Source organism: Saccharopolyspora montiporae (assembly GCF_015209505.1).
Taxonomy (GTDB): Bacteria; Actinomycetota; Actinomycetes; order Mycobacteriales; family Pseudonocardiaceae; genus Saccharopolyspora; species Saccharopolyspora montiporae.
The window spans coordinates 1-57,671 of the sequence record NZ_JADEYC010000032.1 but is presented as its reverse complement, the minus strand read 5'-3'; the positions used below and the strand labels follow the sequence as shown (position 1 = coordinate 57,671).

General features: G+C 70.6%; 53 protein-coding genes and 2 tRNA genes (1 of these 55 running past the window's edge). 22 read left to right on the top strand and 33 right to left on the bottom strand.

The genetic code is table 11. The features are described from left to right. On the top strand, positions 1-253 hold the 3' end of the coding sequence (locus tag IQ251_RS16830; protein WP_370591464.1) for an MOSC domain-containing protein. The gene continues 455 nt to the left of window position 1, outside the view; only the last 253 of its 708 coding nucleotides appear in the window; its start codon lies off the left edge, out of view; its stop codon occupies positions 251-253. Between the two features lie 43 nt (positions 254-296). On the opposite strand, the gene IQ251_RS16825 is transcribed toward IQ251_RS16830, so the two are convergent. Continuing rightward, entirely contained in the window at positions 297-518 is a 222-nt protein-coding gene (locus tag IQ251_RS16825; RefSeq protein ID WP_193929560.1) for a DUF3618 domain-containing protein, read from the bottom strand. 155 nt (positions 519-673) lie between these two features. On the opposite strand from IQ251_RS16825, the gene IQ251_RS16820 reads away from it, so the two are divergent. Continuing rightward, positions 674-750: transfer RNA gene (locus IQ251_RS16820), tRNA-Leu, on the top strand. Between the two features lie 71 nt (positions 751-821). On the opposite strand, the gene IQ251_RS16815 is transcribed toward IQ251_RS16820, so the two are convergent. Together IQ251_RS16815 and IQ251_RS16810 are read right to left on the bottom strand one after the other, a co-directional pair. Further along, entirely contained in the window at positions 822-1,040 is a 219-nt protein-coding gene (locus tag IQ251_RS16815; RefSeq protein ID WP_193929559.1) for a DUF397 domain-containing protein, read from the bottom strand. 25 nt (positions 1,041-1,065) lie between these two features. Continuing rightward, entirely contained in the window at positions 1,066-1,878 is an 813-nt protein-coding gene (locus tag IQ251_RS16810) for a helix-turn-helix domain-containing protein (RefSeq protein WP_193929558.1), read from the bottom strand. Positions 1,879-2,566: 688 nt separating this feature from the next. Here IQ251_RS16810 and IQ251_RS16805 point away from each other — a divergent pair. Beyond that, positions 2,567-3,082, top strand: coding sequence for a hypothetical protein (locus IQ251_RS16805; RefSeq protein WP_193929557.1), 516 nt, complete (start codon positions 2,567-2,569; stop codon positions 3,080-3,082). A gap of 76 nt (positions 3,083-3,158) precedes the next feature. On the opposite strand, the gene IQ251_RS16800 is transcribed toward IQ251_RS16805, so the two are convergent. After that, positions 3,159-4,790, bottom strand: coding sequence for a DUF885 domain-containing protein (locus IQ251_RS16800; RefSeq protein WP_193929556.1), 1,632 nt, complete (start codon positions 4,788-4,790; stop codon positions 3,159-3,161). 71 nt (positions 4,791-4,861) lie between these two features. On the opposite strand from IQ251_RS16800, the gene IQ251_RS16795 reads away from it, so the two are divergent. From IQ251_RS16795 to IQ251_RS16775, 5 genes are all read left to right on the top strand, one after another. After that, the gene (locus tag IQ251_RS16795; protein WP_193929555.1) at positions 4,862-5,683 is read left to right on the top strand and encodes a GNAT family N-acetyltransferase; all 822 of its coding nucleotides are present in this window, start codon (positions 4,862-4,864) and stop codon (positions 5,681-5,683) included. Positions 5,684-5,825: 142 nt separating this feature from the next. Then, positions 5,826-7,028, top strand: coding sequence for an MFS transporter (locus tag IQ251_RS16790; protein WP_193929580.1), 1,203 nt, complete (start codon positions 5,826-5,828; stop codon positions 7,026-7,028). Between the two features lie 72 nt (positions 7,029-7,100). Then, the gene (locus tag IQ251_RS16785) at positions 7,101-7,340 is read left to right on the top strand and encodes a DUF6158 family protein (RefSeq protein WP_193929554.1); all 240 of its coding nucleotides are present in this window, start codon (positions 7,101-7,103) and stop codon (positions 7,338-7,340) included. Then, a complete protein-coding gene (locus IQ251_RS16780; protein WP_193929553.1) occupies positions 7,333-8,670 on the top strand; it encodes an NAD(P)/FAD-dependent oxidoreductase in 1,338 nt (445 codons plus the stop codon). Before IQ251_RS16785 ends, IQ251_RS16780 begins: the two co-directional genes overlap by 8 nt. 143 nt (positions 8,671-8,813) lie before the next feature. After that, positions 8,814-8,886, top strand: a tRNA-Ala gene (locus IQ251_RS16775). Between the two features lie 365 nt (positions 8,887-9,251). On the opposite strand, the gene IQ251_RS20310 is transcribed toward IQ251_RS16775, so the two are convergent. Then, complete coding sequence (locus tag IQ251_RS20310) at positions 9,252-10,493, bottom strand: PucR family transcriptional regulator (protein ID WP_193929552.1); 1,242 nt, start codon at positions 10,491-10,493, stop codon at positions 9,252-9,254. Between the two features lie 143 nt (positions 10,494-10,636). Here IQ251_RS20310 and IQ251_RS16765 point away from each other — a divergent pair, with 143 nt between their 5' ends. Continuing rightward, positions 10,637-12,433, top strand: coding sequence for an FAD-binding dehydrogenase (locus IQ251_RS16765; protein WP_193929551.1), 1,797 nt, complete (start codon positions 10,637-10,639; stop codon positions 12,431-12,433). Between the two features lie 145 nt (positions 12,434-12,578). On the opposite strand, the gene IQ251_RS16760 is transcribed toward IQ251_RS16765, so the two are convergent. Continuing rightward, a complete protein-coding gene (locus tag IQ251_RS16760; protein ID WP_193929550.1) occupies positions 12,579-13,151 on the bottom strand; it encodes a TetR/AcrR family transcriptional regulator in 573 nt (190 codons plus the stop codon). A gap of 239 nt (positions 13,152-13,390) precedes the next feature. On the opposite strand from IQ251_RS16760, the gene IQ251_RS16755 reads away from it, so the two are divergent. From IQ251_RS16755 to IQ251_RS16745, 3 genes are read left to right on the top strand one after another with little or no spacing between them, the layout of a single operon-like run. Further along, positions 13,391-15,466: a neutral/alkaline ceramidase gene (locus IQ251_RS16755; RefSeq protein WP_228047247.1), complete on the top strand. Its 2,076-nt coding sequence runs from the start codon at positions 13,391-13,393 to the stop codon at positions 15,464-15,466. 27 nt (positions 15,467-15,493) lie between these two features. Continuing rightward, positions 15,494-16,948: a flavin-containing monooxygenase gene (locus IQ251_RS16750; RefSeq protein ID WP_193929549.1), complete on the top strand. Its 1,455-nt coding sequence runs from the start codon at positions 15,494-15,496 to the stop codon at positions 16,946-16,948. Beyond that, positions 16,948-17,934, top strand: coding sequence for an NAD-dependent epimerase/dehydratase family protein (locus tag IQ251_RS16745; protein WP_193929548.1), 987 nt, complete (start codon positions 16,948-16,950; stop codon positions 17,932-17,934). Before IQ251_RS16750 ends, IQ251_RS16745 begins: the two co-directional genes overlap by 1 nt. Positions 17,935-18,138: 204 nt before the next feature. On the opposite strand, the gene IQ251_RS16740 is transcribed toward IQ251_RS16745, so the two are convergent. From IQ251_RS16740 to rph (IQ251_RS16710), 8 genes are all read right to left on the bottom strand, one after another. Then, positions 18,139-18,501, bottom strand: coding sequence for a DUF1801 domain-containing protein (locus IQ251_RS16740; RefSeq protein ID WP_228047246.1), 363 nt, complete (start codon positions 18,499-18,501; stop codon positions 18,139-18,141). A 574-nt stretch (positions 18,502-19,075) separates the two neighbouring features. Continuing rightward, positions 19,076-19,363 (bottom strand): DUF7660 family protein, encoded by a 288-nt coding sequence (locus IQ251_RS20380; protein ID WP_441007489.1) that lies wholly within the window; start codon positions 19,361-19,363, stop codon positions 19,076-19,078. 150 nt (positions 19,364-19,513) lie between these two features. After that, on the bottom strand, positions 19,514-20,050 hold the full coding sequence (locus tag IQ251_RS16735; protein WP_193929547.1) for a hypothetical protein: 537 nt from the start codon (positions 20,048-20,050) through the stop codon (positions 19,514-19,516). A 9-nt stretch (positions 20,051-20,059) separates the two neighbouring features. Further along, on the bottom strand, positions 20,060-23,788 hold the full coding sequence (locus tag IQ251_RS16730) for an RHS repeat-associated core domain-containing protein (RefSeq protein WP_193929546.1): 3,729 nt from the start codon (positions 23,786-23,788) through the stop codon (positions 20,060-20,062). Between the two features lie 10 nt (positions 23,789-23,798). Continuing rightward, positions 23,799-24,500, bottom strand: a complete 702-nt coding sequence (locus IQ251_RS16725) for a WXG100 family type VII secretion target (protein ID WP_193929545.1) — start codon at positions 24,498-24,500, stop codon at positions 23,799-23,801. Further along, positions 24,497-24,811, bottom strand: coding sequence for a type VII secretion target (locus IQ251_RS16720; protein ID WP_193929577.1), 315 nt, complete (start codon positions 24,809-24,811; stop codon positions 24,497-24,499). The genes IQ251_RS16725 and IQ251_RS16720 overlap by 4 nt, the downstream gene beginning before the upstream one ends. Positions 24,812-24,813: 2 nt before the next feature. Continuing rightward, positions 24,814-25,266: a YbaB/EbfC family nucleoid-associated protein gene (locus tag IQ251_RS16715; protein WP_193929544.1), complete on the bottom strand. Its 453-nt coding sequence runs from the start codon at positions 25,264-25,266 to the stop codon at positions 24,814-24,816. A 190-nt stretch (positions 25,267-25,456) separates the two neighbouring features. Then, positions 25,457-28,039 (bottom strand): rifamycin-inactivating phosphotransferase, encoded by a 2,583-nt coding sequence (rph, locus tag IQ251_RS16710; RefSeq protein ID WP_370591462.1) that lies wholly within the window; start codon positions 28,037-28,039, stop codon positions 25,457-25,459. 313 nt (positions 28,040-28,352) lie between these two features. On the opposite strand from rph (IQ251_RS16710), the gene IQ251_RS16705 reads away from it, so the two are divergent. After that, positions 28,353-29,045: a YdcF family protein gene (locus IQ251_RS16705; RefSeq protein ID WP_193929542.1), complete on the top strand. Its 693-nt coding sequence runs from the start codon at positions 28,353-28,355 to the stop codon at positions 29,043-29,045. A 57-nt stretch (positions 29,046-29,102) separates the two neighbouring features. On the opposite strand, the gene IQ251_RS16700 is transcribed toward IQ251_RS16705, so the two are convergent. Next, positions 29,103-30,389 (bottom strand): DUF418 domain-containing protein, encoded by a 1,287-nt coding sequence (locus IQ251_RS16700; protein WP_370591461.1) that lies wholly within the window; start codon positions 30,387-30,389, stop codon positions 29,103-29,105. Between the two features lie 554 nt (positions 30,390-30,943). Then, positions 30,944-33,925 (bottom strand): penicillin acylase family protein, encoded by a 2,982-nt coding sequence (locus IQ251_RS16695; protein ID WP_193929540.1) that lies wholly within the window; start codon positions 33,923-33,925, stop codon positions 30,944-30,946. A gap of 241 nt (positions 33,926-34,166) precedes the next feature. Between IQ251_RS16695 and IQ251_RS16690 the strand changes: the two genes are divergently transcribed. The 3 genes from IQ251_RS16690 (at position 34,167) to IQ251_RS16680 (ending at position 38,681) form a co-directional block, all read left to right on the top strand. Continuing rightward, positions 34,167-34,745, top strand: coding sequence for a CGNR zinc finger domain-containing protein (locus tag IQ251_RS16690; protein WP_228047244.1), 579 nt, complete (start codon positions 34,167-34,169; stop codon positions 34,743-34,745). A gap of 76 nt (positions 34,746-34,821) precedes the next feature. Beyond that, positions 34,822-37,977, top strand: a complete 3,156-nt coding sequence (ileS, locus tag IQ251_RS16685; protein ID WP_193929539.1) for an isoleucine--tRNA ligase — start codon at positions 34,822-34,824, stop codon at positions 37,975-37,977. A 74-nt stretch (positions 37,978-38,051) separates the two neighbouring features. After that, positions 38,052-38,681: a lysoplasmalogenase gene (locus IQ251_RS16680; protein WP_370591460.1), complete on the top strand. Its 630-nt coding sequence runs from the start codon at positions 38,052-38,054 to the stop codon at positions 38,679-38,681. 21 nt (positions 38,682-38,702) lie between these two features. Here the strand turns inward: IQ251_RS16680 and IQ251_RS16675 are convergent, their stop codons facing one another. Next, positions 38,703-39,491, bottom strand: a complete 789-nt coding sequence (locus IQ251_RS16675) for a S1 family peptidase (RefSeq protein WP_193929538.1) — start codon at positions 39,489-39,491, stop codon at positions 38,703-38,705. A gap of 404 nt (positions 39,492-39,895) precedes the next feature. Between IQ251_RS16675 and IQ251_RS16670 the strand changes: the two genes are divergently transcribed. Then, on the top strand, positions 39,896-40,426 hold the full coding sequence (locus IQ251_RS16670) for a PH domain-containing protein (protein ID WP_193929537.1): 531 nt from the start codon (positions 39,896-39,898) through the stop codon (positions 40,424-40,426). Next, positions 40,423-41,898 (top strand): PH domain-containing protein, encoded by a 1,476-nt coding sequence (locus IQ251_RS16665; RefSeq protein WP_193929536.1) that lies wholly within the window; start codon positions 40,423-40,425, stop codon positions 41,896-41,898. Before IQ251_RS16670 ends, IQ251_RS16665 begins: the two co-directional genes overlap by 4 nt. Before the next feature lie 150 nt (positions 41,899-42,048). On the opposite strand, the gene IQ251_RS16660 is transcribed toward IQ251_RS16665, so the two are convergent. The 3 genes from IQ251_RS16660 to IQ251_RS16650 form a co-directional block, all read right to left on the bottom strand. After that, positions 42,049-42,240: a DUF397 domain-containing protein gene (locus IQ251_RS16660; RefSeq protein ID WP_193929535.1), complete on the bottom strand. Its 192-nt coding sequence runs from the start codon at positions 42,238-42,240 to the stop codon at positions 42,049-42,051. Further along, positions 42,241-43,089 (bottom strand): helix-turn-helix domain-containing protein, encoded by an 849-nt coding sequence (locus IQ251_RS16655; RefSeq protein ID WP_193929534.1) that lies wholly within the window; start codon positions 43,087-43,089, stop codon positions 42,241-42,243. 220 nt (positions 43,090-43,309) lie between these two features. After that, positions 43,310-45,043: a pyruvate dehydrogenase gene (locus IQ251_RS16650; RefSeq protein WP_193929533.1), complete on the bottom strand. Its 1,734-nt coding sequence runs from the start codon at positions 45,041-45,043 to the stop codon at positions 43,310-43,312. 125 nt (positions 45,044-45,168) lie between these two features. On the opposite strand from IQ251_RS16650, the gene bcp reads away from it, so the two are divergent. Then, positions 45,169-45,639, top strand: coding sequence for a thioredoxin-dependent thiol peroxidase (gene bcp / locus IQ251_RS16645; protein ID WP_193929532.1), 471 nt, complete (start codon positions 45,169-45,171; stop codon positions 45,637-45,639). Between the two features lie 36 nt (positions 45,640-45,675). Here bcp and rdgB read toward each other — a convergent pair whose 3' ends face one another. Genes rdgB through IQ251_RS16620 form a run of 5 tightly spaced genes read right to left on the bottom strand, consistent with a single transcriptional unit; the run spans position 45,676 to position 49,300 of the window. Further along, positions 45,676-46,281 (bottom strand): RdgB/HAM1 family non-canonical purine NTP pyrophosphatase, encoded by a 606-nt coding sequence (gene rdgB / locus IQ251_RS16640; protein ID WP_193929531.1) that lies wholly within the window; start codon positions 46,279-46,281, stop codon positions 45,676-45,678. Beyond that, positions 46,278-47,033, bottom strand: coding sequence for a ribonuclease PH (gene rph / locus IQ251_RS16635; protein ID WP_193929530.1), 756 nt, complete (start codon positions 47,031-47,033; stop codon positions 46,278-46,280). Before rph (IQ251_RS16635) ends, rdgB begins: the two co-directional genes overlap by 4 nt. Positions 47,034-47,079: 46 nt before the next feature. Further along, positions 47,080-47,853 carry an MBL fold metallo-hydrolase gene (locus IQ251_RS16630; RefSeq protein WP_193929529.1) on the bottom strand — a complete coding sequence of 258 codons (774 nt, stop codon included), beginning with the start codon at positions 47,851-47,853 and terminating at the stop codon, positions 47,080-47,082. Beyond that, entirely contained in the window at positions 47,850-48,665 is an 816-nt protein-coding gene (murI, locus tag IQ251_RS16625; RefSeq protein ID WP_193929528.1) for a glutamate racemase, read from the bottom strand. The genes IQ251_RS16630 and murI overlap by 4 nt, the downstream gene beginning before the upstream one ends. Further along, positions 48,662-49,300 (bottom strand): rhomboid family intramembrane serine protease, encoded by a 639-nt coding sequence (locus tag IQ251_RS16620; protein WP_370591459.1) that lies wholly within the window; start codon positions 49,298-49,300, stop codon positions 48,662-48,664. Before IQ251_RS16620 ends, murI begins: the two co-directional genes overlap by 4 nt. A 162-nt stretch (positions 49,301-49,462) precedes the next feature. Here IQ251_RS16620 and IQ251_RS16615 point away from each other — a divergent pair, with 162 nt between their 5' ends. Further along, positions 49,463-50,305: an SMP-30/gluconolactonase/LRE family protein gene (locus IQ251_RS16615; protein ID WP_193929526.1), complete on the top strand. Its 843-nt coding sequence runs from the start codon at positions 49,463-49,465 to the stop codon at positions 50,303-50,305. A 138-nt stretch (positions 50,306-50,443) separates the two neighbouring features. On the opposite strand, the gene IQ251_RS16610 is transcribed toward IQ251_RS16615, so the two are convergent. From IQ251_RS16610 to clpS, 8 genes are all read right to left on the bottom strand, one after another. Continuing rightward, a complete protein-coding gene (locus tag IQ251_RS16610) occupies positions 50,444-50,833 on the bottom strand; it encodes a type II toxin-antitoxin system VapC family toxin (protein ID WP_193929525.1) in 390 nt (129 codons plus the stop codon). Then, entirely contained in the window at positions 50,830-51,138 is a 309-nt protein-coding gene (locus tag IQ251_RS16605) for a hypothetical protein (protein WP_193929524.1), read from the bottom strand. Before IQ251_RS16605 ends, IQ251_RS16610 begins: the two co-directional genes overlap by 4 nt. 237 nt (positions 51,139-51,375) lie before the next feature. After that, entirely contained in the window at positions 51,376-52,326 is a 951-nt protein-coding gene (locus tag IQ251_RS16600; protein WP_193929523.1) for a PLP-dependent cysteine synthase family protein, read from the bottom strand. A gap of 75 nt (positions 52,327-52,401) precedes the next feature. Next, a complete protein-coding gene (locus tag IQ251_RS16595) occupies positions 52,402-52,680 on the bottom strand; it encodes a MoaD/ThiS family protein (protein ID WP_193929522.1) in 279 nt (92 codons plus the stop codon). Between the two features lie 123 nt (positions 52,681-52,803). After that, positions 52,804-53,259, bottom strand: a complete 456-nt coding sequence (locus IQ251_RS16590) for a M67 family metallopeptidase (RefSeq protein ID WP_370591458.1) — start codon at positions 53,257-53,259, stop codon at positions 52,804-52,806. Between the two features lie 100 nt (positions 53,260-53,359). Further along, positions 53,360-54,406, bottom strand: a complete 1,047-nt coding sequence (locus IQ251_RS16585) for a P1 family peptidase (protein ID WP_370591457.1) — start codon at positions 54,404-54,406, stop codon at positions 53,360-53,362. 66 nt (positions 54,407-54,472) lie between these two features. Then, positions 54,473-55,036 (bottom strand): DUF2017 domain-containing protein, encoded by a 564-nt coding sequence (locus IQ251_RS16580; RefSeq protein WP_193929519.1) that lies wholly within the window; start codon positions 55,034-55,036, stop codon positions 54,473-54,475. Then, on the bottom strand, positions 55,037-55,330 hold the full coding sequence (clpS, locus tag IQ251_RS16575; protein WP_193929518.1) for an ATP-dependent Clp protease adapter ClpS: 294 nt from the start codon (positions 55,328-55,330) through the stop codon (positions 55,037-55,039). It lies immediately after the preceding gene. A 111-nt stretch (positions 55,331-55,441) separates the two neighbouring features. Here clpS and IQ251_RS16570 point away from each other — a divergent pair, with 111 nt between their 5' ends. Both IQ251_RS16570 and IQ251_RS16565 read left to right on the top strand, forming a co-directional pair. Continuing rightward, complete coding sequence (locus IQ251_RS16570) at positions 55,442-56,776, top strand: nicotinate phosphoribosyltransferase (RefSeq protein ID WP_193929517.1); 1,335 nt, start codon at positions 55,442-55,444, stop codon at positions 56,774-56,776. Between the two features lie 94 nt (positions 56,777-56,870). Further along, positions 56,871-57,440: a nicotinamidase gene (locus tag IQ251_RS16565; RefSeq protein ID WP_193929516.1), complete on the top strand. Its 570-nt coding sequence runs from the start codon at positions 56,871-56,873 to the stop codon at positions 57,438-57,440. The last annotated feature ends 231 nt before the right edge of the window (positions 57,441-57,671 follow it).

The window sequence follows — 57,671 nt, the reverse complement described above, 5'->3', positions numbered from 1 at the left end:
CTTCGCCGAGGAGCGGTGGGAGCCGGGGACCGTGCTGCGGGCCGGTGCGGTCCGGTTCGAGGTGGTCGGCGAACACGCGGGCCCGTGCATCCGGTGCGCGGTGCCCAGTTGGGACGCGTTCGGCGGCCAGCGGTGGCCGCAGTTGCAGAAGCACCTGATCGACGAGCACGAGAACAAGTTCGGCGTGATCGTGCGCGTCACGCGGGCCGGCGAGGTGACCGAGGGCGACGAGGTCGAGGTCGAGCCGGGGTGAGCGGCCGCGGCCTCCGGGCAGCACCCGGAGGCCGCGGGCGGTCTCAGCGGAACAGCTTGCGCACGACCACCACGGTGACCAGCGCACCGACCCCGATCAGCGCGTAGCGCACCCGGGGGTCGTTGAGCTTGTCCTGCACGCTCGCCTTGCCCTGCTCGACGAACCGCTGGGGGTGCGCCTTGACGCTGAGCTCGTCCAGCGTGGAAGCCAGCGCGGTGCGCGCCTGCTCGATATCGCGCTCAATGGCGTCGGGATCACGTGCCACGTGTCCTCCTCACGTTCACCTGGCTGCCGACAACCGTAGAGCACCGGGCGGGCGGGGTCGCAGCGGCGGTTCGCCGTGTCGCGCCCGGCGGTGCGGATGCCGCCCGGGCGGTCCCGATCGATACGCTGTCGGCGCGGGGCGCTCGTCCGCCTCGCGGGGTCGTAGCCCAATCGGCAGAGGCACTAGGTTTAGGTCCTAGGCAGTGTGAGTTCGAATCTCATCGACCCCACCAGCAGCACGCCCCGGGCTCCGCGGAACGACCTTCGCGGAACCCGGGGGCACTTTTCGGGCGGTCCCGGCAGATCAGCGGGCGACGTCGCCGCGCCGGACCGCGTCCAGGAACGACCTGAACGACGACCGCGACACCGCGAGCGTGCCGCGGTCCGGGTCGCCGGCCTCCTTCGTGTCCCGGATACCGGCCAGCGCGCCATCGGCGGTGAAGCCGACCTCGACGCACTGACCGCCTTGGCCGTTGCTGCGGCTGGACTTGCGCCACTGTCCGAATGCGGGGGTGCTGGGCATCGTGGCCCCCTTCGTTGTGCTCGTTTCACGCTTGCTGTGACCGTGCAGCTTTGTCGAGCATGACCCGAGAGTCGTCCGCACTCGCTGCCAGCCCGTCGAGCTGCTCGATCATGACGGTATAGCGCTCCACGTCGCCAGGATCTTCCTGGTACACCGCACCTCGGTCGTTCTCCAGGTAGGCGAAGGCCGGAGCCTCTTCCTCGGGGAACTGCATCAGGACGAACGATGCCGCCATCGCCGCGTGCGCCCCGGCCGAGAACGGAACGACGCGCAGCGACACATGATCCCACTTCGAGGCGGCGCTGAGGTGGTCCAACTGCTCCCGCATCGTTTCCGCGCTGCCGACCACGCGACGAAGGATCGCCTCGTTGAGGAAGGCGTTCAGCTCGGCAGGGTCTCCGGCGTTGAACTGTTCTTGGCGCTCTCGGCGCACCTGCACGACACGCGCCAGCTCGGTGTCACCGATGTCCGGACGTGCTGCGCGGGTGATCGCTTCGGCGTACGCGGGCGTTTGCAGCAGGCCCGGAACGAATTCGGCCTGGTACTCCCACAGCGTCGACGCGTCGCACTCGAAACCGACGAACTGGCGGAACCATTCGGGAACGGTGTCCCGGTAGCTCGTCCACCAGCCGCGCTGATTCGCCTCCTGGGCGAGCCGCAGCATGTTGTCCATCGTTCCGGCATCGGTGCCGTACAGCTGGCACAGCAACCGGACGTGCGGACCCTTGATCGCCTGCCGCCCCAATTCCACCTTGCTCAGCGTCTGCACGGTGATCTCCAACCACCCGGCGGCTTCCTCGCGACTCTTGCCCGCGCTCTGCCGGATCTGCCGCAGCATGGCCCCGAGTTGGCGGCGGCGGACGCTCGGTCCTGGCGACTTGGTCACGGTGGGTTCCTCATCGGCAACGGTGCGTGTCTTGGGCGTCGGCGAGTCTGCCACGGGCCAGCCTCGTTGTGATCAGCACGTACAGGATCAAGCGCCACCCGTTCGAGCGCACTTGAACACGCATGCTCCCCAGAATTCATTGTCATAGGCGCGCGCCTATGACAATGTAGCTCGCGGTAAGTGGTCAACAACTGAGCGTTGCTGACCCCGAACGCGCAGCGCTCCACCACGTCACAGCAACAGGCAGGTACCCGTGCCCCCGAATCTCGCGAAAACCGCCGCACGCCAGCTCATCCACATCCGGCGCGCCTCGTCCCGGACCGGTGCTCACCGTGCTTGATGCGCTGCTGCTCACCGCCACCACGTTCGCGATCTGGACCGCGGTCGCGATCCAGGCCATCAACGCCCGACGCAGCACACCCCCGGTGCCGAGTCGGCGCAGGCAGCGCGCTGCGCGCCGCGCGGCAGCCGCGATGCGCGCCCACGCGGGCCCGCACCCCGACATCGCGGCATCCGGCACCGGATCGCCGGACGGTCCCCTCCCCCGCGGTATCCGGCGAGACCTGTCGGCGTCCGGGACGCCGGGGCGTACCGCCGCGGACCCGGCTGTCGGCACCCCCGTGAGCCGGTGGCGGCCGGTATGCGGCTGACGCTGGCGCGCCCGCGCACCGGGCGCGGCGAACCGCCCACCGTGCACGCGTTCCCGGAAACCCCCGGCGACGGACCGTGGTCCGCGGTCTGCGGCGTGCAGGTGGCTCCGGGAGACGTCGAGGTCGTCGACGCGTTCACCGGCGCTCCGTGCCTGGTGTGCGCGTTGTCCGGCGCGACGGTCAGCGCGGCACCCGCGGTGCCCCGCGAGGAGATGGACGGCCCGCCGGTCGAGCTCAACGCGATCCCGGTCCTGCCGGACGAACCCGCCGAGCCGGCCGTCGCGGGCGCCCCGGCCGAAGTGCTGTTCGCGCTGTCCTGGCGGGAACAGGTCATCCACCGCGCCACCGCCGACGCACCGCGCGTCCCGCTCCAGGGCCGCACCCTCGTCCTCGGGGTGTGCGGCGTCCTCGGCTGGGGCCCGCTGCACGCGGTCCCGGACACCGGCGGCTGGGAACACTGCCCCGACTGCGACCACGCGTCGGGAACGACCGCGCCCCCGGGTTGACCCAGGTTCGTCCCCTCGGCAGAACCGCAGTTGAGCAGCGCTCGATGAGGAAGTGCCCGCCCTCCCGGAAAACGGGTCAGACCAGTTCGTGCCGCACGAGCGAGTCCACTGCGGACAGTGGTAGTGATCCGTTGCCGAGAACCAGGTCGTGGAACCGGGCGATGTCGAACCGCTCGCCCATCCGGCGCTGCGCGGTGGCGCGGATGCGGTCCAGTTCCCGTCGGCCGGCCAGGTAGGACAACGCCTGGGCCGGGAAGGCGATATATCTGTCCACTTCGGACTCAGCTTCGATCGGCGGCAAGGCGGTGTTCTCCAGCACGCAATCCACCGCGCGCTGCCTGCTCCAGCCCATCTCGTGCAGCCCGGTGTCCACCACCAGCCGCGCGCCGCGCAGCGCGTCCTGCGCGACCATGCCCAGCCGCTGCACCTCGTCCGAGTACAGGCCCATCTCGTCGGCGAGCCGTTCCGCGTACAGGCCCCAGCCCTCGGTGTAGGCGGTGAAGCCCAGCAACCTGCGCAGCGCCGGGAGCTCGGACACCTGCATCGCGCGGGCGAACTGCAGGTGGTGGCCGGGCAGCGCCTCGTGGAAGGCGACCACCTCGGCCGTGTAGCGCGGCCGCTGCTCGGCGCGGTGCGTGTTGGCGAAATACGTGCCCGGCCGGGAACCGTCGTCCGGCGGTGCCAGGTAGAAGCCGATCGGAGCGCTGACCGCATCCGCGGGCGGGACGGGCCGGACCTCGCATGGCTCCTCGGGCACCGCGCCGAACCAGCCCGGCGCCGCCGCGGCCGCCCGCCGCACGGCCGCGCGGGTGGTGTCCAGCAGCTCGTCGGCGTCCCGCCAGCGCAAGTCCGGATCGTCGCGCAGCCTGCGGAACACCTCCGCGGGCTCACCCCCGCCCAGCCGGACGATCTCCGGGCGCAGCCGCGCCAAGTGCTGCCGACCGGTCTCGTGCAGCTCGGCGGGATCCCGATCGTCGTTGAGGTGCGCGCGGATCAGCCCGCGGTAGATGTCGCCGCCGCCCGGCAGCCAGCACAGACCCGCTCGCTCCGGATGTCGGGACACCGGCGCGATCTCGGTGCGCAGCACATCGCGGTACCGGGCCAGCGCCGGATGCACCACCTCGGCGACCAGCTGCCGGCGCCGCTGCTCGACCGCCGCCGGCAGCGGGACCGCCAGCAGCGGATCGATGGCCGGGTCGGCGAGGTAGCGGTCCACGTGTTCGATCGCGTCGTCCACCAGGTGGCGCACCGGAACCCGACCGACCGCGATCCCCGCCCGGTGCCGCCGCGCGGTCGCCTCGGTGAACCAGCCGAACCCGCGCAGCCGGGCGAGCCAGCCCGCCACCTGCTCGTCGTCCTGCGGTGCGATCCGGCCGAGGTCGAACAGCAGACCCGGCACCGGGGCGAACACGTTGCCGATCACCGTGTACTCCGGCGCCAACGCGTCGAAGCGGTCCACCAAGGCGCGCGCCTGCTGCACGACCACCGCGACGGTCAACCGGTCCTGCAGCCCGGCGTGCTCGGTGTCCACCGCCAGCGCCCGGACGCGGAGCCGCTCGGCGCGTTCGCGCAGCGCCCACTCGGTGCCCGCGGACGGATCCGGCAGCCGGTGGTCGCGCCGGTGGTCGCCGCGCAGCGTGCCGGCAACCGGGTCGGCGTCCAACACGACCGCCAGCAACTCATCGGCCAGTTCCGCGGGCGTCGTCACGCGTTCATCCTGCACCCGGGGCCCGATCGGCCGCTGCCCGCGGACCGGGTCCGGACCGCCAGAATGGCGGGGTGGACCCGCTGCACGATCCGGACGACGACGCCCTGCTGCACCCGAGACAAGCCCGCGATCTGGCCGGGCTGGTGGAGAACGCACGCCTGGCCTCGGCCACCGTGCGCTACGGGACGCGCACCCGGGTGGGTGTGGCGACCGTCGTGCTCAACCCGGACGATCCGCTGCCGACCGCCAACCACGCGTGCGCGCTGTGGGGAACGCTGGCCGAGGTCGGCACCACGCTGCTCGCGCTGGAGGACGTGTTCGCCGAGGCGGGCCGCGCCGAAGCCGTCGTCTACGCCTCGCCCACCACCGTCGCCGAGATCGAGGGCATCGCCGACGACGCGGGCTGGCGCGCGGTGGAGGAGCAAGTCGCGCTGCTGCACCGGATCGACCGCCCGGCGAGCGGCGAGGTGCGGGCCGCAGCGGAGGCGGATCTGCCGTCGGTCGTGGAACTGGTCGCCGACGAAGCCGGCCTGCCGACCGCGGGCGAACGCGATCTGGTGCGCAACTTCGGGCACCGGGTGGACGATCCGCGCTGCGTGCTGCTGGTGGTCGACGATCCCGAGGCCGACCGGGTGGCCGGGGTCGTGCAGGGCTTCGTGGAACGCGGCGTCGGGCTCGTCGAACAGCTCATCGTGCGGCCCGGGCGGCGCGGCAGGGGGATCGGCCGAGCGCTGGCCGCGGCAGCCGTCGACGAGCTGCGCGAGCGGGGCGCGATGCTCGTCGCCTCGCACGGCGAGCAGGGCGGCACAGCCGAGCGGTTCGCCGAATCCTGCGGATTCGAAGCGGTTTACGACGTCACCGCCTACGCGCGCAGGCTGGACGAGGTCATCTGAAGCGGCCGGAGTGGCGCTGGTCGCACCCGCCCGGCCGCTGTTTGACCGGTCAACCAGTGCGTGCTTCGCTGAGTCCCGCTAACGGTTTGCCCCGTGAGGTCGGGGACGCGGCGAGGGGGAGCTGGTGTCGGAGCAGTCGGCGATGGCGCCGGAGGCGGAGTCGGGCACCGGATCCCTGCCGAAGGAGATCTGGATCCTCGTCATCGGCAGCTTCATCGTCGCCGTCGGCATGGGGATCGTGGCACCGGCGCTGCCCACCTTCGCGGCCAGCTTCGACGTCGGCGTCACCGCGGCATCCCTGGTCATCAGCGGGTTCGCGTTCATGCGCCTGGCCTTCGCCCCGGTCAGCGGGCGGCTGGTGTCCTGGTTCGGCGAACGCCCGATCTACGTGTGGGGCATCACGATCGTCGGCATCAGCACCACGGCGTGCGCGTTCGCCGGGTCCTACTGGCAGCTGTTGATCTTCCGCGGCCTCGGCGGCACCGGATCGACGATGTTCACCGTCTCCGCGCTGGCGCTGCTGGTGCGGCTGGCTCCCCCGCACCTGCGCGGGCGCGCGTCCGGGCTGTGGGCGACGAGCTTCCTGCTGGGCAACATCTCCGGGCCGATCATCGGCGGGCTCATGGTCGGGCTCGGGCTGCGGGTGCCGTTCCTGACCTACGGGGCCGCGCTGTTCGTGGCGGCGTTCGTCGGCTGGGCCCTGCTGCGCAACTCGACGCTGGCCGCCCCGCAGCGCGACGACACCGCCCCGGCGCTGACCGTGCCCGGGGCGCTGCGGATGCGCTCCTACCGCGCGGCGATGCTGTCCAACTTCGCCAACGGGTGGGCGGTGCACGGGGTGCGCATCGCGCTGGTCCCGCTGTTCGTGGCCGAGGTGCTGCGCGCGGACCAAGCGCTGGCCGGCGCCGCGCTGTCCGTGTTCGCGGCGGGCAACGCGCTGGTGCTGCTGGTGTCCGGCAGGCTCACCGACCGGATCGGCCGCAAACCGCTGGTGCTGACCGGCCTGCTGGTGTCCGCGGTGGGCAGCGCTTCGCTCGGGTTCACCGGATCGGTCGGCTGGTTCCTGGTGGCCTCGGCCGTGGCCGGGATGGGCGCCGGGATGCTCAACCCGGCGCAGAACGCGGCCGTGGCCGACCTGATCGGCTCGCAGGGCAAGGGCGGACCGGTGCTGGCGGCGTTCCAGATGGCCTCCGACCTGGGCGCGATCCTCGGTCCGCTGGTGGCCGGACTGCTGGCCGACTCGGTGTCCTACGGCGCCGCGTTCGGGGTGACCGGGCTGACCGCGGTGCTGGCGATGCTCGTGTGGGCAGGAGCGCCGGAGACCCGGCCCGCCCGCCAGGTGTGACCACCCGCTCCCCCGGGTAGTCATCAGGGGCCGCCGCGTGCGGTTGCTGATGCGCCGATCCGGGAGGACCAGATGAGCATCTCCAACGGCATCCCCGCATACGAGCTGAGCACGGAACTGCTGCTGCACGAGCTGCGGCACCTGCACGCGACCCGCACCGAGACGTTCCTGCACGGATCTCCCGATTCGCTGCGCGAGCACACCGCCCGCACGTTCGAGATGGAGCAGGAATACCTGCGGCGGCATCCGGAACGCAACGTGGACCCGAGACGGACCCGAGCCGGGGCGAGGGAAGAACCGCAGCATGCCTGAACCACGCATCGTCGTCGTCGGCGGCGGGCACACCGGTCTGACGCTGGCACTGCGACTGCAGTCGCAACTGGGGCCCGACGAGGCGCGCATCACCGTCATCGACCCGCAACCGCACATGACCTACCAACCGTTCCTGCCGGAAGCCGCGGCCGGATCGCTGGAGCCGCGGCACGTGGTGGTCCCGCTGCGCGAGGCGCTGCGCAGCAGCGAAGTGCTCACCGCGCGGGTGTCGGAGATCGACGCGCAGCGGCAGCGGCTGCAGCTGACGCTGTGCGACGGGCAGGACGAGGAGATCGACTACGACGTGCTGGCCGTGGTGCCGGGGTCGATCTCCAAGGCGCTGCCGATCCCCGGTCTGGCCGAGCAGGGCGTGGGGTTCAAGACCATCGGCGAGGCCATCTACCTGCGCAACCACGTGCTCTCCCGGCTGGACATCGCCGCCAGCACCGATGACGAGGAGCTGCGCCGCAGGTTGCTGACGTTCGTGTTCGTCGGCGGCGGCTACGCGGGCATCGAGGCGCTGGCCGAACTGGAGAGCATGGCCCGCTACGCCATCCGCGACCACAGCGGCCTGCGCGAAGCGGACATGCGCTGGGTGCTGGTGGAAGCGATGGACCGGATCATGCCCGAGGTCAGCAGGCCGATGGGCGAATACACCCGCGGCATCCTCGCCGACCGCGGCATCGAGGTGAAGCTGAACACCACGGTGGAATCGTTCGCCGACGGGCACGTGCGGCTCTCCGACGGCGAGGAGTTCGACACCGGCACCGTGTGCTGGACCGCGGGCGTGAAACCGAATCCCGTGCTGGAGCACAGCGATCTGCCGCGCGACGAGGGCGGTCGGGTGCGCTGCTCACCCGACCTGCGGGTGGACGGGACGCGCAACGTCTTCACCGCCGGCGACTGCGCAGCAGTGCCCGACCTGACCAGCAGCGATCCGGACGCGATCTGCGGGCCGTCCGCGCAGCACGCCGTGCGCCAAGCCCGGGTGCTGGCCGACAACGTCGTCTCGCACCTGCGCGGTGCCGCGCTGCGCGACTACCGGCACCGCTACGCCGGCTCGGTGGCCGGGCTGGGCCTGTTCCAAGGTGCGGCCGAGGTCTACGGCATCAAGCTGAAGGGCTTCCCGGCGTGGCTGCTGCACCGGGTGTACCACCTGGCGAAGATGCCCACGCTGTCCCGCAAAGCGCGCATCGCCGGTGACTGGCTGATGGAACTGCCGTTCCGCAGGCAGACCGTCGCACTCGGCGAGCTGCACGACCCGCGCTCGGAGTTCGTGAAGGCCGCCGAGACCCGCGGGCAGCCCAGCCAACGCGACCAGGCGAGCTGATCCGGCCGTTTCACCAGCGTACGAAGGCCACGGGGGTGGTGACCGAGCGGAAACCACCCCCCGCTGAAAGCCCACCGCGAGCTGATGTAGTGTGGGGACACAACGCGGTAAGGGGTCACTCCGAACCGCGGAGAACAGAACACGGGGCTGTGGCGCAGCTGGTAGCGCATCTGACTGGCAGTCAGAGGGTCAGGGGTTCGAGTCCCCTCAGCTCCACCTGAGAGGTACTACGTAGAATACGTGCCTGATTGAAGGCCTGGAAAGGGCCGGAGGCGAGGACGGGCCACCCGCTTGGCGGGTGGCCTTTTTGCTGTCTCGGGCCGATCTAACGGCTCTGGCCCGTTTTTCCCGGTGGTGACCGTGGGTGAACTCGGCCGAGGAGGCTGCGGTGGCGGAGCAGGGCGAAGCCCTCGCGTTCGTCCATGTGCCGTTTCGATCAGCTTCGGTCTCGTGTTCACGCCTCCGCGTTCGTCCACTGTAGACCGACAAGGTACGGGCGGCGTTCGCGGCGGACCGGTCGAATTCGAGTCCGCGGGTGACGGCGGTGTGCGAGCGCGGCAGGACTTCGTGCGCCGCCCGTTTCAGAACGCGGTACGGGTGATGAGGGCGGCGCGCAGGTAGGCGGCGTGGCCGGCGTCCGCGGCGTTGAGGCCGGTGAGCTTGGCTACCTTGCGTACCCGGTAGTCGACGGTGTTCGGGTGCACGTGCAGGCGGCGTGCGGTGCGGCGTCGGTTGAGGCCGCCGTTGAGGTGAGTGCGCAGCGTTTCCAGCAGGTCGGGTTCGTCGTCGATCGGCCGCAGCTTGCCGGCGAGCACGTCGCGGGCAGGTCCGGGTCGGGTGAGCTGGTATTCCAGTGCGAGTTCCTCCAACGTGTAGACCCCGGGCGGGTGTCCGGCCACCGCGAGCAGACGCAGTTCGCGCGTTGTCCGGGCAGCCTGCGGAACGTCGGCGACGGGTGCGACCACAGCCCCCGCGGTGACCTCGGCGCCTGCCGCCGCGCCCGCGGCCAGTACGAGGTCCCGCACGCGCCGGTCCGGTTCGGAGGTGCCGTCGCGGTCGAGGTGGTCGTGGGCGAGCAGCACCACCCCGCGGTTGCCATCGAACCGGGACAACAGCGGGTGCGACCAGCGGCGTTCCAGTTCGGCTCGGAAGCGGCGGAGCTTGCGCCAACGCGCGACCGTCGCGTTGGTGCCGGGAGCCGACTCGTCGGGATGGTCAGCGATCTCCACGTCGAGCACCGCGTAGCTGGCGGCGACCGGCATGCCCAGCCGAGCGGCAGCGTCGGTCGCGTCACCGTCGACGAGCAGCGCCGAGAGCACGTCCTGCTTCGCGGCGCACGCCTCGGCGAGAAAGGTGTCGCGTTCCTGAAAGTACATTGCCGAAGCCACCGAGCCGACCTCGTGCAGATAGCGCAGCAGCATGCCCACCACGTCGAGCAGGGTGCGCACGTCCTCGGGACCGGCTTGCGCGCGGAAATGCTCCCATGCGGCCCGGATACCGACGTTGTGCGCGCTGAGCACCGCCTCGATCGGCACGCCCTCCTCGGCGCGGTGCAGGATGTTCTCGCCGAGTTCGGCCAGTGATCCCGGATCGGGCTTGCCGTCGTTGCGCAGCATGTGCCCGACCATCGCAACACCCCGCTGGATGATCCGGGTGATGTCGCCGCGCAGCTCCTCTTCCGGCAGCTCGGCATAGGCGGGCAGTTCGGCGACCACCTGCGCCAGCACGATGGGCACCAGCGTGGGTGCTGCCGAGGCGATCGCCTGGTCCAGCGGTTCGCCGCGCCACCGCAGCTCGTTCGGGACTCCGTTAGATTCGATCACAACGACGACCTCTCAGGGCTGGAGAACTCACCATCGCTACGACCCGCACAGCGGGTGCAGCATCGTATCCCGACTGCTTTACCAGCGGGTAACTTGCTGTCGATCATCGTCGTCGATCACGCCCGGAAGGGCCGGAGAAGCTTATGGACTCTCGTGACAACGGCCGGTTCAGCCGCCGCTCGGCGCTCATCACCGGCGGGGCCGCCGCGATGACCGCAGCGTGGCCCACCGGCGCCGCAGCCGCCGCACCGCCCACCACCTCCGGTGGCGACGACGCGGACGTGATCGTCATCGGCGCCGGTCTCGCCGGGCTGGTGGCCAGTGCGGAGCTGGCCGACGCGGGCCGCAGGGTGCTGCTTCTGGACCAGGAACCCGAAGGCAGCCTCGGCGGGCAGGCGTTCTGGTCGCTCGGCGGGTTGTTCTTCGTCGACTCCGAGGAGCAGCGGGTGGCCGGGATCCGCGATTCGCTGGAACTGGCTCGTGACGACTGGTTCGGCACCGCCGGTTTCGACCGCGGTGTGCGGCATCCGAAGGGCGAGGACCACTGGGCTGCCCGCTGGGCTGAGGCGTACCTGGAGTTCGCCGCCACCGAGAAGCGGTCCTGGCTGCACGGGATGGGTGTGCGGTGGGTGCCGGTCGTCGGCTGGGCGGAACGCGGGGGGCAGCTCGCCGACGGCCCCGGGAACTCGGTGCCCCGGTTCCACATCACGCTGGGCACCGGCCCGGGAGTGATGGAGCCGTTCGAGCGGCGGGTGCGCGAGGCCGCGGAACGCGGCCTGATCACGTTCAAATTCCGGCACCAGGTCGACGAGCTCACCATGACCAACGGCGCCGTCGACGGGGTGCGCGGCGGTGTCCTGGAACCCAGCGACGCGCCGCGCGGCACACCGAGTTCCCGCGCCCGAGTCGCTGATTTCGAACTGCACGCCCCGGCCGTGCTCGTCACGTCCGGCGGGATCGGCGGCAACCAAGAACTCGTCCGGCAGAACTGGCCCGCCCGGTTGGGCGCACCGCCCCGGCACATGATCACCGGAGTTCCGGCGCACGTGGACGGGCGGATGCTGAGCATCGGCGAACGGGCCGGTGCGCGGCTGGTCAACCGCGACCGGATGTGGCACTACACCGAAGGTCTGGCCAACCACAGCCCGATCTGGCCCGACCACGGCATCCGGGTGCTCGCTGCCCCGTCCTCGCTGTGGTTCGACGCACGCGGCCAACGCTTCCGGAGTCCCGGCATCCCGAGCTACGACACCCTCGGCACGCTGGACCTCATCCAGAAGTCCGGCTACGACTACTCCTGGTTCGTGCTGAACCAGAAGATCATCGACAAGGAGTTCGTGCTGTCCGGCTCCGAGCAGAACCCGGAGCTCACGGCCAAGGACCTGGCGGGCTACATCGCGGGCAGGGCCGTGCACTCGACGCCGCCGCCGGTGAAGGCGTTCCAGGACCACGGGGAGGACTTCGTCACCGCCGCCGATCTGCGGGGACTGGTGGCGGGGATGAACCGGTTGGCCGGTTCGAACCTGATCGACCTCGCCGATCTGGAGCGCCAGATCACGCGCCGCGACCGCCAGGTCGACAACGACTTCACGAAGGACGAGCAGATCATGGGGATCCGCAACTCGCTGGCCTACTCCGGGGATAGCGTCGTGCGCACCACCCCGCTACACAAGATCCTCGACCCGGATGCCGGCCCGCTGATCGCGATCCGGATGAACATCCTGACCCGGAAGACGCTCGGCGGGCTGCAAACCGACCTGTCCGGCCGCGTCCTGGACGAGCAGGCGGCCCCCATCCCCGGGTTGTACGCCGCCGGGGAGGCGTCGGGCTTCGGCGGCGGCGGGCTGCACGGCTACCGCGCGCTGGAAGGCACCTTCCTCGGCGGCTGCTTGTTCTCCGGGCGGCAAGCCGGCCGGGCGGTGGCCGAAGCGACGGCCTGACCTGTTCCCGGCCGGTGCCTGGCCGTCGGCGATCTTGGCGACGGTGGAGGTGTTCGTACTTCAGCGAGCCGAACGCCCGCTCGCGAACACCCTCTCACCGGATCCGACGCGGACGGTTGGGCAGTTCGGTTCGACCGCCGTGCGGTCAATCCGCGACAGTGGATGCGCCGAGCCCGGCCACCAAGCTGGCGAGTGCTTCGGCCAGGTCGACCCTGAGGTCGGCAACGGCCAGACGACGGAGTTCGAGCCCGTCGATCAGCGCTCCGAGCAGGGGAGCGACTCGATGTGCTTCGGGAACACCGGCCGCATGGAGAACGGCGGCTGCAACGCGGTCGTAGGCTGCGTAGCAGCGGTTCGCCGCGTCGCGGAGACCGTCATCGCGGGTCGCGTTGAGGTACAGCTCAAGCTGAGCGATCTGGGCCTGTCTGCTGGGGCGTGTCTCAATGGCGTCGCGCGCACTGGTGAGCGCCTCGGCGATGCTCAGCGTCGATCCCTCGAAGGCTGCGGCGATGGACGACAACCGGGCGAGCTCGTCGTCGACGAAGGTCTGCAGCGCCTCACCGAGCAGCTCCTGCTGCGAGGAGAAATGGTAGGTCAAGGTGCCCAGCGAGACGCCTGCGGACTTGGCGACGACGCGATTGCTCAGGCCGCCGATACCGAGCTCGCCGATGAGTTCCAGCGTCGTGGTCAGGATGTGGCTGCGGGCTTCGCTGCTCATGGGAGCTCCTGGGCGGTTGGGCGTCGGTAGTGCCACTGCTCAACGTCCTGTAGCTGGGCGGCAAGCCGGATCAGGATCGGCGCGGCACGGTCGAGGGGTCGTGCACCCAAACGGTAGCCCGGCGTCGTGGAACCCAACGGGAAGGCTGATCTCCCTGCCGACTCCGCTCGTCGTTCGTTCGAACGAACGAGATCTGTGTTACGGTCCCCCACCCAGGCACGATCAGCGAGGTAAATCACATGGACACGTCTCAGCGTCGTGGAGAAACGGTGCAATCGGGCCCGATGCTTGATCGTCGCGCGATGTTGGCGACGGCGTTGGCGGCAACGTCTCTGGTCGCGACGAACACGCCGGCAGCCGCGGCGGCCGGTCAGGAAACCACCACCGCTCCCTACCTGGTCGGGCGTGCGGTCGCCGACATCACAGGTGAGCCCGAGGGCTCGGACAAGGCGGGTTACGCCGCACCGACGATCAAGACCCACGGCCTCCACACCCGATTGCGCGCACGAGCGTTCGTGATCGTCGACCGGGAGTCGGGCAAGCGGGTGGCCATCGCCATCGCGGAGATCGCCCACATCGACCACGCCATCCGCGAGGAGGTTCTCAAGCGTCTGCAGCGTCAGCTCGGCGACGTCTACACCCGCGACAACTTCCTGCTGACCGCCACGCACACGCACTCGGGTCCAGGCGGGTACATGCACCACAACCTCTACAACCTGGGCAACTTCGGATACGTTGACCAGAACTTCGAGGCGAACGTGTCCGGCATATACGAAGCCGTCTTAACAGCGCACCGGGACCTCGCGCCCGGACGGCTGGACCTCGGTATCGACACGCTCAACGACGCCAGCGCCAACCGTTCCAAGGACGCCTTCGACCTCAACCCCGCTGCCGATCGCGCGTTCTTCCCCGACGCGATAGACCCGCAGTCGACCACGCTTCGGCTCAGCCGGAACGGGACCGCCGTGGGCGCGATCAACTGGTTCCCCACCCACGGCACGTCGATGACACGGGAAGGCACCCACGTCTCCGGCGACAACAAGGGGTACGCCGCATACCACTGGGAACGCGACGTCAAGAAAGTCGACTACCTCTCGTCGGGGAGTCCTTCGTTCGTCGCCGCTTTCGCCCAGACGAACGCCGGCGACATGACGCCCAACTTGAACCTTCAGCCCGGCAGCGGTCCCACGGAGGATCATTTCGCCAACACCCGGATCATCGGGCAGCGGCAGTACCAGACGGCCAAGAACAGTGCCGAACAGCCGTTAACCCACATCACGGGCCCCGTCGACTACCGGTTCACCTTCGTCGACATGGCGAACACCACGATCTCGCCCACCTACACCGGCGACCGGCAGACACACCGGACCTGCAGCGGCGCACTCGGCACCGGGTTCGTAGCCGGTTCCAAGGAGGACGGACCGGGCGTTGACTTCATCGACGAAGGCAGCGGCAACAACCCCGTGTTCAACCTGCTCAGTGCCGCGCTTTACACGGCATCCCCGTCCCTCAAGGCCTGTCAGGCGCCCAAGGACATCGTCATTCCGAGCGGCGACCTCGCCATGACGCCGAATGTCGTGCCGATCCAGCTCGTGCGCCTCGGCCAGCTCTACCTGATGGCGGTCCCGCAGGAGTTCACGATCGTCGCGGGCCTGAGGCTGCGACGCACTGTGGCAAGGATCGTGGACGCACCGCTCAGAAACGTTCTGGTCGCCGGCTACGCCAATGACTACGCCGGCTACGTCACCACGCCGGAGGAGTACGACAAGGGCGACTACGAAGCCGGGCACACGATGTTCGGGCGCTGGACCCTGCCGGCGTACCAGCAACACATGGCAGCGCTGGCCCACGCCATGGTGGACCGTGAAGAGACGAAAGTTCCCATCACACCACCCGATCACACCAGCTCGCTGATCATCGCAACGCCGAACCTCTGGTACGACGCAGCCCCGTCGGGACGCGCGTTCGGTGATGTGCTCCAGCAGCCCAACGCCGCATACATGCGCGGCCAACGGGTCGCGGTCACCTTCGTCGGCGCGAACCCGAACAACGACCTCAAACGGGGATCGACGTATCTCACTGTCGATCTGCACACGCCGACGGGCTGGCGTCGGGTCCAGGACGACGGCGATTGGGCAACCACGTTCCAGTGGTCCAAGACCGGCCCTGGGACATCGACGTTCACCGCCAACTGGGACATCCCGGAGAACGCCCGGGCCGGCACCTACCGCATCACCTATCAGGGGCGCTCCAGGCCACGACGCGGAACTCCGACCTCGTTCACCGGAACAAGCCGCACGTTCCAGGTCGACTGACCGAATCACACTGGAGGAGGATCCGCGGTGTCCAACCATTCGACGTTCGGGGGCAGCCAGTCCCGCAAGCGCAGCGATGCGGCGCCGGTACGTCCCGCTGTCGACTACACCCGCAAGTACGTGATCGTCGGTGGTGGTCCGGCCGGCATGGTCATGGCTCGCGCTCTGCTCAAGGAAGGAGTCCCGTTCGACTGGTTCGAGCGGCACAGCGACTTCGGCGGAATCTGGGACATGAACAACCCAGGCACGTCCATGTACGAGTCCGCGCATTTCATCAGCTCGACGTACACCAGCGGCTTCTGCGGCGAGCCGATGCCGACGAGCTTGCCGGACTACCCGAACTGGTGGCAGATCCGTGACTACATCCGCGAGTTCGGCCGCAGGTGGGGACTCTACGAGAACGTTGCGTTCAACACGTCAGTCGAGCACGCAGAGCCGCTTCCCGAGAATCGCTGGCGGGTCTGGCTTTCGGACGACCGCGTCCTTGACTACGACGGGCTCATCGCAGCGCCGGGTGTCACGTGGCACCCGAACGTCCCGAAGTTCGCCGGCACAGAGACGTTTCGCGGTGATATCCGACATTCGGTGACCTTCCGCAGCGGCCAGGAGCTCCTCGGCAAGCGGGTAATGATCGTCGGCGCGGGCAACTCTGGCGTCGACATCGCCAGCGACGCGGCCCGGCACGCGACCCGCGCGTTGTTCTCGGTGCGCCGCGGATACCGCTACGTCCCCAAGCACATCGGAGGAATCCCGACGGACGCGGTGCTCAACGGGATCGTGGAGCCACCGGCGGGACTGAGTCTGTCCAGCGACATGAACACGCTGATCGACTCGCTCGTCGGAGACCTGACGCGTCTCGGTCTGCCTGCACCCGATCACGACGTGCTCAGCAGTCACCCGATCATGAACACACAAGTGCTGCACCACCTCTCCCATGGAGATCTCGTCGCCAAGCCCGACATCGGCCATTTCACGGAGACCGGTGTCGTCTTCACGGACAACACGTTCGAGGAACTCGACCTCGTGCTGCTCTGCACCGGGTACGAGTACAAGATCCCGTTCCTGGACGAAGACCTGTTCACCTGGAAAGCCGGTCACCCCCAGCTTTACCTGAACGTGTTCAACCGGGACCACGACAGCCTCTACGTGCTGGGCTTCATCGAGTTCGCCGACGCCGCGTACATGCGGTTCGACGAGATGGCACAGCTGGTCGTCATGGACATCCGGGCACGTGAGACGGGCGAACATCGCGAAGCGCTCCTGGAGCTCAAAGCGAACGACCGGCCCGACCTGCGCGGCGGAATGGCCTACATCGACAGCCCACGGCACGTGAACTACGTCGAGTCGCACACCTACCAGAGGTATCTCAGCACGTTGCGGAACCGGTTCGGCTGGCCGGATCTCGACCACTCCTACTACGACGCCATCCGCCCGGAACGGGCCGTTGGCGAGCACGGTCACGAGCCCGGAGGGATGCAGTGATGCGCTGTCTCGTCACCGGAGCCACCGGCTTCGTCGGAAGCAACCTGGTGCGCAGCCTGCTGGGCGCCGGACACGACGTGGTCGCGACCGGCGCACCGGGGTCGACCACTCGGTATCTCGACGACCTCCCGTTGGAGGTCAGGCTCGTGGACCTGCTTGACTCGTCGCAGGTCGGCACCCTGCTGGAGGGCTGCGACTGGGTGTTCCACGTCGCCGGTGACACCTCGACGTGGTCGGCGCTGACCGAGCGACGCCGCAAGGTCAACGTCGATGCTGCGGCACGACTGGCTGATGCTTCGCTCAAGGCGGGGGTCCGGCGGTTTGTGCACACGAGCACCGTCGATGTCCACGGGTACAACGTCGACGGGAGTCCCCTGCCCGAACGCGCAGGCGAGCGCAGCCTGTGCGGCATCGGCTACGACTACGCCGACACCAAGGCCGCCGGCGAGGCGGCAGTTCTCAACCGGGTCGACGACGGTCTCGACGTCGTCGTGGTCTACCCGGGATTCATGATCGGTCCGTTCGACCACACCCTCCAACTCGGACGCGTCATCCGCGGCATGCAAACAGGCAAGACCACCTTCGTTCCACCCGGCACCGCGTCGTTCTGCGATGTCCGCGCCGTCGCGGACGGCATGGTTGCGGCCGCGGAGAGAGGAAGGGCCGGGGAGGGGTACAACCTCACCGGGCACAACCGGAGCTACGCCGAGATGTTCACCCGAATCGCCCAGTTGGTCGGTGCGACGAAGCGTCCGGTGAAGGTGTCACGTGGCGTCCTGCTCGGTTACGGCCGGCTGTGCCAACTCGGAGCCCGATACACGCACCGCCCCCCGGACATGGATCCGGGACTCGCAAGGTACCTGTCGGTGCCCCAAGCCTCGGAGTGGACGAAAGCACGCGATCAGCTGGACTATCACCCGGGCGACGTCGACACAGCGCTTCAGGACGCGGCCGCTTGGTACGACGAACACATGCCCACACAGTGAAGATCGCAGCACGGTGCGCCTATCGCCGGAGCGGGCCCCGCGCGATGGCTCGCGGACCCGACGCCCCACCTCAAACGCCCGGAGACGCCGCACCCGAGGAGGCCGCACCGCGCGACACTGCTCGCCAACGCGGTGCAGGCCTCCTCTACGCCCGTACCACGACCCCGCTCATCCCAGCGCCGACAACGTCACGACCCGCAACAGCTAGCGGAAGGCTGTTCGTACCAGGTCGGCGACCCTTGCTTCCGTGGCGTCATCGATCTCTTCGAGGAACCAGGCCGACGGGCGCAGCGTGCTGCCCGGTTCGCGTTCGACCGTCGCCTTCTCCGACAGGCCGAACGACATCACCCCATCGTCCAGCCGGAAGAACACCAGCACCGGGGCACTGCGCCCGGTGGCGTAGCCCGGCATGCCGTACCAGATCCGCGGTTTGAGCTTCGGACCGGCGCTGAGGATCGTCTCGTGCAGCCGCGCACCGATCGTGGCGTACGGTTCCGGCATCCCGGCGATCTTGTCCAGGACCGCTCGCAGGTCCTTCGTCGTCTTGTCCGTCTTCATCGTGGACACGCCTGACCCACCCTTCATCTCGCGCCGCATTCGCGGCATGGTGACCACAACCGCCCCCGAGCGGGGCCGGTTGCGCAATCTCCACCGCGGACGTGTCCTGACCGAGGCCAGTCCTCTCCGCGAATGTGTCAGACGAGCACTTCGTCATCGACCGCGCGAGGCACAGCAGGTGCCAACACCCAAGCTACCAGGCCGGCCCCGAATCCGGACCCCTCCAGCGCACACCGTCGGTCGTCGGACCGCGCCGTGCGGTCCCGCTGGCCGAGCGACGAGACCTACCTCGGGTAGATCGACGGAGGCGTGCTGGGCGCTCTCCGCACCGGCCCCGCGGCCAACGTGCTGGCCGGCCGGGCAGCAGCCCTGCACACCTACCCCATCCGCGAGGTCTACACGATCACCTCCGCCGGTCGACCGACCGAGGTCGGTCTGCGCGGCTACCCCGTCGCGCAGGCGATCAGCGCCGCGGGCGCGGACAACCAGCGCAACGCGAGCACCTTGCACCTCCTCTTCAGCGACGCCCAGCACGCGCACCAGACGCACGCCGAGCGCGGGTCCGGTCCAGGTACGGACCCGGTCACCGCTGACCTGCAGCAGGGTGGGCGTCCACGGGGCCTGCGGGCCCAGCCACTCGCGGACCTGCGGATGGGCGAGGGGCAGGGCCCGCACGGTGCCGCCGCTCGCGTCGCGGATGACGGCGGACACCGAGCTGCAGGCTCCGCACGATGCGTCGATCCGCCACCAAAGCCCAGGATGGCTCGTCCGGAACGACTTCCCCGCGCTGCGCGAAGTACCCGTCCATATCCGCCACCCACGCCCCGGCAGCGTCGAGAAAGTCCTGGACCGCTGCGTTCTCGACTGCCACCTCGCCTTAGCGCAATGCGGCGGCAAGGGCGAGAGGTAATCCGAAAGCTCCACCTTCGATTGGATCGAATTCGGGTTCATCACGGGCTCCACATCTCACCGGCCCCTGTTCCGCCCGACCAAGGAGCGCACGAATGACCCGAGACTTCCTTCAGTCTTGGGGGTACGGCTCGTATGCGTTCCAACCCGCCACAGCGAGCAACGTGACGCCCTCCTTGTACAACTGAACCGCCCCCTGGGTGTACAAATGCTTCGGCGCTTCCGCGCGCGCGCCCGTGCGCGGGTTCAGCACCCACGCTCCACGGAGCATGGACTTGCGGGCGCGGTTCACCACTTTGCGCCAAGAAGTGATAGCGGACGGATCATCTGCCCCGGCACCAAGCATGGTTTCCCGAAGCCCTTGATCGTTGAACGTCCCCAACGTCATGGTCAAGACATCGGGGTTCAGCTCCAGCGAGTCCATGCCGGAGGTCCCGCTGCTGTCCAATGGCCCGGGCCCGACGCACACCCGGTTGATCGGCTCCTGCTGCGCTTCAGCTGCCAAACCATCAAGTCGCACCAACGACACCCGGTAGTCGGGGAAGAAGCGCTCCACCAACGCGTCGACATCCATCCCCTGGAGCCATTGCGGCAACAGGGACAGGGCCTCGTCCGGGGCGGCATGGAACTGGAGACTTAGCTTGGTCATCGGTCACTTTCAGTTGTACGGAACGAAAGTCATTGGGACTCCGGCACCTTCCAGGTCTTGGATCGCTTCCTCCTCCCGCTTGATCGGAGTACCGTCCTTCCGCTGCTTGCCGACGTTGATCCCGTATTCGCTGCCGTCGTCTCGCTGCACCAGTATGTCAGGACGCCGCGACCCCTTATGACCGCCAGGGGTGGCGACTACGGCTTCTGGAAGTTCACGTCGTTGACCTCCCGCCACGACCGTGCCATCGGTAACCTTGTCCGCTTCCGCTTTGATCGTCTGGTTGTGGGGTCCTTCCCCGAACGGTTTCGGCCCCCGCTTTTTCGGTTCGCAGGACAAACCAAGCGGGTCGAACCAGATACTCGGATTCGAGACATACGTGTGCGGGTTGACACCACCTACCAGCCCGATCGGGTCCGCACTGCCGAACCTGCCGGTCTGCGGATCGTAATGCCGGTGGTAATTGTAGTTGAACCCGGTCTCCGGATCATGGTATTGCCCCGGGAACCGCAACGGCGTATAGGCGCCGGCGCGGCTCTGCGCAACGGTATTGCCCCACAGGTTGGTCCGATGGAACCAGGCGATTCCACCCTGGTCGTTGACAAGTTCCACCGGCATCCCTACAAGATCGGTGATGATGGAGTAGAACTGCTCGTCGATCCACGGCTGCGGCGCGTCCCGAACGACGGTTCGCTCGGATTGGGCGAGCGGCCGGAACGTGCCGGGCTCGTGATCCCACGACGTAATGCGCACGACTGATGGGGCGCTTTCAGCTGTGTGCCCCTGTTCGACGAGAACGGTGTCGTCCCAGGTAAACTCGATCTGTTCGAGGAGGCGTGCCCCGTCCGAGGTTATACGTTGTTTGGCGATCCGACGTCCGAGCGGGTCGTACCGGTAGTGCCATCGGGTTCCGTCCGGGGTGCGGATGTCGACCAGACGGTCATCGGAGTCCCAGAAATAGCGCCAGGTTTCCGGCTTATGGGACAGCCGCTTGCGCTGCCGCAGTACAACCCGTCCCTGCGCATCGTGTTCGTAGCGGACATTGCCCGCGGCACGGACCAACGTCCCGTTGTACTCACGATCCCCTATCGCATCCGGCTCCTGCACCCCGTCAGCGGTCGGCCAGGACGCACTCGTGATATTTCCCGCTTGGTCATAGGCATAACGTTCAACCCACTCCCGCCCCTGGACCGCGGTGACCCGGCCTCGACGGTCGAGTTGGAAGGTGCGTGGTCCGGTGAGTTGGTCGTTGACACCGGTCAACACACCATCCGCTCGATATGAGTACGCCCGGTTTTGCACCTGCCGGTCACCACCGCCGTGGACCTGCTGCCTGAGCAATTCGTGGTTCCCGCCCCACGTTTGCTTCAGCACGGCTCCCGGGCCGAGCACTCGGTGCACCTCGTGTCCCGCAGCGTCGTAGTCGAACCGCAGTATGCGCCCCGCTGTGCACAGCGCAATTGGCTGGCCGTTTGGATTGAATTCCCAGCTGCTCTCCAAACCGGCAGGGGTTCGCCGACGAACGCGGCGCCCGAGCACGTCGTACACCGAAGAGACGGTCCGGCCATTAGTCGTTTCGGTGAGCACCCGGCCGAGCGGATCGCGGCGCAACGTTACCTGGGCGTACGCATTCATCGCCTCGATGAGGCGGCCAAGCTCGTCGTAGTTGAACGTCGCAGTTCCGCCTTCGCCCCGACGTTCGATGACTTGACCCAGTGCGTCGCGAACGAAATGCGTTGTCTCCCCGGCACCGTTGGTCCGTTGCACGAGCTGACCTGCTCGGTCATGCCGGTAGACGACCAGGCGTCCGTTGAAGTCGGTCTCCTGTGCGAGGTTTCCGGCAGCATCGTACGCGTATCGCCAGATCAACCCTTGCTCGTTCGTGACACTGGCCAACCTGAGCTCAGTGTCATAGCTAAATCCCAGCTGAGTTCCGTCCGGACGATTTTCCACTGCAGGCAGGTCGAGACCCGTGTACTCGATGTACGTGGCTTGCCCGAGAGCATCGATATGCGTACGCAAATTGCCCTCGGCGTCATACAACCACTTCTCGATGGCACCAGTCGGCGACATCTGCCACGCAGGTTCACCGTCGATGGTCCAGCCGTACCGTGTGGCCGAACCCAATGGGTCGATCATCGCCATCGCCCGGCCGAAGGCATCGCGCTCGTAGCGCGTGGTGTTGCCCGAAGGGTCGGTCATGGCAATGATTAACCCGGCCGCGTTGATTTCCACTACGCGTACACCACTGAGAGCGTCGGTGATCGAGACGAGGTTGCCCCGCTCACCGTAGGTATAGTCCGTCGTGGCACCGATCTGATCAACCGCTCTGGTGAGGTTCCCGCGCTCGTCGTACTCGCGGCGCGACACCGTGCCGTCCGGCGCGATGATCGTGATCGGGAGCCGGAGCTCGTTGTACTCGACGCGGGCTTGGCTGCCGTCCGGGCGGGTGACCGCGGTCAGGTTGCCCGCTTCGTCGTACTCGTAGCGGGTCGTGCGGCCGAGGGGGTCGGTGCGGGAGAGCAGGCGGTCGTGCTCGTCCCATTCGGAGTGCGTCTCGGCGCCCAGCGGGTCGATCTGCCGGAGCACCTGGCCCGCATCGTTGAGGTGGTATGTGGTGCGGGCGCCCTGCGAGTTCGTCCAGGTGGTGATCCGGTTCTCGCGGTCGTACTCCATGGTGCCGCTGAGGAAGCCGCCGGAGCCCTCACCTGCGATGACCCGGCCTTCGTGGTCGTAGACGAAGCGGTACCACGCGTCGTTGCGGTCGGTCCAGCTCGTGATGCGGCCCGCGCGGTCGTAGGTGAAGCGCATCGGCAGGCCCGAAGCGTTGATCACGCCGGTGAGCCGGCGGTCCTCGTAGGTGTAGCGCCGCAGCAGCACGTCCTCGCCGTTGTCCGCTTCCCGGAGGTACAACGCCGTGACCAGGCCGTCATCCGACTCGACACGGATGCGGTAGCCGCCCGAATGCCGCACCTCGACAGGCGTGTCCTCCGCGTCGCGGTCGACCTCGATGCGGTGCTCGTTGCGATCCACGATCGCGGTCAGCGACAGGACGGCGCCGGCCCCGGTGAACAGCAGCTTCCGCCCGGATTCGGATTCCGCGAGGGTGCAGCTGCCGTCATCGTGCCGGGTGAGTTCATGGCGCGAACCGCCGAACGTCACGGTCGCACCGACCGCCGGTGTCGGGGCCAGCAGCAGCTTGCCGTCTTCCGCGGCGAACGAGACGCCGGCGCTCCCGAACTCCAATCGCTGGTCCAATGTGGACGTCCAAGACGGGCCGAAATGCCTGCCGACGCGGTACGACGACAGGTGCGTCCGCTTCAGCACCAGGGGCAGCACCGACTGCAACGACACATCGGTGTGCTGCATGATCATCTCGCCGGTGGCGATATCGATCGGATCGCCCTGCGTGGTCCGGTCTTCCCCATCCCTGGTCGGGCTCTGCGGGTCGTCGGACCGCTCGCTCAGCGAGTCGTCTCCGCCGCGGTCCCGGTTGCCCCCGGGCGTCGTCGAGCCGTTCGACGGCGGGCCGGTGCCGGCCGGGGTCGTGCCCGCCGGAGGACCCTGGCCGTTCGAGCCCGCGCTGCCTCGGCCGCCGCGGGCCGCTTCCTGGACGGAGTCCTGACCGGCGGAGACGCTGGAGCTCCCGTCTCCGCCGCTCCCGCGCGGACGCCGGTTGCCGGAGCCGCCCCCTCCGTCGTCGCCGCCACTTCCTCCTCTGGGCTTTCCCGGTGCCACGGATTCCCCCTCATCCGTTCAGCAGCTTGCTCAGGTTCGTGAGGCTGTCGATCAGGCTCGTCACGTAGGTGAAGATGCGGCCCACCCACTTGACGACCGCCGCGGTGATCTGGGCAGCGATCACCGGGATCGTCACCACGAAGATCGCTTCGACCGCCCACACGACCACCCGAGCCACCAGGTCGGCGATCAAGTCGCGGACGATTTCGCGGGTCATCTCCACCAGGCCGCCGGCACCTTCGGTGGCCGCGGCCATCGCCGCCGAGACCGAGGCCAGACCGCCGATGGCGTCCACGTTGTTGGCCATCATCGCCTGGTACGCCTCGGACGCCTCGCCGGTCCAGCCGGGGAGATCGCTTTCCAGGCTCGATTTGAGGTCTTCGGACATGGCGCCGAGTTCGTCGGCCATGTTGGTCCAGGTATCGGCATGCGACTGCACCACGTCCGGGATGCCGGTCAGCTGGTCGAGGATCTCGCGCAGCGGCTCGAAATACTCCATCGCCCAGCCGATGCCGTTGGACAGCAGCGCGCTGAACGGGTCCAGCACGGCCGACGCGACTTCCAGACCCACGCCCATCCCGGCCAGCGCGCCGGCCACCCAGTCCTCGCTCTGGATCGCGGTGACCAGGCCCTCGATGCTCTCGGCCGTTCCGGCACCGGTCCACGGCTGGCGGGAGGACTCGACATCCGCGACCAGCGAATCGTCGCTCATAACCGGTCCCCGCCGGAGGACTGCAGCAGGTCCGCGTTGTCCTCGTCGAGGCCCTGGTAGTCGTCGGCGACCGCCCGCAGCGATTCCGCGGCGAGCGAGAGGTTCTCCGCCACGAAGTCGACCAGCTCGTCCTGCCTGGTGTGCCGGCCTTCGAGGATCCCGGCGATCCACCCGCACAACAGCCCGTAAGCCTGATCGTCCTGCTGGATGTGCGAACTGGCGTCCCGCACCGCGTCGAACCGCGCCTCGATCTCCTCGACCTTGCCCGCGTGCGCCCGGATCTGCTCCGCGCTGACGTCGTACCCGCCCATGGTCACCACTTCTCCAGGAAGGACCGGTTCTCGTCGTCCTCATCGGGTTCCGGTGCCGGGGCCGCCGCGCTCTCCTCCGGGTCGGTGCGCAGGTGGTTGCCCACCGATTCGGCGATCGCGCGCGCCGCGGGGGATTCGGTGCCCACCGTCTCGGCGATGATCTCCTGGGACCGGTCGGCGAGCCGGTTCTTCGCCTCGGCCAGGGTTTCCATGACCGTCCGGGAGACCACGTCCGGCTTGGTGCGCTGCATCCGGCTGGTCAGCGTGAGATCGACCAGGGCGCCGGTGGAGTCGATGGTCACCTCGACGAGCCCGCTCGGGTCGGCCGCGGTGACCCGGACCTCCTGCAGCCGGTCGCTCATCGTCCGAGTGTCCGCGGCGACCTGCTCGACGCGGTCCTTCCACGCGGCCAGCTTCTCCCGGGCACCGTCCGGATCGAGGATGTTCTCGTCCATACCCTCCCCCAAGGGTCGCGTCGCGGATGTCCGCCCCTGCAGAGTAGGGATCTCGCACCCCGAACGGGCGCGTGATCGCGCGAATGGCCCGAATGGCCGCACCGCCGGCGGCCCGCACGAGATCTACCGCCACGGGCTCGGATTCGGCAGCCGGCGCAGGGCGCGGGTGCTCTGGCGCTGAGCGGCCCGCCTAGGGCAGGAGCTCGACGTATCCGTTCGTGCCGTCCAGGCGGATCCGCTGCCCGTCCCGGATCAGCCGGGTGGCGTGCTGGACACCGACGACGGCCGGTACGCCGTACTCCCGGGCGATCACCGAACCGTGCGTCATCTGGCCGCCGACTTCGGTCACCAGCCCGGCGGCCGTGACGAGCACCGGCGACCAGCTCGGATCCGTGTAGGCCGTGACCAAGATGTCGCCGGTTTCGAGCTCGGCCTCCGCCATGTCTCCGACGACGCGGGCGCGTCCCTGCACGGTTCCGGTGGACACCGGCAGGCCGACGAGCGCATCCGGCGGTGCCTGCGCGCGGCGGTACGAACCGGCCACGGCCTCGCCTTCCGAGGTGAGCACCCGGGGCGGGGTGCGCACCCGCTGCGCCTCGAACGCCGCCCGGCGCCGCGCGATGAGCTCCGGGTCGACGCGCCCGGTGCGCACGACGTCGTGCAGTTCCGGGAACGCCAGGAAGAAGACGTCCTCCGGCCCGTCCAGCGCCCCCTCGCGCACGAGGCGCCCGGCCTCGCCCAGCAGAGCCTGCTTGTACAGCGAAAACCGGTTGACCATGCAGAACTTCGGGTATTCGCGGTACCCGGCGAACGTGCGGAGGCGGTCGATCACCGGTTTCACCTCCGCGGCTTTCGCCTCTCCGCCCGGCAGGGCACGCAGGCGCCGCAGCAGCTCCTGCTCCTTCTCCCGCGCTTCCCGCCGCCCCTGTTCGAAACGCCGCTTCCCGGCGCCTGGTTCGACGTTGTCGATGTTGCCGAGGATCGCCGGGACGATGCCCGCGGGTTGCTCGTTCCACCGCGGCCGGGTGATGTCGATCTCGCCGACGCACCGCATGCCGTACCGGTCGAGCCAGCCGCGGATGGCGTCCCGCGCTGCCCGCCCACCGGGGAGGTCGGGCAGCTCGTCCAGGAAGTCGTCGTCGGCGACGTCGCGCAGGAACGCCACCACCTCCGGATGCGGGCGGATCGCGTCGGCGACGTCCAGGAGGGCCAGACCCATCTCCGAGGTGATGTTGTCCGGGACGGACCGGGTGAGCACGTCGGCGGCGTTCTGCTCGCCCAGCCACGCGTGCAGCCGTTCGTTGAGCCACGACGCGGCGTCCATGGACGCCAGGACCGCCTGGTGGCTGCGCGGATCCAACAGGAGCCGCTGCAGTTCCCCGATGTCGTCCCGGATGAAGTCGAGCAGCTCGGTACCGGACTTCGCGCGGATCTCGCGCCGCAGCGCGGCCGTGGACCGCTCGGCGCGCTGCACCAGCTCGGCGACGACCGCCGGGTCGGTCTCGATCGGTTCCGCCGGGTCGGTGCTGATCGGCACCGGCGGATCGGTGGACTCGTCCTCCACCGGGGCGACGAAGCCGCGATCGGCGACGGTCCGCAGCGCGTCCCCGATCAGCGGATCCGAGGTGTCGAAGACGTCCAGCAGCTCGGCGCGGCTCGCCCGGCCCGCCAGGCGGCGGGTGACGTCGACGAACAGGTGCGCGCCCGCTTCGACCATCGGTGCGGGCGTCGTCATCAGCCAGAACGACCGCCCGAGCGGCTTGATCGGATCGGTCATCATCTGCGCGTGTCCGACGGAGACGTAGACGCGGTTGTCCCGGTCCTCGGCCGCGGGGATGGGGAACAGCGTGGTGATCGGCCTGCTCTGCACGATCTGGAAGGTCCCGTCGGCGAGGCACCATTCGATGTCCTGCGGCGTCCCGAAGTGCGCCTCGATGCGCCGGCCCAGCTGCACCAGCCGCACTGCCTGCTCGTCGGTCAGCACCGGTCGTTCCTGCAGCTCGGGTTCGACCGGCCGCTGCCGGGTCCCGCCGCGCGGATCGGCGTGCACGGCCAGCGGCTTGCCGGCGACCGTCCGGCCGACGACCGCGCCGTCGCGCACCGCGTGCACGTCCGGGCTCACCAGGCCGGAGACCAGGCCATCGCCGAGACCGAAACCCGCCTCCACCGCGCTGACGTTCCGGTTCGACGTGACGGGGTCGGCGGTGAACAGGACACCGGACGCGTCCGGGAACACCATCTCCTGCACCACGACGGCCATCCGGACCGCGCGGTGGTCCACACCGCTGCGCAGCCGGTAGACCACGGCCCGGTCGGTGAACAGCGAGGCCCAGCACCGGCGGACGTGGTCGAGGACCGCGTGCGGGCCGACCACGTTGAGGGAGGTGTCGTGCTGTCCGGCGAAGGAGGCCGCGTCCGAATCCTCGGCCGTGGCACTGGATCGGACGCTGAACGCCGGCGCGTCCACCCGGGCGAGCGCGCGGGTGACCGCGGTCGCCAAATCGTCCGGGAAGGGGGTTCCTTCGAGGGCGGCGCGGATCTCGGCGCTGAGCGCGCGGATCGCATCCCGATCGTCCGGATCCACGCGGTCCAGCCGATCGAGCAACCCGCCCATGGACGGCGCTTCCGCCATGATCCGCCGGAAGGGGCCGGTGGTCACGCAGAATCCCGCGGGCACGTGCAGGCCGTCCAGCCGCGCGAGTTCCCCGAGGTGCGCGCCCTTGCCGCCGACGACCGCGGTGCACGAGCGATCGACGTCGCGGAGATCCAGCACGGAGTCGGATGCGAGGGACCTCGCCGCACTGCTGCCCGTATTGCGCATTCGCTGCTTCCCCAAGAGCCGGTTCCGGCGATGACCGGGGAATTCTGCGCCAAGGCCGGGGTCTTGCCACAAGCCCGTGCCCGTGCTATACGTTGAAAAAGGCAGGAAGCGTGCAGCTCCTGCCCTTTTTCGTCTCCGATCCCCTGCGCACGTCCGGGCCCGCGATGATCCGCAGCTCCGAGGCCCGGAGCACCGGAGGCGGCCGTCACTCCGTCCGGGGATGTGGCGGGTGCGTCGTGCCGGGGCGGAGCGGGAGACTTCGCGGATGATCGTCACGGATTCGCACCCGGGAGCGGGCTCGCCCGGCCCGGTGCCGCAGCAGCTGCGGGCCGACGTCCAGACGCTGTGGGAGTACCACCGGCTCGACCACGAGCCGAAGCCGGTCGACGTCGCGATCGGGCTCGGCAGCCACGATCCCGGGGTCCCGGTGCACGCCGCGCAGCTGTACGCGCGGGGGCTGTTCGACCTCATCGTGTTCACCGGCGCGAACGCACCGACGAGCCTGGAGCGGTTCCCGCGAGGTGAGGCGGTGCACTACCGGGAGATCGCGCTGGACAACGGGATCCCGGACGAGGCGATCCTGCTGGAGCCGGACGCGCGCAACACCGGGGAGAACATCGCGCTGACCCGGGATCTGCTGCGCGAGCGCGGGGTGCACGTCGGATCGGCGCTGCTGGTCAGCAAGCCGTACCAGCAGCGGCGAGCCCTCGCCACGGCCCGCAAGCTCTGGCCGGAGGTGGAATTCGGCTGCACGGCTCAGCCGCAGACGCTGGACGAGCACGTGCAGGCCGTCGGGGACGCCGAGCGGGTGATCAGCATGCTGGTCGGCGACACCCAGCGGATCACCAGCTACGCCCGCCGCGGGTTCGCGGTCGAGCAGGACGTGCCGGAACCGGTGCAGCGCGCGTTCGCCCGGCTCGTCACCGCCGGGTACACCCGGCGGCTGCTCCCGGAGTGAACACGAGAACCCCGGGGCGGCCGGTACCGCCCCGGGGCTCGTGGCTCGCGGACGACCTCAGCGCACCGCGCGGGTGGCCGAGGACGAAATCTTGGCCACCAGCTTCTCCAGCGGCCCCTGCCCGTACCAGCGCTGCCAGACCACCGCGAACAGCAGGCTGCCCACGATGAACCAGAACGCGTTGAGCGCGGTGTAGTTCGGCTCACCGCCCCAGAGCAGCTGCATCATCACCAGGTGGCCGACGTAGCAGGTCAGCGAGATCGCGCCCACCGCGCCGAGCGGCTTGAGCACCCGCGTGCCCACCCGCTGCAGCATCAGGCTGCCGCCGATGATCAGCAGCGAGAGCCCGACGCTGCCCGCACCGTCGAACGGGGTCCCGGTGTGCGCATTGGCCAGCAGCAGCCACGCGGGCGTGTCGGTGGGCGGGGTGCCGTGCACCTTGAACAGGCTCAGGTGCAGGAACTCGTCCACCGGGACACCGTCGGCGTCGGCGTAGGGCTGCAGGCTCGCGTACAGGCGCTCGGCGCCGCCCCACGCGTTCAGGGCCAGCCAGGAGGTGCCGTAGGCCACCACGGCCAGCGCCGCTCCGCCGATCGTCAGCCACTTGGCCACGACCTCCGAAGTCAGGTCCATGCGTCCGAGGGCCATGCCCGCGAACACGTACCCGATCCAGATGAAGGCGGGGAACACGCCGGTGAGCATCAGGGTCGTGACGAACTCGCCCGCCCCGGCCCACGAGTTCAGCTGCTCGGCGCCGAGATCGTTGAGCGGCGTCTCCATCAGCGACTTCGGGAAGTAGATGCTGCGCACCAGCCAGGACGCCAGCGGCATCCCGATGATCGCCACACCGGCCAGCACCGCGAGCGCTCCGGCCCGCAATCGCAGGAACGGCAACGACAGCAGGAAGAAGCCGCCGTAGTAGGTGAGGATGATCCATACCGGGACGATGAACACGAGGTTCATCACCACACCCAGGGCGAGCATGAGCAGCGCGCGGCTGCCGATCCGCACCAGCGCCTTGCGCCAGCCCTTGCCGACCGCGGGGGCCGTGCTGCCGGACATCATCGCGATCGAGATGCCGGCCAGTACCGCGAACAGCACCGCGGCCCTGCCGTGGAACGGCAGGAAGGCCCACGAGTCGGGGTGGTCGTACTCGGTCGGCCCGACGTGCGCGGCGAACATGCCGAGGATCGCCACGGATCGCGCGACATCGACACCGAGCAGCCTGGCTTTGCCCTTGTCAGGTTTTTTCTGTTGCGTCTTCGCGTCGCCGGCCCCGAGCGGTTTCTGCTGAGCGGATTTCTGATCGGCGGGCTCGGCCTCGCCGGCCACCTTCTCGCTCACAACCGCGGCGCGGTCTTCACTGGGTGATCCTGTAATGCTCATGATCCGTAACTCGCCGTCCCGCCGGTTTTTCGAGCTATAGGGTACCCGTATGGGTGATATGCCGGTATCGACAGGAGGGTTCAATACTACGCATCGCAGCGCAAGTGCGCCTTTCTTGACCGTAAAGGGTTGCTGAACCACTCCTGATCGGCACACCGTGAACAGTCCGTACCTTCGGATCATCCGGACAATCCACAAAATTCCCCATCCGGAGCAGCGTCAGGATGACCGCACGTGGTCACCGTAAGATCCCGGCCCGATCATTCCGACACACCCTCCCCGGAGGGAGATGCCTGGTCAGTAGGCGGATGCGGACCCGGCACCGGCGCGGCGGCGTGCGAGAACTCACACGAAGGCGGATCCCACGCCCCGCTGCGCCGCGCAGTCGCGGGTCAGCGGCGTCCCGCAGGGGCCCCGCCCGCCGGACGGCGCCGCGGGCCCCGGCCCCTACAACGCGGCCGGGCCCGGGCGCCGTCCACACGAGGACTGCACCCGGGCCCGGCCCGCTCCGCTCAGCGGCGGCGCGGGAACTCCACGATCTGCTGGTAGGTCGGCCGGTTCTGCCAGCCGGTCGGCTCCTGGGAGACGCCGCCGATCTCGGTCTGCACCAGCGCGTCGGCGCACCACTGGTCCCCCGCGGCGCACGTCTCATCGCCCGGGTAGGTCTCCTCCGCCGGCGTCTCCGCGGCCTGCTGCAGGGTCTGCAGCAACACGTCGCGGCACTCGCCCGGGTCGCCCTGCCCGCACATCCCGGTCGGGAAGCCGCCCGGAACCTCCTCGCCGAGCACACCGCGGAGGTCCTTGGACACCTGGCCGAACCAGCCGTACTGGAAGGCCGAGCCCTGGTGCTCCTCCCCCACCTGCAGCCCGGGCTCGCCGTTCTGCCACCCGGATGGGGACTCGTTGATCTGCAGCACATCGGTCAGCGCCCGGTAGGCGTCCTCGCCCAACGCCGGTTCGAACTGGGCGCGCACCAGCAGCGGCCACCACGCGTCGAGCAGCTCGATCGCCTCGGCATGCTCGTATTCCCGGCTGCCCTGCTCGGTCTCCACCCGGCGGCCGCCGTCGGCCAGCCACGCGCGCAGCTGCTCCACCCGCTCGGCCAGCTCCGGATCGCGCACCGGAGCGCTGTCGATGAGCCGCAACAGGTCGGGCAGCACCCGTTCCGCGCGCAGATCGGTCACCCCGGCCTCGGCCATCGCCCTGGTCAGCGCGCCCCGGTCCACGTCCCCGCGCTCGACGAGCTCGGCGACCCGGCGGTCCAGCAGATCGCCGCGCTGCACGGCGCCCTTCTCCGCACCGGCACCGGCCGTTCCCGGGGCCTGCTTGTTGTTCCAGCTAGTGTAGTAGTCCTGGTTGATCGAGTTCGGGTGCTCCTCGAACGGGGTCAGCGCGGCGGTGTTGTCGGCCGGATTCCAATCCGCCCACTCGTACTCGGGGTCGGATTCGATCGGCATGCTCGGATCCACCTCGGGGTTGCGCTGCACGTTGGCGCCCGAGTTGAAGTACCCGGTGTCGTCGGCGTCGACGTAGAACCAGTTGAACGTGTAGTTGATGTCCTCGGCAGCGCGCTGGAAGTCCTGCGCCGAGGTGATCGCGTCCGGGTCGTTGAACTGCTGGAACCCGATGATCGAGTCGACCTCGTGCTGGAAGGTGGACCGCGCCTCGGTGTAGGCGACGGGCTTTCCGTCCACTGTGGCCCGATGCGTCACCGGCCCGTACGGGGTACGCAGCGACACCAGCCGGTAGGACCCGTGCGGGGTGTCGTCGCCGAGGTTGGGCTCCCATTCGTTCTTGCGCTCCACGCTCTGGAACGGCACGCACTCGCCGCGGAACACGAAGTGGTCCGACTCCGTCGTGGGCTCCCCACCGCCCGGTTCGCACAGCTCGACGGCGTAGGTGTCGATGATGTCCTGCGCCGAGGTCGTCGCGCTCCACGAGTAGTCCTGCCCGCGGCCGAGCAGCGTGTAGAAGCTCAGCCCGGCGAACGAGGCCCCCTTGGACGAGATGCCGGGCCCCTGAAGTTCCTGCAGGGTCAGCAGCTGCGGGGAGAAGTAGCCGGTCTGCGGACCGAACGCCGCGATCGGATTGCCGCTGTCGGTGTGCTCCCCGGACACCACGAGCGCGTTGGACATCCCGCGCGGCTCACCCATCCCGCCCGGCACCACGCCGTCGTCGAACATGCCGCGCAGGTGTTCGGCCGGATCCTCGGGGTCCACCGGCGGCGCGGGCTCGGCGGCGGGCCGCTGCTCGGGTTCGGCACCCTCGACCGCGGACCCGGTCTCGTCGAAGACCTTCTGCTGCTCGACCACCGAATCCGGGTCGGGCATGGCGGCGCCCCGCGGGTTCTCCGGGGTGGTGCCGTAGTCGAAGCGCTGCCCGTCGTGCAACGTGGACACGGCTTCCGGATCGTTCTCCGCGCGGAAGGTGCGCCAGACCTGTTCGCCGCGCTGCGGGCCGAACCGCTCGTGCAGCTCCATGCGGGCCACGGCGTTCTCCACCTCGCCGCCGCCACCGCCGCCGAATTGCGCACCCACCAGGGAGGCGAGCACCACGAGGTCGGTCAGCTTGAACGGCTCGATGTTGCCCGCGTTGGTGAGCGGGTCGACGTGCCCGGTGGCCACGTACTCACCGGGGAAGTACCGGCCCTCGTGCGCCTGCTCGACATAGCTGTTGATCCCGTCCACATAGGACTGCGCATCGGCCAGCGCCTGCTCGCCGCGCTCGCCCTGGGCGGCCACGGCGTCGATCTGCTGCTGCAGCTCCTGCTCGGTGTACGGCGAGACCTCGAAGAACTGCTGCTCCAGCTCCCGGTTCCCCTCGGCGCCGCCCGCGAACGGCGTCACCGCCCCGCGGCCCGCGCGGCGCAGCGCGTCCATGAGGAACAGCTTGTCCTCGGCGGTGGTGAACCCGGCGCCGAACGTGGTGCCGGAGCGGGTGTCGCCGTAGATGTGCGGGATGCCCGCGGTCTTGTCCCGCACGACGGTGACGTCCTCGCGCGGCCGGTAGGTGCGCTCGACGTCGTCCGGCTCGACGCCGAACGAGTTGTCGTTGAAGAACTCCTCGACGGTGTCGCTGGTCAGCTCGGAGTACCCGGTGGCCAGCCGGTCGTACTGGTCGAGCTGATCGTCCGAGTGCGCCGGGCGGGTGCCGATCACCATGTGCGCGATGAGGTCGGCGAACGTGGCGTTGCCGTTCTGCCCCGGCGGCAGGATGTGGTCGCACTGGTCGCCGCAGTAGTCCGGCGCGGGTGCGGGTGGCTCGGGCTCGGCGGACGGTGCGATCTCCGGAGCGGGCGGCTCGGCGGGACCGGCACCCGGAGCGGGCGGCGCCTCCGGAGCGGACGGTTCGGCCAGCTCGGCCAGGTCCGCCGGGACGGGCGGAACCGGCGCCTGGGCGGCTGAAACCGGTGCGATGAGCGCGGATCCGAGCACGGCCGCGGTGCCGAGCACGGCCACGGCCCGGATCCTGCGGGACGGCTTCCTTCGGGGCATGGCGAACCTTTCCGTCGAGCGCAACCGCGGACGCTAGCCAGCCCCGAGCCAAAACGAAATACTTTCACGTTCGGATTGCGCCGATCGGCCCAGTGGCGGAGTTCGCCAGCAGCACGGGCCGGAACCGCTGTAACGCATCGGTCGATGCGGTTAGCATTAGGTCAGGCCGCCGGGACGTCGCCACCCACCGCACACGGCGCCGGGTGGCGGCACCCGACCCGCGCACCAGGAGGCCGATCCGTTGAGCACCAGTCCGCGGCTGATCGGCGAACCGCTCGCCGTCGACCTCACCAACACCCGCCCGCTGTGCCCGGACGGGGTGCACGACCTGCTGGAGAACGCCGCCGACGCGGGCGTGTGGCTGGCGGCCCAACCCGACCGGATCGGCGTGCTCGGCCGCGGCGAGGCCAACCGGCTCACCGAACGCGATGTCGCCGACCTGCACGACATCCGGGACGCGGTCAACGCAGCGCTGGAACCCGTCCGGCACGGCCGACGTCCACCCGCCTCCGCGCTGCGCGCGCTCAACGACGCCCAGCGGGCGGCTCCGGCCATCCAGGAGGCTCGCTGGACCCGCGGCGCCGTCACCGCCGCACCGGTGCGCAGCGGCACTCCCGGGCAGCGCCTGGCGGCGCGCTTCGCCGAGGCCGCCGCCGAACTGCTCAGCGATCCGGCGGTGACCACCATCCGGGAGTGCTACTCCGAACCCTGCGTGATGCTGTTCCTGCCCACCAACCCGCGCCGCAGGTGGTGCTCGGCCGAGATCTGCGGCAACCGGGCCCGGGTGGCCCGCTACTACCAGCGGCACAAGCAGCGCTGACCGCAGATCCGCAGTGGATCGGCTCGACCCGGCTCGTGCCCGGGCTCGCCCCTCGGTCAGGTGTGACCATGGCGGCATGCAGCAGACCGGGCACACCCCGTTCCGGGCGATCGCGGCCACTCCCGACCTGCCCGCCGTGGAGCGCGGCATCGCCGAGTGGTGGCAGGACCGGGAGATCTTCGAGCGCAGCCTGGCGCAGACCGCCGACGGCCCGCGCTGGGTGTTCTACGAGGGCCCGCCCACCGCCAACGGCACCCCGGGCGCGCACCACGTGGAAGCCCGCGTGTTCAAGGACGTCTTCCCGCGGTTCAAGACGATGCAGGGCTTCAACGTGCCGCGGCGCGCCGGCTGGGACTGCCACGGGCTGCCGGTGGAGATCGCCGTCGAGCGCGAGCTCGGGCTGCAGGGCAAACCGGACATCGAGCGGATCGGCATCGCCGAGTTCAACCGGCGCTGCCGCGAGTCGGTGCAGCGCTACGTGGGCGAGTTCGAGGCCGTGACCCGACGGATGGGCTACTGGATCGACCTGTCCACCGCGTACTGGACGATGTCGGCGCAGTACGTGGACAGCGTGTGGTGGGCGCTGCAGCAGATCCACCGGGCCGGACTGCTGGTCGAGGACCACCGCGTCGCCCCGCTGTGCCCGCGCTGCGGCACCGCGCTCTCCGACCACGAGCTCGCGCAGGGTTACGCCGACGTGTCGGACCCCTCGGTGCAGGTGCGGCTGCCGCTGGAGCGACCGCTGGCCGGGCGCGACGCCGAACTGCTGGTCTGGACCACGACCCCGTGGACGCTGGTCGCCAACACCGCGGTGGCCGTGCACCCGGACGTGGATTACGTGCTGGCCGAGACCGCGTCGGGTGCGTTCGTGGTGGCCGAACCGCTGCTGGGCGAGGCGCTCGGCGACGCCGACGTGCTGGCCCAGTTCCGCGGCCGCGACCTCGCCGGGCTGACCTACCACCGCCCGTTCGACCTGGTCGACACCGGTGCCGACGCCCGGGTGGTCACCGCCGAGCACGTCTCCACCGCCGAAGGCACCGGACTCGTCCACCTCGCACCGGCGTTCGGCGAGCAGGACCTGGCAACCGCCCGCGAGCACGGGCTGCCCGTGGTCGCGCCGGTGGGGACCGACGGGCGGTTCCGGGACGACCTGCCGCTGGTCGGTGGCGGGTTCTTCAAGGACGCCGATGAGGTGCTGCTCGCCGACCTGCGCGAGCGGGGCCGCCTGCTGCGCGCGGACGAGCTGGTGCACGCCTACCCGCACTGCTGGCGCTGCGGCACGCCGCTGATGTACTACGCCCAGCTGACCTGGTACATCCGCACCACGGCGGTGCGCGACGCGCTGCTGCGCGAGAACGAGCGCACCTCCTGGTACCCGGAATCCGTCAAGCACGGCCGGTTCGGCGACTGGCTGGACAACAACGTCGACTGGGCGCTGTCCCGCGACCGGTACTGGGGCACCCCGCTGCCGCTGTGGCGCTGCCCGGACGGGCACGTCACCGCCATCGGGTCCCGGGCCGAGCTGGGCGCGCTGACCGGGCAGGACTTCACCGACCTGGACCCGCACCGGCCCTACCTGGACGACATCGACTTCGGCTGCCCGGAATGCGGGCAGCGGGCGAACCGGGTGCCGGGAGTCGTCGACGCCTGGTTCGACTCGGGGGCGATGCCGTTCGCGCAGCTCGGCTACCCGCACGCCGACGGCAGCCGCGCGGAGTTCGAGCGCAGCTACCCGGCCGACTACATCTGCGAGGCCATCGACCAGACGCGCGGCTGGTTCTACACGCTCATGGCGGTCGGCACGGTGCTGTTCGACCGCTCCGCCTACCGCAACGCGGTGTGCCTGGGCCACATCCTGGCCGAGGACGGGCGCAAGATGAGCAAGCACCTCGGCAACGTGCTCGAACCGCTACCGCTGATGGAAACGCACGGTGCCGACGCGCTGCGCTGGTTCATGCTCTGCAGCGGGTCGCCGTGGGCGCCGCGGCGGGTCGGGCACGTGGCGCTGCAGGAGATCGTGCGCAAGGTGCTGATGACCGCCTGGAGCGTGGCGGCGTTCTTCACCCGCTACGCCGAGTCGGCGCCGTGGCCGAAGCAGGCGGCGGATCCGGCGGACCGGCCGGTGCTGGACCGCTGGCTGCTGGCCGAGACCGACCGCGTCACCCGGGTCGTGGACGCGGCGCTGGAGAACTTCGACACCGCGGGAGCCGGCCGGGCGCTGGGCGAATTCGTGGACGACCTGTCCAACTGGTACGTGCGCCGCTCGCGGCGGCGGTTCTGGGACGGCGACCCGGACGCCCTGCGCACGCTGCACTCCTGTCTGGACGTGCTGTGCCGGCTGCTGGCGCCGTTCGTGCCGTTCCTCGCCGAGCGGATCTGGCAGGACGCGGTGCGGCCCGGATCCGGTGCGGCCGCGGAATCGGTGCACCTGTCCTCCTGGCCGGAACCCGCCCCGGGACCGGTGGACGAGCCGCTGCTGCGGCAGGTGGCGCTGGTGCGGCGGCTGGCCGACGCGGGGCGCGCCGCGCGGCGGAGCAGCGGGCGCCGGGTGCGCCAACCGCTCGACCGGGCGCTGATCGGCGGGGACGCGGTGCCCGCCCTGCCGGACGACCTGCTCGCCGAGCTCGCCGAGGAGCTCAACGTCCGCCGGGTGCAACCGCTCTCCGCCGCCGGGGAGGTGCTCGCGGTGTCCGCGCGACCGGATTTCCGCGCGCTGGGACGGCGGTTCGGCAACCGCACCCCGGAGGTGGCGGCGGCGATCGAAGCCGCCGAGCCGGAGGCGCTGGTCGAGCAGCTGCGTGCCGCGGGCAGCGCCGCGGTGGACGGGGTGCCGGAGCCGATCGGACCGGACGAGGTGCGGATCAGCGAGGTCCCGCGTTCCGGGTGGGCGGTGGAGGTGCGCCAGGACGTGACGATCGCGCTGGACACCGAGCTCACCCCGGAGCTGGCACGGGCGGGCCTGACCCGCGAGGTGATCCGGTTCCTGCAGGATTCCCGCAAACAGGCGGGTTTCCGCCCGCACGACCGGATCGAGGTCGGCTGGCGCATCGACCCGGAGCGCGGGGACGAGCAGCTGCGCGCCGCGCTGGACGGGCACCGGGCGGAGATCGCCGAGGCGGTGCTGGCCACCGCGTTCGCCGAGGCCGGGCCCGCGGGCGGCGGCTCCGCGCACAGCAACGCCGAGCTCGGGCTCACCGCCTGGCTCACCCGCACCGGCCATCCGAACGGGTGACAAGCGCGGAGTCCTCGGCGAGACTGGCGCGGCCCGCGCTCCCGGACCCGCGGGCCGATCCGGAAGGAGACGGGGTGCGAGCACGAGGACGAACGCTGGCCTACGCGGCCGCGGCGGGCACCGATGTCGCGCTGGCGCTGCTGCGGCGGACCCGCCGCAGGCAGGTGAGCAAGACCGCACTGATGCCCGCGCTGGCGGTGGCGGTACCGCCGCGCAGCCTGGCACCGGCGTTGGGCCTGGCCGGCTCCTGGGCCGGTGATGTGGCCCTGCTGCGCTCGGACGACCGGTCGTTCCTGGTCGGGCTGGGTTCGTTCTCCGCGGCCCACCTCGCCTACACCGCGGGGTTCGCCGCGCGCGGCGGGCGTCCGCGGCCCGCGCACGCGCTGCCGATCGCCGCGGCCACCGCCGCCACCGGCGCGGTACTGGGCAGGCACGCAGGTGAGCTGCGCGCACCGGTGCACGGGTACGCGCTGCTCATCGGGGCGATGGCCGTCGCGGCGACAGGGGTGCGCGGCCCGGGATCGGGCCGGATCCTCGGCGGGGCGCTGACCTTCGCTCTCTCGGACACGCTGCTGGCGCTGGACCGGTTCGTGCTCGGCGAGCGCTGGTCGCAGGCCGCCGACGGCGGGGTGATGCTCAGCTACACGCTGGCCCAGTGGCTCATCCACGACGGGCTGCACCGGCACGACCGGGCCGGGAGCTGAACCCGGCCCGGTCCGGCGGGGTCAGCCGATCTGCGCCTGCAGCTCGTCGTAGTACGAACCGACCCGCGCGTACACCCCGGGGTTGTCCGGACGGGCGCAGCCGTTGCCGAACGAGGTGACGCCGATGATCCGGTTGTCCACCACCATCGGTCCGCCGGAGTCGCCCTGGCAGGCGTCCGTGCCGCCCTCCGGGTAACCCGCGCAGACCATGCCGTCCGGCGTGTACTCGGGATAGGCGGCGCTGCAGGCCTCGTCCGCGTTGACCGGCACCACGGCCTTCTGCAGGTGGTCGGAGGTCTGCCCGCCTTCGCTGGTGGTTCCCCAGCCGAGGATGGTGGCGTCGGTGTCCGGCGCGTACCCGGGGTCGTCCGGGGCGGCCAGTTCCACCGGGGTCTCGGACACCGGCTCGGCGAGGGTGAGCACCGAGACGTCGAAGGCCATCGATCCCCCGCCGTACTCCGGGTGCGACCAGATGTCGGTGACCTCGGAGACCGTGCCCTCCTGCGAGCTCATCTCGGTGCGCCCGCTGACCACCTGGATCCCGGCGGGCTGCTCGCCCTCGGTGCAGTGCGCGGCGGTGAGCACCTTGTCCGGCGCCACGAGCGACCCGCCGCAGAACTGGCTGCCGCCGGGGTCGGTCAGCGCGACGGTGAACGGGTGATCGGCGATCTCCGCGTCCTCACCGCCGATGATCAGCGGATCGGGCTCGTCCTGCGGAGCCTGGGCGTGCGCGGCGGTGGCGGTGGCCAGCGCGGCGAGGCCGGCCGCGGCCAGAGCCGCGAACCGGGCGGAAGCACGTGCAGCGGGCATGGCGTTCCTCCGTGGATGTCGGATGAGGTCGCTCAAGATCGGACGATAACCAGCGGGCAACCCCGGCCGACACCGGCAGAATTTCCCGGTTTCCCGGTTCCACCGCCTAGGCCTCGCGGTTCGGGCGTCCTCGGCGCGCCCCGAACGCGCCGAGGACGTTCCCGCGGCCGGATCCCTCCCGACCGGCGGACACCGGCCCCCGCGACCGGTGACCGCGCGCCCGTGGCCCCGACAGCCACCTCGCGGGCGCGCGCATACCGGTCTATCGGACCGCCCGCGGCAAGTTCCAGAGCCGATCGGTCCAGCAGCCGTTCCGCGCCGCTGCGCTGGTCGGCCGAGCCCCGCCCCCGCGCCGGGACGGGCCTGCCACACTGCACGGCGACCTGCGACGAGGAGGACTCGACGTGCCGAGCGCCGACCAGCCCCATCCGCCCGACCAGCCCGGCCGGCCCGTCCGGCTGCGTCCACCGGAGCACCGGGTGCAGCGGCGCGCCGTCGCCTGGTGGACGACCCGAGCGCTGCTGCTCGCGGTGCCGCTGCTCACCGCACTGGTGGTGCTGTGCCTGCTGCTCGCGGACGCGCGCTGGTGGCTGGTCCCGCTGACCGCGGTGGCGACCGCGCCTGCGGCGGTCTATGTGCTGGTCATGCCGCAGTGGCGCTACCGGGTGCACCGCTGGGAGACCACCGAGGACGCCGTCTACACCTCGGCGGGCTGGCTGCGCCAGGAGTGGCGGGTCGCCCCGATGTCCCGGATCCAGACGGTGGACAGCGTCCGCGGACCGCTGCAGCGGGTGTTCGACCTCGCCAGCGTCACGGTCACCACCGCCTCGGCGGCCGGCCCGCTGACCATCGACGGCTTGGACCGCGCGACGGCCGCCGAGGTAGTGCAGCACCTGACGGCCACCACCCAGGCCACCCCGGGGGACGCGACGTGATCGCCGAGGACCACTGGTACCGGCTGGACCCGAAGACGATCGCGGCCTCGGTGGCGCTGGTGCTGGCCCCGCTGGTGCCCGCGGCCGCCGTCGTGCTCGTCTCCGGGACCTCGCCTGCCGCGCTGGGCACGATGGCCGTGCTCTGGCTGGGCATCGCCGCGCTGATCGCCGGGGGCAGCGCGCTGGAGTGGTACTTCAGCCGGTTCCGGATCACCGCCGAGCGCTTCGAACTGCGCAGCGGGGCGCTCAGCCGCAGCCACCGGTCGATCCCGCGGGACCGGATCCGCAGCGTGGACCTCACCGCCGGGCCGGGGCACCGGATCTTCCGGTTGGCCGTGGTCACCATCGGCACCGGCCAGTCCGGCGACGAGCTCAAGCTGGACGCGGTCCCGCGCAGCCGTGCCGAGCAGCTGCGCCAAGTACTGCTGCCCGCGGCGACCGGCGGCACCGCCGAAGCGGTGGCGGACGACGAGCTCGCCCGGATGCGCCCGGCCTGGTTCGGCTACTCGATGCTGACCACCTCGCTGGTGCTGGTCGTGTGGGGTGCGCTGGCTTCGGCGATCGGCTCGTTCTCCGAACTGCTGGGCACGCTGGGCGCCTACGACGCGCTGGCCGGGACCGCGCGCTCACTCGGGCTGTGGCTGGTGCTGGCGGCCGGATTCCTGCTGGCGCTGGTGATCGGCGCGGCCGGGGCGCTGGCCCTGTCCGTGGAGATGTGGTGGGGATTCCGGCTGACCCGCGGCGCGGATGCGCTGCGGGTGCGCCGCGGACTGCTGACCACGCGCTCGGTCTCGTTGCAGGAAGCCCGGCTGCGCGGGGTCGAGATCGCCGAACCGCTGGTGCTGCGGGCGGCGCGCGGCGCGCGGCTCAACGCCGTCGCCACCGGGCTCAGCGAGGGCGGGGAGAACCAGCCGGACAACAAGGTGCTGCTCCCGCCCGCCCCGCGCGCGACCGTGCGCGAGGTCGCGGGCCTGGTGCTCGGCGCTCCGTTTTCCCCGGCGCTGCGCGGACATCCGCGCGCGGCCCTGCACCGCAGGCTGGTGCGCGCGGGAGCGGCCTGGGCGGTGCTCGCGGTCACCGCGGTGGTGCTCGTGCTGCGCGGCATCATGCCGGGGTGGGCCGCAGTGCTGATCGCGGTAGCGGCCCTCGTCCTGCTGGTCGCGCTCGCGGTGGCCGGCTACCGCGCGCTCGGGCACCAGCTCGACGAGCGGCAGCTGGTCGCGCGGTCCGGCGCCGTGGTGCGGCGCACCGTGGCGCTGCGGCGGGAGGGCATCATCGGCTGGCGGATGCGGCAGACGGTGTTCCAACGGCGGTCCGGGCTGATCAGCGTCGCGGCGACCACGGCGGCGGGGTCCGGCATGTACGCGGTCAGCGATGTGTCCACATCGGAGGGTCTGCGGCTCGCGGAGGAGGCGGTGCCGGATCTGCTGACCCCGTTCCTGGAACCGGTGGCAGACTCGCATCTGGAGTGAAAACCTTGCAGAGGTTCCGCTTTTCGCGTGCGGAACGCGGATACCGCGCCCGCAGGAGGTCCTTTCATCGCTCCGGGGAGCGCGGGGCGCCCCGGCCCGAACCGGGCTGGGCACCCCGCCGACCCCGTGCACGAGGAGAGCAGGCGACTCTCAGGAATCGTAGGAACCGGTTTTGACGTCCCGCACGAAATCCCGCCAGTGCCGCGCTGCGATCGTGATCTGCCCGGCACCGCGGTTCTTCGTGTCCCGGATCCCGACCACGTCCGCACCGAAGCCGACCTCGACGCACTGCCCCTGACCCTGGGTCCGGGTGCTCGTGCGCCAGTCGGTGATGTACCCCATCTACAGCTCTCCTATCCGTCGTCGGATGAGTTGCACAGATCCCTCCGGATCTACTGCGTGTGCGCGTAAATGGTCCATCATTGTGACGTAGTTGGACAGCTCTACCTCCCTTTCGAGGTACAGACCTCCCACGTGCGTTTCCAGATAAACCACATCCGGGTCAATGTGGTTGGAGTAGCGCAGGATCACGAACGGACCGGCCTGCGCCGGGTGCGCCCCCGCGTCCAGCGGCATCACCTGCAGCGTCACGTGCGGCAGTTCGACCAGCTTCAGCACGTGCTCCAACTGCCTGCGCAGCACACCGAATCCGCCCACGCTGCGCCGCAACGCGGGTTCGCCCACCACCGCCCACAGCTCCAGCGGACCGTCCCCGGTCACCCGGCACTGCCGCTGCATCCGCAGTTCTACCCGGCGGTCGATTTCCGAGTCACCCGCCCGGATCAACGTGGATTTCGTGATGGCGTGCGCGTATTCCCGAGTCTGCAGCAGACCCGGAATCGCTTCCGACTCGTAGGTGTGAATCGAGGACGCCTCGGCCTCCAAGCCCACGTAGGTCTCGTACCACTCCGGCAGGACGTCGCCGTAGGAATGCCACCACCCGCGCTTGCGGGCGTCGCGGGCCAGGTTGATCAGCTGATCGCGTTCCGCCCCGTCGACGCGGTAGAAGTCCAGCAGCGCCGACACATCGCCCACCGACGGCGAGCGCTTGGCCGTCTCGAACCGGCCGATCTTGGCCTGGGTGCACCCCAGGTGCACGGCAGCCTGCTGCTGGGTGACCTCCGCTCGGCCCCGCAGACGGCGCAATTCCGCGGCGAGCCTGCGCCGACGGACGGTGGGACTGACAGTCATGTGGACCAGTTTCCACACTCTGCCACGCCCCGTCACGACCCCGGCGCAAACGCCGCACGATTGCCGAGGTCAGCGTCTTTTCAGCCAGTCCGGACCGAAAACGCCCGCCGCGATGGAATATTCCACAAGTGCACCGGACAGCGGAGCGGGACGCGGTGGCGCCGCCCAACACACGAGCACCGCACGGGTGATCACCGCCCCGCCGAACGGCACCGCCCGCTCACGGCCGCGGGACGTTGCGCAGGTTCGAGCGGGCCAGCTGCACCATCTTGCCCACCCCGCCGGACAACACCGTCCGGCTGACCGCCAGCGCGAAGCCCTTCATCTGGGTGCCGGTGATCCGCGGCGGGATGGACAGCGCGTTCGGATCGGTCACCACGTCCAGCACCGCAGGCCCCGGGTGCGCCAGCACATCGGCGATCCCGGCGCGCACATCGCCCGGCTGCTCCACCCGCACCGCGTGGATGCCCGCAGCCGCGGCGATGGCCGAGTAGTTCACGTGCTGGTGGTCGGTGCCGAAGTCCGGCATCCCGTCGACCAGCATCTCCAGCTTGACCATGCCCAGCGACGAGTTGTTGAACACGATCAGCTTCACCGGCAGCCCATGCGTGCGCAGCGTCAGCAGGTCGCCGAGCAGCATGGATACCCCGCCGTCCCCGGCCATGGCCACCACCTGGCGGTCACCGTCGGCGATCTGCGCACCGATCGCGTGCGGCAGGGCGTTGGCCATCGACCCGTGCACGAACGAGCCGAACATCCGGCGCCGGCCGTTCGGGGTGATGTAGCGGGCCGCCCAGACATTGCACATGCCGGTGTCCACTGTGAACACCGCATCGTCGGCGGCCTCGTCGTCGAGCACGTCGGCCACGTACTCCGGATGGATCGGGACCTGCTTGTCCACGTTGCCGGTGTAGGCCTCGACGACCCGTTCCAGCTGGCCCGCGTGCTCGGTCAGCATCCGGTCCAGGAACGAGCGGTCCGCGTTGCCGGTCAGCCGCGGCAGCACCGCGCGGATCGTCTCCCCCACATCGCCCTGCACCGCCAGGTCCAGCACCGTGCGCCTGCCCAGGTGCGCGGGCTCGATGTCCACCTGCACCGTGTTGGCCTGCGGCAAGAAGTTGTCGTACGGGAAGTCGGTGCCCAGCAGCACCAGCAGGTCCGCGCGCTGCGTGGCCTCGTAGCAGGCGCCGTAGCCGAGCAGACCGCTCATGCCCACGTCGTAGGGGTTGTCGTACTGGATCCACTCCTTGCCGCGCAGCGCGTGCCCCACCGGCGCGTTGAGCTTCTCGGCCAGCTGCATCACCTCGCGGTGCGCACCGCGGGTCCCGGCCCCGCAGAACAGCATCGGCCGCTGGGCCGCGTCGAGCTCGGCGGCCAGCGCATCGACCTGCACCTCGGACGGCACCACCACCGGCGGCTCGCAGTCGAGCACGCCCGTCCCGGTCGGGTGCGCCGCCTCGCGCTCGGCCACGTCACCCGGCATCACCAGCACCGACACCCCGCGCCGGCCCGCGGCCGTCTGGATCGCGGTGCGCAGCAGCCGCGGCATCTGCCCGGGCTGGGACACCACTTCGCAGAGGTGACTGCACTCGTTGAACAGCCGCTCCGGATGGGTCTCCTGGAAGAACCCGGTGCCGATCTGCTCGGACGGGATCTGCGAGGCCAGCGCCAGCACCGGGGCGCCGCTGCGGTGCGCGTCGAACAGTCCGTTGATCAGGTGCAGGTTGCCCGGCCCGCAGCTGCCCGCGCACACCGCCAGCCGCCCGGTCAGCTGCGCCTCGGCCGCCGCCGCGAAGGCCGCCGTCTCCTCGTGCCGCACGTGCACCCACTCGATGCCCTCCCGCCGCCGGATCGCGTCCACCACCGGGTTCAGGCTGTCGCCCACGATCCCGTAGACGCGCCGTACCCCCGCCTGCACGAGCACTTCGATGAACTGGTCGGCGACTGTGGGCATGGATGCCTCCGCGCGCTCGGCTGCTGGCCACCTCGTCATCTACGCGGGCGCACGGGTCGGCGCAACTCGGCGGCAGCCCGCACCGCCGCACCAGGCCTGCCGGAACGGTCGCTAGTGTCGGGCGCATGACTGAACAGCGCCTCTCCCCCGGTGACCCGGCCCCGGAGTTCACCCTGCCGGACGCGGACGGCAACCCGGTCTCGCTGGCCGACTACCGCGGCCGCTCCGTGGTCGTGTACTTCTACCCGGCGGCCAGCACCCCGGGCTGCACCACGGAAGCCTGCGACTTCCGGGACAGCCTCGCCGCGCTGGACGGCGCCGGGTTCGCCGTGCTGGGGATCTCGCCGGACAAGCCGGCGAAGCTGGCGACGTTCCGCGATGCGGAGTCGCTGACCTTCCCGCTGCTGGCCGACGAGGACAAGTCCGTGATGACCGCCTACGGCGCCTTCGGCGAGAAGAAGAACTACGGCAAGGTCGTGCAGGGCGTGATCCGCTCGACGTTCGTGGTCGACCCGGACGGCCGGATCGGCACCGCGCTGTACAACGTCAAGGCCACCGGGCACGTGGAGCGGCTGCGCAAGGAGATCGGGGTCTGATGCCGCGGTGGCCGGGGCGCTCCCCCGGCCACCGGATCAACCCGCGAGCTCGCGCAGCGCGGGCAGCAGCTGCTGCAGCGCGCGGCCGCGGTGCGAATCGGCGTCCTTCTCCTCGGCGCTGAGTTCGGCGGCCGTGCGGGTCCCGCCCTCGGGCACGAAGCTCGGGTCGTAGCCGAAACCGTTGCTGCCGCGCTGCTCAGCGATGACGCTGCCGCGCCATTCCCCGCGCACCACGGTCTGCGCGCCGTCCGGGCGCACCAGCGCGGCCGCGGACACGAACGCGGCGCCGCGGCGCTCGTCCGGTACGTCGGTGAGTTGGCCGAGCAGCAGCTCCAGGTTGCCCGCGTCGTCGCCGTGCTTGCCGGACCAGCGGGCGGACAGCACCCCCGGCATCCCGTTGAGCGCGTCCACCTCCAGACCGGAATCGTCCGCGACCGCCGCGATCCCGGTCGCCCGCGCCGCGTCGGTCGCCTTGGCCAACGCGTTGTCCTCGAAGGTGGCACCGGTTTCCGGCGCTTCGGCGAACTCGGGCACGTCGCCGAGCCCGAGCACCTCGATCCCGGTGACGCCCGCGGCTTCCAGGATGCGCCGCAGCTCGACGAGCTTCTTGGCGTTGCGGGTGGCCAGCAGCAGCTCGGTCACGACCGCTTCCCCGGCAGCTCACCCGGGTACGGCTCGGCCAGCGCAGCCGACTGCGCCTCGGACAGCGTGCCGCACCCGGCCAGCGCGAAGTCCAGCATCTTGTCCATCGTGGACCGCGTGTAGGTGGCGCCCTCGCCGGTGCCCTGCACCTCGACCAGCGTGCCGTGGTCGGTGGCGACCACGTTCATGTCCACCTCGGCGCGCGAATCCTCCTCGTAGGGCAGGTCCAGCCGCACCCGGCCGTCCACCACGCCGACGCTGATCGCGGAGATCGAGCAGGACAGCGGCTTGGGGTCGGAGAGCTTGCCCGCAGCGCCCAGCCAGGTGATCGCATCGGCCAGCGCCACGTAGGCACCGGTGATCGCGGCCGTGCGGGTGCCGCCGTCGGCCTGGATGACGTCGCAGTCCAGGGTGATCGTGTTCTCGCCCAGCGCGGCCAGGTCGATGCAGGCGCGCAGCGAACGGCCGACCAGCCGGCTGATCTCGTGCGTGCGCCCGCCGATGCGGCCTTTGACCGATTCCCGCGCGCCGCGGGTGTTCGTCGCCGACGGCAGCATCGCGTACTCGGCCGTCACCCAGCCCAGTCCGGAACCGACGCGCCAGCGCGGGACGCCGTCCTGCACGCTGGCCGCGCACAGCACGCGCGTGCGGCCGAATTCCACCAGCACCGATCCGGCGGGCCAGTCCTGGTACCCGCGGGTGATGCGCACCTCTCGGAGCTCGTCGTCGCTCCGCCCGTCAACTCGTGCCACGGCACCAAGCGTATTCCCGCCCCGCGCGGGCGCGGCCGCGGCCCCGTCACACGTCGTAGATCGCGCCGGGCTCGACCAGTTCGCTGGGTCCGCGGAACCGGCGGCGGGCCTCGTCGAGGATGCGGGCCCGGTCCGACCACGGCTGCAGGTGGGTGAGCAGCAGTCGCCGCGCCCCGGCCGCCTCGGCCGCCGCGGCCGCCTGCCTGCCGGACAGGTGCACGTCCTCCGGTGCGTCCGGGGAGTCCGGCCAGGACGCCTCGGACAGCAGCACATCGGCGTCCGCGCCCAGCTCGGCGAGCTCGGCGCACGGCCCGGTGTCCCCGGTGTAGGCCAACACCCTTCCCGCGGCCTCCACCCGGAACCCCCACGAGGACGGGCACACGTGCGCGACCGGGACCGGCCGGATGTCGAACGGGCCGATCCGGAACGGCTCGCCGGTCAGCGGGCGGAAGTCGAACACGTCCGAGAGATCGGCCGCGGCCCGGTCGGCGGCGCTGGGGGCGTCCAACGCGGCGAACCGGTCCGGCGCCTCCCGCGGCGCGTGCACCGGTAACCGGTGCGCGGCCGGGTCAAACGGCGGGTCCGGGTGGTAGCGGCGCAGCACGGTCAGCGCGGCGATGTCCGCGCAGTGGTCCGGGTGCAGGTGGCTGAACAGCACCGCGTCCAGCCGGAACGGGTCCAGGTGCCGCTGCAGGGCGCCGAGCGCACCGTTGCCCAGGTCCAGCAGCACGCGGGTGTCGCCGGATTCCACCAGATATCCCGAACAGGGCGAGTCCGGCGCCGGAATGCTGCCGGAGCAGCCGAGAATCGTCAGCTTCACGCGATCGAGCTTGACACGCCGAACGGCCGAACGGCATCGGTCGCCGGGCCCGGCCCCAGGAAGCGGGCCGCCAGCGCGGCGAACGCCGCCGGCTCACCGGTGACCTGGAACTCGTGCGCCGGCGCACACGACGGATCAGCGAGCAGGTCGTCGCTGGTCAGCACGCGCAGCACGTCCTTGGCGGTTTCCTCGGCGCTGGAGACCAGCGTCACCTGGTCGCCCATCGCGAGCTGCAGCACACCCGTCAGCAGCGGGTAGTGCGTGCAGCCCAGCACCAGCGTGTCCACCCCGGCCCGCTGCAGCGGGTCGAGGTAGTTCTGCGCCAGCCCGAGGACCTGGCGCCCGCTGGTGGTGCCGCGTTCGACGAAATCGGCGAACCGCGGGCAGGCGGCGGTGCTGACCTCGATGCCCGGGGCCGCGGCGAAGGCGTCCTCGTAGGCGCCGGAGTCGATGGTGGCCCGGGTGCCGATCACCCCGATCCGGCCGTTGCGGGTGGTGGCCGCGGCGCGCCGGGCGGCGGGCAGCACGACCTCCACGACCGGGACGTCGTAACGCTCCCGGGCGTCGCGCAGGCAGGCGGACGAAGCGGTGTTGCACGCGATGACCAGCATCTTCACCCCGTCCGCGACGAGGCGGTCGGTGATCGCGAGGGTGCGGGCGCGGATCTCGGCCAGCGGCATCGGTCCGTACGGCGCGTTGGCGGTGTCCCCGACGTAGCGCAGCGACTCACCGGGCAGCTGGTCCAGCACCGCGCGGGCGACGGTGAGCCCGCCCACCCCGGAGTCGAAGATGCCGATCGGTCGGGCGTTCACGCGGCCAGTTTGCCAGCGCTCCCGGCGGAAGGCCGCGGGGGTGCGGCGCGCGCCACCAGCCACGCGGCCAGCAGACCGCCGCACGCGCCGAACAGGTGGCCTTCCCAGGAGATACCCGGCTGCCCCGGCAGCACGCCCCACAGCATGCTGCCCCAGTAGAAGAACAGCACCACCGCCACCAGGATCTGCCCGATGCTGCGCAGCAGGAATCCGCGCAGCAGCAGGAACACCATCCAGCCGAACACGAGGCTGGAGGCGCCGATGTGCACACCACCGCCCCCGCTGCCGACCAGCCAGGTGCCCAGGCCGGCGATGAGCCACACGGTCGCCGTCACCGCGGTGAACTGCCGCGCGCCGCCGGCGAGCACGAGCCAGCCCAGCACCAGCAGCGGCAGCGTGTTGGAGATCAGGTGGGCCCAGCTGGCGTGCAGCAGCGGCGCGAACAGAATCCCGTCCAGCCCGTCGACCCGGCGTGGCAGGATCCCGTAGGTGGACAACGGCTGGACGCCCGGCAGCGAGGCGTTGAGCAGCTGCACGGCGTAGAGGACCGCGAGGAACACGAGCATGCCGATCGCCGCGCGCAGCGGGTTCTCCGGCAGGACTCGCGCCCGGCGGCGGTCAGGCAGTCGGTTCACGCGTCCGAGGTTACGCGGTTGCCCCGTTCCGGTCGTCGGGGTCGAGCCCGGACGAACCGGATCTTTATACGGCGCTGCGGACGGCGGCCCACCCGCCACTGCTCGCATCGGCGTCAGCCTCTAGGGTGATTGCCCGTTGTGTCGGGGGCGGAAAGGTGGCCATTGCAAGCCCGAATCGACATCGCGGTGCCGGCGGGTGCTCGCGCAGCGCAGGCGCCCACCTGGGACACGGCGACCTGCACGCTGCTGTGGGTGGACCGCGCCGCGCACCTGGTGCACCGCTACTTTCCCGCCCGCGCGGCCGACCACTCGATGCCGGTCCCGCAGCCGGTCAGCGCCGCGAAACCGCGCGAGCGCGGTGGACTGCTGCTGCACCTGGACGGCGGTATCGCCCTGTTCGAATCCGATGAGCGCCGGCGGACCTGGTTGGTCTACTGGGCGCGGGACGGCTTCCGCGGAGCAAGTACGGCGGTGGACGGCACGGGAGCGCTGTGGGCGGCGACCGAGCGCGCGGACGGCGGCGGGGGCGGCTGGCTGGTGCGGGTCACCCCGGACGGCCGCACCACCACGGTGCTGCGCGACCTGGTGAGCCCGAGCGGCATCGCCTGGAACCCGGACCGTACCCGGATGTACCTCGCCGACAGCGCGGCGGGACGCATCGACGTCCTGGACCTGGACGAAACGGGACGCCCCGCGACGCGACGCCCGCTGTGCACCACGAACGGCCGACCGGCCGCACCAGCGGTGGACGCGGCCGGCGACCTCTGGGTCCCGATGAGCGACCGCGGAGAACTGCACGGCTACACCGCAGAAGGTCGGCACACGGCGACGATCCCGCTTCCCGCGGCCCGCCCCACCGGCTGCTGCTTCGGCGGCCAGGACCTGACCGACCTCTACGTGACCACGGCACGCGAGGGCATCGGGGAACCGGCAGGAGCCGACGGCGCGCTCCTGGTACTGCGCGACCTCACCACCGGAGCCCGAACGACCAGTTTCGGCGGCTGAGAGCGCGGGTTCGATCCGGTCGTCCGCCCCAGGAACTCGTCGCGATACGCCCACGGACCTCTTCGGGTGCGCAGGCGGCCTGGCGTGGGTACCTGCGCATGCTCGAACTCCGCGACATCCTCATCGAGTCGCTGCCGGTCATTCTGGAGCGGCGCTGCTGAGGCCTAGCTGATCAGCGAGGGCGGCCAGGCGCGCGTCGTAGCTGACGAACGCCGGTCGGCCGGCATCGAGTGCGGTCGCCAGGTGGATCGCGTCCAATGACCGCAGGTGCTGGCCGTGGAGGCCGGCCGCGGTCTGCAGCACGGCGTCGACGGGCCGCAGGTGCAGGCCGTCGACGAGCTGTTCGGCCTGGTCACGCACGCTCTGCTCGGCCTCGATCCGGTGCAGCGCGCGGTGCAGTTCGACCCGCAGCAGCCCCGAGGACATGATCACTTCGGTGTCGTGTTCGGTGAGCCAATCCACCAGCGCCGAGGACTCGGGCTCGGCGACGACCAGCTTGATCGCCGCCGAGGTGTCCAGGTAGATCACCGATCGGTCTCCTCGCGCTCGGCCAGCACGGCGGCCGAGCCGGCCCGCTGGCCCGCCGGCGACGTGCGCACCGACGCGTGGGCCAGGAACGAGCGCAGACCCTGCTGCCGGTCGCGCCAGTCGGCCGGCGCCTGACCTGCGGCCGCCCACTCGTCGAGCTGCGTCTCGTCGGGGTCGGGCGCGTTGAGCACACCGACGACGCGGCCGGCGTTGGTGATGACCAGCCGCCGCTCGTGCTGCAGCCGGTCGAACACCTTGCGCGACTCGTGCGTCAGTTCGCGGATCGTCACCCGGCCGTCAGTCATGTCTCCATCGTAGGCCGGGAGTCAACACAGCAACGCCGCGTTAACCAATGGCATGGTGCGTCCAACACACGCACGTCCGGTTAACCATGCGCGTGATGTGGTGCAGCCTGGACGCCCTCCCCCAGCGAGTGGAAAAGGCTCACCGCGCGATTTCGGGGTCCCGCAGCGCACTCCGCCGCAGGTCCGCCACCGGCACGCCGCGAAGCACAGCGCGCCGACCCGACGACCCAGCCGGCGTCAGGCCCAGAGCTGCCCGTCCAGCTTCTGCGAGGCTTCGTCGATGGTCCCGCTGTACGCCCCGGTGGAGAGGTACTTCCACCCGGCATCGGCCACGATGAACGCGATGTCGGCGGTTTCGCCGTTGGCGGCGGCCTTCTCGGCGATGGTGAGCGCTGCGTGCAGGACGCCGCCGGTGGAGATCCCGGCGAAAATGCCTTCGTTCTCCAGGAGTTGGCGGGTGCGCCGCAGCGCGTCGTAGGATCCGACGGAGAACCGCCGGGTGAGCACGTCGGCGTCGTAGAGCTCGGGCACGAACCCCTCGTCGAGGTTGCGCAGCCCGTAGACGAGTTCGCCGTAGCGGGGTTCGGCGGCGACGATCTGCACGTCGGGGTTCTGCGCGCGCAGGTAGCGGCCCACGCCGACGAGGGTTCCCGTGGTGCCGAGGCCGGCGACGAAGTGGGTCACCCCGGGCAGGTCGCGCAGGATCTCCGGGCCGGTGGTCTGCGCGTGCGCGTCGGCGTTGGCGGGGTTGCCGTACTGGTAGAGCATGACCCAGTCGGGGTTCTGCTCGGCCAGGTCCTTGGCCATCGCCACGGCTTGGTTGGAACCGCCTGCCGCGGGCGAGGAAATGATCCGCGCGCCGTACGCCTGCAGCAGCTGCCTGCGTTCCTCGGAGGTGTTCTCCGGCATGACGCAGACGAGCCCGTAGCCCTTGAGCTTGGCCGCCATCGCCAGGGAGATCCCGGTGTTGCCGGAGGTGGGCTCCAGGATGGTGCAGCCGTTGGTGAGCCGGCCTTCCTTCTCGGCGGCCTCGATCATCGCCAGCGCGGGCCGGTCCTTGACCGAACCGGTCGGGTTGCGGTCTTCGAGCTTGGCCCACAGGCGGACGTCGGGCGCCGGTGACAGGTGCGGCAACCCGACCAGCGGGGTGTCGCCGAGCGCGTCCAGCAGCGAGTCGTATCGAGCCACGGTTCCTCCCTCTCCCCTACGGACGTCCGGTCCCGCCCCGCGCGGCGCGCGGGGCGAGTCCGCTGACGGTCCTGCTCAGCGCATCCCGCCGGCGACAGCGGGCAGGATGGTGAGGTTGTCGCCGTCGGAGACGGAGGCGTCCAGGCCGCCGGCGAACCGCACGTCCTCGTCGTTGACGTAGACGTTGACGAACCGGTGCAGGCCGCCTTCCTTGACGAGCCGGTCCTTGAGGCCGCCGTAGTTGGCGTCCAGGTCCTCGATCACCTGCGCGACCGTGGTTCCCTGCGCTTCGACCGACTTCTTGCCGTCGGTGTGGCCACGCAGGATGGTGGGGATGGAAACGTTCACTGCCATGGGAAAAACCTCCTGTCCACGAGGACTTCTCGACTCACGAGTGACTTCTCGACTCACGGGGATGCCCGGCCGCCGGCGGTGTTCGCCGATCGGCCCGCGGGCGGGTGTGCGGGACGCCGCGGATCAGTCGCGGTCGGGGACCTCGTCGGATCCCGTGTGCGCGAACATGTACGACTCCACGACCTCCACCGGTTCCTCGGTCACCTCGCCGTCGAGGATCCGGTACGAGCGCAGCTCGTAGGTCTCCGGGTCCCTGGTGGACACGAGCACGTAGTGCGCGTTGGGCTCCGACGCGTACGCCACGTCGGTGCGCGACGGGTACGCCTCGGTCGCGGTGTGCGAGTGGTAGATGACCACCGGTTCCTCGTCGTTCGAGTCCATCTGCCGCCACACCTGCAGCTGCTCGGTGGAGTCGAACCGGTAGAAGGTGGGCGACCGCTCAGCGTTGATCATCTCGATCGCGCGCTCCGGGCGGTCCGACCCTTCCGGGCCGGGCAGCACACCGCACGCCTCGTCCGGGTGGTCCCGTCGGGCATGCGCGACCATCGCGTCCACGAGGTCGCGTCGGATCACCAGCACAGACACCATCCTAGTAACTCCGTGCACCGGCCTCCCACCATGCGGGAGTCACTGGACACCGGTGCTGCTTCGTGAAGACGCAACGTAAAACGAGGATGGTTCATTCCCACGCCGAGGGGTAGCGACTCGTGTAGGACATCACCTCGTCCACCGGCTCCGCGGCGAGCACCGCGCGCACGATCGCGGTCGCCACCACGTCCGCAGCCACCGCGCACACCGCGTCCAGCGCACCCGCCCAGCCAGGGGCTCCGGGTGCCGGCAGATCGCCGCGCCGCCCGGTGGCCAGCGCGAACAGCGTGTCCCCGTCGGTGAGCGCGTGCGCGGGACGGATGGCCCGGGCCAGCCCGTCCTGGGCGGCCACGGCCATCCGGCGGCACTGCGGTTTGCTCAGCCCCAGGTCGGTGGCCAGCACCCCGATGGTCGTGTTCAGCGGCCTGCCGATCGGCCCGCGCCGTCCCGGGCGCTGGTCGGCATGCGCGCGGGCCGCCGCGATCTCGGCGTCGTCCGGCCTGCGCAGCCCGTCCAGCGGGTACCAGGGCAGGCCGGTGTCCGGGTCGACGACCGCGCCCGCGGAGTTGACCGCCACCAGCGCACCGATCCGCGCGCCCGCCTGCGCCCCGGGCAGCTCGGGCAGCTGCGCGCTCGCGGTGCCGATGCCGCCCTTCAGCGGCCCGGCGACCGCCCCGGTGCCCGCGCCGATGTTGCCCTGCCGGGTCTCGGTGGCCGAGGCCGCGGCCGCCGCGCGGTAGCCGAATTCCGCGTCCGGCCGGTTGCCCCAGTCGCTCATCGGCAGGTCGAACAGGACCGCGGCGGGCACCACCGGCACCACGTGCTCGGGGGACTCGCCCACCTGCATGCCGTGCCCGCGTTCGGCGAGCCAGCGCATCACCCCGTCCGCGGCGGCCAGCCCGTAGGCGCTGCCGCCGGAGAGCAGCACGGCGTGCGCCTGCTGCACCAGGTGGCTCGGTTCGAGGACATCGGTCTCCCGCGTGCCGGGACCGCCGCCGCGGACGTCGACGGCCGCCGTCGCCCCGTCCGGCACCAGGACCGCGCTGCTCCCGGTGGCCCAGGCATCGTCCAGGCGCTGGTGGTGGCCGACCTGCACACCGGCCACGTCGACGATCGAATCCGCGGCTCCAGCGGCCACTGTCACCTCCACACCCCGGGGCACCTCCACACCCGGGGCACCTCCGCGCTCCGGGGGGACCTCCGGTCACTCCACCAGCGCGGACACCAGGCTGTCCTGCACCCAGGTCAGCCAGTGGTACACGCCGAGGTGCTCGCTGCGCGGATCGTCCTCCGGCAGCGACTCGGGCATCTCCTCGCTGATGTCCAGGGCGGTGCCCAGCGCGAGCCGCACGTCGTTGAGCGAGGTCAGCCAGTTGTCCGCCTGGTCGGCGGTGAGCTTGACCCGGCCGCCGTCCTGCGGGCAGGTCTGCAGGACCTGGTCCGCGGCACCGATCTTGGCGTCCAGCAGCTCCGGTTCGTGCAGCGAGCGCAGCGCGCCCGCGGCACCGGGCTCCTCCTCGTCGGTTTCCCCGGTGTCCGGGTCGGTCCGGTAGAAGTCCGGCAGCAGGCGGCCCAGCACGCGGTCCTGCGGCGGCTCGCTGGACCCGGTGCGGATCCCGGTCAGCTCGGCGAGCTCGTCCTGCGGGGCCTCGTCCGAGCGCCCGGCGAGCATGTCCCTGATCTGCGAGACCAGCCCGCGCACGACGGCGGCCTCCTGCTGCGCCAGCTCGGTGACCAGCTGCCCGTTCTTGCGCGTCCAGCCCTGCACTCAGGAATCCTTCTGCATCGTTGCCCACAGGCCTGCGGCGTGCAGCTTCGCGACATCGCCCTCGACCTTCTCCTTGTCGCCCGAGGAGACCGCCGCACGTCCTTCGTGGTGCACGTCCAGCATCAGCTTGGTGGCGTGATCCTTGCTGTAGCCGAAGATCTTCTGCAGCACGTAGGTCACGTAGGACATGAGGTTGACCGGGTCGTTCCACACCACGGCCACCCACGGCGGCTCCGCAGTACCGCGCTCATCGGGTTCGAGCTGCGCGCGCTCAAGCTCAGCGGGCGAGGTCATGCCCCCATCGTCGCACGTGCATCCGGAGCGCTCGTCGCCAGCGGGCGACAGAACACCGCCCGCACCAGCGGGCGCACGAACCTACCGGGACCACCACGTAATCTCAGCGACATGACGTCTGCCGCTCAACCAGCAGCCGGTCAACCGGGCGACCGCCGCTCCTGCAGCACGGCGCTGCTCACCGACCAGTACGAGCTGACCATGCTCGACAGCGCACTGCGCGACGGGACCGGGCACCGCCGCTGCGCGTTCGAGGTGTTCACCCGGCGGCTCCCGGAGGGGCGCCGCTACGGGGTCGCCGGCGGGGTGCAGCGGGTGCTGGACGCGGTGGCCGAGTTCCGCTTCGGCGAGGACGAGCTGCGCGCGCTGTCCGGGACGCTCGACGACGCCACGCTGGACTGGCTGCGCGAATACCGGTTCACCGGGCACATCGACGGCTACCCGGAGGGTGAGCTGTTCTTCCCGGGTTCGCCGCTGCTGACGGTGCGCGCGACCTTCGCCGAGGCCGTGGTGCTGGAGACGCTGGTGCTGTCCATCCTCAACCACGACAGCGCCATCGCCGGTGCGGCGAGCCGGATGGTCTCGGCGGGCAACGGGCGCAGGCTCATCGAGATGGGGTCGCGCCGCACGCACGAGAAGGCCGCGGTGGCCGCTGCGCGGGTGGCCTACCTGGCCGGGTTCGCCGCGACGTCGAACCTGGAGGCCGGCCGCCGGTACGGCATCCCCACCGCGGGCACCGCCGCGCACGCGTTCACCCTCCTGCACGACGACGAACGGGACGCGTTCCGCGCGCAGATCGACGCGCTGGGCACCGGCACGACGCTGCTGGTGGACACCTACGACATCACCCGCGGCATCGAGCGGGCCATCGAGGTCGGCGGCACCGGGCTGGGCGCGGTGCGCATCGACTCCGGCGACGTCGGGGTACTCGCCCGCCAGGCCCGCGAGCAGCTGGACTCGCTGGGCGCGACCGGCACCAAGATCGTCGTGTCCGGCGATCTGGACGAGCACGCCATCGCGGCGCTGCGCGCGGAACCGGTGGACGGCTACGGCGTGGGCACCTCGCTGGTCACCGGTTCCGGGGCGCCGACCGCGGAACTCGTCTACAAGCTGGTCGAGGTCGAGGGTCGCCCGGTGGCCAAGCGCAGTTCGCGCAAGGAGTCCCGCGGCGGGCGCAAGAGCGCGGTGCGCAGGCACAAGGAGACCGGAACCGCGGTGGAGGAAGAGGTGTTCGGCATCCGTGCGGGCTCGGCGGAACCGGTGCTGGGTCCGCACGACCGGTTCATGCAGATCCCGCTGGTGCGGGACGGCGCGCAGGTGGACGGGCTGCCGGGTCTGGAGGACAGCCGGCAGCGGCTGCGGCACGCGCTGGTGACCTTGCCGTGGGAGGGCCTGAAGCTGTCCCGCGGCGAACCGGCCATCCCGACCTCGTTCGCGCAGTCCTGATCGGGACGATCGGGCTGGGCACCGCGGCCGCGCCGGGGCAGGATGAGTGCTGCGGGCGCCTGCCCGGACGGCCAGGTGCCGGAGGGAGTGGGACATGCCCAAGGCGTTAATCATCGTGGACGTGCAGAACGACTTCTGCGAGGGCGGGGCGCTGGCCGTGACCGGTGGCGCCGGGGTCGCCGCGGCGATCTCCCGCTATCTGCCCGGTTTCGACCACGAGCACGTGGTGGCCACCCGGGACTACCACGTCGACCCCGGCGGGCACTTCAGCGACGAGCCGGACTTCGTGCGGACCTGGCCGCGGCACTGCGTGGCGGGCACGCCCGGTTCCTCGTTCCACCCGGAGCTGGATCTCGGCGCGGTGGAGGCGGTGTTCTCCAAGGGCCAGTACGACGACGGCTACTCCGGGTTCACCGGGATCGACTTCCGGGACACGACGCTGCCGGACTGGCTGGGCGATCGCGGCGTGGACCGGGTGGAGATCGTGGGCATCGCCACCGACCACTGCGTGCGCGCGACCGCGCTGGACGCGGCGCGGGCCGGGCTGGAGACCGCGGTGCTGCTGGAGCTGACCGCCGGCGTGTCTTCGGAGACCGTGAACGCGGCACTGGCCGAACTGCGCGACGCGGGTGTGGACCTGGTCGGCGACCCGGTGGTGCGCTGACCGGCACCGACCGCTGAGCTCCGCCGACGGTGGTGCGCGGTAGCTTCGTCGGGTGCCGACTTCTGTCCCCCGCTGGTCCGATCCGGACGCGTTCGCCCCGGACGCCACCGACGAACTGCCCCCGGAGATCGCCGCGGAACTGCCGCTGCGCACCGCATCGGCCGGACCGGGCGAGGTCCCGGACCTGGACACGCTGCTGGAAGTGGCGGTGTCCTCGGTCGGCGGGACGCC

Bases quoted from the DNA above. Each gene is read 5' to 3' on its own strand.
- IQ251_RS16815 (WP_193929559.1), bottom strand. From the start codon at position 1,040: ATGCCCAGCACCCCCGCATTCGGACAGTGGCGCAAGTCCAGCCGCAGC.
- IQ251_RS16810 (WP_193929558.1), bottom strand. From the start codon at position 1,878: ATGCTGCGGCAGATCCGGCAGAGCGCGGGCAAGAGTCGCGAGGAAGCC.
- IQ251_RS16805 (WP_193929557.1), top strand. From the start codon at position 2,567: ATGCGGCTGACGCTGGCGCGCCCGCGCACCGGGCGCGGCGAACCGCCC.
- IQ251_RS16790 (WP_193929580.1), top strand. From the start codon at position 5,826: ATGGCGCCGGAGGCGGAGTCGGGCACCGGATCCCTGCCGAAGGAGATC.
- IQ251_RS16785 (WP_193929554.1), top strand. From the start codon at position 7,101: ATGAGCATCTCCAACGGCATCCCCGCATACGAGCTGAGCACGGAACTG.
- IQ251_RS16780 (WP_193929553.1), top strand. From the start codon at position 7,333: ATGCCTGAACCACGCATCGTCGTCGTCGGCGGCGGGCACACCGGTCTG.
- IQ251_RS16765 (WP_193929551.1), top strand. From the start codon at position 10,637: ATGGACTCTCGTGACAACGGCCGGTTCAGCCGCCGCTCGGCGCTCATC.
- IQ251_RS16760 (WP_193929550.1), bottom strand. From the start codon at position 13,151: ATGAGCAGCGAAGCCCGCAGCCACATCCTGACCACGACGCTGGAACTC.
- IQ251_RS16755 (WP_228047247.1), top strand. From the start codon at position 13,391: ATGGACACGTCTCAGCGTCGTGGAGAAACGGTGCAATCGGGCCCGATG.
- IQ251_RS16745 (WP_193929548.1), top strand. From the start codon at position 16,948: ATGCGCTGTCTCGTCACCGGAGCCACCGGCTTCGTCGGAAGCAACCTG.
- IQ251_RS16735 (WP_193929547.1), bottom strand. From the start codon at position 20,050: ATGACCAAGCTAAGTCTCCAGTTCCATGCCGCCCCGGACGAGGCCCTG.
- IQ251_RS16725 (WP_193929545.1), bottom strand. From the start codon at position 24,500: ATGAGCGACGATTCGCTGGTCGCGGATGTCGAGTCCTCCCGCCAGCCG.
- IQ251_RS16720 (WP_193929577.1), bottom strand. From the start codon at position 24,811: ATGGGCGGGTACGACGTCAGCGCGGAGCAGATCCGGGCGCACGCGGGC.
- IQ251_RS16715 (WP_193929544.1), bottom strand. From the start codon at position 25,266: ATGGACGAGAACATCCTCGATCCGGACGGTGCCCGGGAGAAGCTGGCC.
- IQ251_RS16705 (WP_193929542.1), top strand. From the start codon at position 28,353: ATGATCGTCACGGATTCGCACCCGGGAGCGGGCTCGCCCGGCCCGGTG.
- IQ251_RS16695 (WP_193929540.1), bottom strand. From the start codon at position 33,925: ATGCCCCGAAGGAAGCCGTCCCGCAGGATCCGGGCCGTGGCCGTGCTC.
- ileS (WP_193929539.1), top strand. From the start codon at position 34,822: ATGCAGCAGACCGGGCACACCCCGTTCCGGGCGATCGCGGCCACTCCC.
- IQ251_RS16675 (WP_193929538.1), bottom strand. From the start codon at position 39,491: ATGCCCGCTGCACGTGCTTCCGCCCGGTTCGCGGCTCTGGCCGCGGCC.
- IQ251_RS16660 (WP_193929535.1), bottom strand. From the start codon at position 42,240: ATGGGGTACATCACCGACTGGCGCACGAGCACCCGGACCCAGGGTCAG.
- IQ251_RS16655 (WP_193929534.1), bottom strand. From the start codon at position 43,089: ATGACTGTCAGTCCCACCGTCCGTCGGCGCAGGCTCGCCGCGGAATTG.
- IQ251_RS16650 (WP_193929533.1), bottom strand. From the start codon at position 45,043: ATGCCCACAGTCGCCGACCAGTTCATCGAAGTGCTCGTGCAGGCGGGG.
- bcp (WP_193929532.1), top strand. From the start codon at position 45,169: ATGACTGAACAGCGCCTCTCCCCCGGTGACCCGGCCCCGGAGTTCACC.
- IQ251_RS16605 (WP_193929524.1), bottom strand. From the start codon at position 51,138: ATGACTGACGGCCGGGTGACGATCCGCGAACTGACGCACGAGTCGCGC.
- IQ251_RS16595 (WP_193929522.1), bottom strand. From the start codon at position 52,680: ATGGCAGTGAACGTTTCCATCCCCACCATCCTGCGTGGCCACACCGAC.
- clpS (WP_193929518.1), bottom strand. From the start codon at position 55,330: ATGACCTCGCCCGCTGAGCTTGAGCGCGCGCAGCTCGAACCCGATGAG.
- IQ251_RS16570 (WP_193929517.1), top strand. From the start codon at position 55,442: ATGACGTCTGCCGCTCAACCAGCAGCCGGTCAACCGGGCGACCGCCGC.
- IQ251_RS16565 (WP_193929516.1), top strand. From the start codon at position 56,871: ATGCCCAAGGCGTTAATCATCGTGGACGTGCAGAACGACTTCTGCGAG.